The sequence below is a fragment of the Echinicola sediminis genome (genome assembly GCF_054777495.1).
On sequence record NZ_BAAHAP010000052.1, the window covers coordinates 1 to 41,359 of the forward strand.

At 43.1% G+C, this 41,359-nt stretch carries 28 protein-coding genes; 18 read left to right on the top strand and 10 right to left on the bottom strand.

All coding sequences use genetic code 11. From position 1 onward, the window contains the following. The first annotated feature begins 48 nt into the window (after window positions 1-48). Window positions 49-354 (top strand): terpene synthase family protein, encoded by a 306-nt coding sequence (locus ACYVAA_RS13840; protein ID WP_460542678.1) that lies wholly within the window; start codon window positions 49-51, stop codon window positions 352-354. A gap of 241 nt (window positions 355-595) precedes the next feature. On the opposite strand, the gene ACYVAA_RS13845 is transcribed toward ACYVAA_RS13840, so the two are convergent. Continuing rightward, entirely contained in the window at window positions 596-4,570 is a 3,975-nt protein-coding gene (locus ACYVAA_RS13845) for a hybrid sensor histidine kinase/response regulator transcription factor (RefSeq protein WP_460542680.1), read from the bottom strand. Window positions 4,571-4,803: 233 nt separating this feature from the next. On the opposite strand from ACYVAA_RS13845, the gene ACYVAA_RS13850 reads away from it, so the two are divergent. The 5 genes from ACYVAA_RS13850 to ACYVAA_RS13870 all read left to right on the top strand — a co-directional run bounded on the left by ACYVAA_RS13850 (window position 4,804) and on the right by ACYVAA_RS13870 (window position 17,956). Further along, entirely contained in the window at window positions 4,804-7,869 is a 3,066-nt protein-coding gene (locus ACYVAA_RS13850; RefSeq protein ID WP_460542683.1) for a SusC/RagA family TonB-linked outer membrane protein, read from the top strand. A gap of 20 nt (window positions 7,870-7,889) precedes the next feature. Next, the gene (locus ACYVAA_RS13855) at window positions 7,890-9,605 is read left to right on the top strand and encodes a RagB/SusD family nutrient uptake outer membrane protein (protein WP_460542685.1); all 1,716 of its coding nucleotides are present in this window, start codon (window positions 7,890-7,892) and stop codon (window positions 9,603-9,605) included. A 136-nt stretch (window positions 9,606-9,741) separates the two neighbouring features. Then, window positions 9,742-11,340: a cellulase family glycosylhydrolase gene (locus tag ACYVAA_RS13860; RefSeq protein WP_460542687.1), complete on the top strand. Its 1,599-nt coding sequence runs from the start codon at window positions 9,742-9,744 to the stop codon at window positions 11,338-11,340. 123 nt (window positions 11,341-11,463) lie between these two features. Further along, window positions 11,464-14,802, top strand: a complete 3,339-nt coding sequence (locus tag ACYVAA_RS13865; protein ID WP_460542689.1) for an alpha-L-fucosidase — start codon at window positions 11,464-11,466, stop codon at window positions 14,800-14,802. A 7-nt stretch (window positions 14,803-14,809) separates the two neighbouring features. Then, on the top strand, window positions 14,810-17,956 hold the full coding sequence (locus ACYVAA_RS13870; RefSeq protein WP_460542691.1) for a glycoside hydrolase family 2 protein: 3,147 nt from the start codon (window positions 14,810-14,812) through the stop codon (window positions 17,954-17,956). A 561-nt stretch (window positions 17,957-18,517) separates the two neighbouring features. On the opposite strand, the gene ACYVAA_RS13875 is transcribed toward ACYVAA_RS13870, so the two are convergent. Both ACYVAA_RS13875 and ACYVAA_RS13880 read right to left on the bottom strand, forming a co-directional pair. Beyond that, window positions 18,518-19,429 carry an endonuclease/exonuclease/phosphatase family protein gene (locus ACYVAA_RS13875; RefSeq protein WP_460542693.1) on the bottom strand — a complete coding sequence of 304 codons (912 nt, stop codon included), beginning with the start codon at window positions 19,427-19,429 and terminating at the stop codon, window positions 18,518-18,520. 6 nt (window positions 19,430-19,435) lie between these two features. Next, complete coding sequence (locus ACYVAA_RS13880; RefSeq protein WP_460542695.1) at window positions 19,436-21,028, bottom strand: endonuclease/exonuclease/phosphatase family protein; 1,593 nt, start codon at window positions 21,026-21,028, stop codon at window positions 19,436-19,438. A 944-nt stretch (window positions 21,029-21,972) separates the two neighbouring features. On the opposite strand from ACYVAA_RS13880, the gene ACYVAA_RS13885 reads away from it, so the two are divergent. The 8 genes from ACYVAA_RS13885 (at window position 21,973) to ACYVAA_RS13920 (ending at window position 32,660) form a co-directional block, all read left to right on the top strand. Next, the gene (locus tag ACYVAA_RS13885; protein WP_460542697.1) at window positions 21,973-22,542 is read left to right on the top strand and encodes an RNA polymerase sigma-70 factor; all 570 of its coding nucleotides are present in this window, start codon (window positions 21,973-21,975) and stop codon (window positions 22,540-22,542) included. A 69-nt stretch (window positions 22,543-22,611) separates the two neighbouring features. Continuing rightward, window positions 22,612-23,616: a FecR family protein gene (locus tag ACYVAA_RS13890; RefSeq protein WP_460542699.1), complete on the top strand. Its 1,005-nt coding sequence runs from the start codon at window positions 22,612-22,614 to the stop codon at window positions 23,614-23,616. A 140-nt stretch (window positions 23,617-23,756) separates the two neighbouring features. Then, entirely contained in the window at window positions 23,757-27,173 is a 3,417-nt protein-coding gene (locus tag ACYVAA_RS13895; RefSeq protein WP_460542701.1) for a TonB-dependent receptor, read from the top strand. A gap of 10 nt (window positions 27,174-27,183) precedes the next feature. Next, window positions 27,184-28,668, top strand: coding sequence for a RagB/SusD family nutrient uptake outer membrane protein (locus tag ACYVAA_RS13900; protein WP_460542703.1), 1,485 nt, complete (start codon window positions 27,184-27,186; stop codon window positions 28,666-28,668). Window positions 28,669-28,717: 49 nt separating this feature from the next. Beyond that, the gene (locus ACYVAA_RS13905) at window positions 28,718-30,166 is read left to right on the top strand and encodes a sulfatase (protein ID WP_460542705.1); all 1,449 of its coding nucleotides are present in this window, start codon (window positions 28,718-28,720) and stop codon (window positions 30,164-30,166) included. A 347-nt stretch (window positions 30,167-30,513) separates the two neighbouring features. Beyond that, complete coding sequence (locus ACYVAA_RS13910) at window positions 30,514-30,894, top strand: PH domain-containing protein (RefSeq protein WP_460542707.1); 381 nt, start codon at window positions 30,514-30,516, stop codon at window positions 30,892-30,894. A 75-nt stretch (window positions 30,895-30,969) separates the two neighbouring features. Next, window positions 30,970-31,434: a GyrI-like domain-containing protein gene (locus ACYVAA_RS13915; protein WP_460542709.1), complete on the top strand. Its 465-nt coding sequence runs from the start codon at window positions 30,970-30,972 to the stop codon at window positions 31,432-31,434. 215 nt (window positions 31,435-31,649) lie between these two features. Then, window positions 31,650-32,660, top strand: coding sequence for a C45 family autoproteolytic acyltransferase/hydolase (locus ACYVAA_RS13920; protein WP_460542711.1), 1,011 nt, complete (start codon window positions 31,650-31,652; stop codon window positions 32,658-32,660). 142 nt (window positions 32,661-32,802) lie between these two features. Here the strand turns inward: ACYVAA_RS13920 and ACYVAA_RS13925 are convergent, their stop codons facing one another. Beyond that, entirely contained in the window at window positions 32,803-34,089 is a 1,287-nt protein-coding gene (locus ACYVAA_RS13925) for an ATP-binding protein (protein ID WP_460542713.1), read from the bottom strand. A 45-nt stretch (window positions 34,090-34,134) separates the two neighbouring features. Between ACYVAA_RS13925 and ACYVAA_RS13930 the strand changes: the two genes are divergently transcribed. Beyond that, a complete protein-coding gene (locus ACYVAA_RS13930; RefSeq protein ID WP_460542715.1) occupies window positions 34,135-34,314 on the top strand; it encodes a histone H1 in 180 nt (59 codons plus the stop codon). Between the two features lie 38 nt (window positions 34,315-34,352). Here the strand turns inward: ACYVAA_RS13930 and ACYVAA_RS13935 are convergent, their stop codons facing one another. After that, window positions 34,353-35,258, bottom strand: coding sequence for an ArdC family protein (locus ACYVAA_RS13935; protein ID WP_460542717.1), 906 nt, complete (start codon window positions 35,256-35,258; stop codon window positions 34,353-34,355). Window positions 35,259-35,830: 572 nt separating this feature from the next. On the opposite strand from ACYVAA_RS13935, the gene ACYVAA_RS13940 reads away from it, so the two are divergent. Beyond that, window positions 35,831-36,331 carry a zeta toxin gene (locus ACYVAA_RS13940; protein WP_460542719.1) on the top strand — a complete coding sequence of 167 codons (501 nt, stop codon included), beginning with the start codon at window positions 35,831-35,833 and terminating at the stop codon, window positions 36,329-36,331. Then, entirely contained in the window at window positions 36,324-36,506 is a 183-nt protein-coding gene (locus ACYVAA_RS13945) for a hypothetical protein (protein ID WP_460542721.1), read from the top strand. The genes ACYVAA_RS13940 and ACYVAA_RS13945 overlap by 8 nt, the downstream gene beginning before the upstream one ends. A 3-nt stretch (window positions 36,507-36,509) precedes the next feature. On the opposite strand, the gene mobC is transcribed toward ACYVAA_RS13945, so the two are convergent. Genes mobC through ACYVAA_RS13965 form a run of 4 tightly spaced genes read right to left on the bottom strand, consistent with a single transcriptional unit; the run spans window position 36,510 to window position 40,380 of the window. Beyond that, window positions 36,510-38,492 (bottom strand): conjugal transfer protein MobC, encoded by a 1,983-nt coding sequence (gene mobC / locus ACYVAA_RS13950; RefSeq protein ID WP_460542723.1) that lies wholly within the window; start codon window positions 38,490-38,492, stop codon window positions 36,510-36,512. A 2-nt stretch (window positions 38,493-38,494) separates the two neighbouring features. Further along, window positions 38,495-39,781: a relaxase/mobilization nuclease domain-containing protein gene (locus ACYVAA_RS13955; RefSeq protein WP_460542725.1), complete on the bottom strand. Its 1,287-nt coding sequence runs from the start codon at window positions 39,779-39,781 to the stop codon at window positions 38,495-38,497. After that, window positions 39,775-40,158: a plasmid mobilization protein gene (locus ACYVAA_RS13960; RefSeq protein ID WP_460542727.1), complete on the bottom strand. Its 384-nt coding sequence runs from the start codon at window positions 40,156-40,158 to the stop codon at window positions 39,775-39,777. Before ACYVAA_RS13960 ends, ACYVAA_RS13955 begins: the two co-directional genes overlap by 7 nt. A 6-nt stretch (window positions 40,159-40,164) precedes the next feature. Beyond that, on the bottom strand, window positions 40,165-40,380 hold the full coding sequence (locus tag ACYVAA_RS13965; protein WP_460542729.1) for a hypothetical protein: 216 nt from the start codon (window positions 40,378-40,380) through the stop codon (window positions 40,165-40,167). A 131-nt stretch (window positions 40,381-40,511) separates the two neighbouring features. Between ACYVAA_RS13965 and ACYVAA_RS13970 the strand changes: the two genes are divergently transcribed. Next, window positions 40,512-40,949 (top strand): hypothetical protein, encoded by a 438-nt coding sequence (locus tag ACYVAA_RS13970; protein WP_460542731.1) that lies wholly within the window; start codon window positions 40,512-40,514, stop codon window positions 40,947-40,949. Between the two features lie 193 nt (window positions 40,950-41,142). On the opposite strand, the gene ACYVAA_RS13975 is transcribed toward ACYVAA_RS13970, so the two are convergent. Next, on the bottom strand, window positions 41,143-41,359 hold a 217-nt coding region (locus tag ACYVAA_RS13975), incomplete at its 5' end, for a hypothetical protein (protein WP_460542733.1).

Sequence of the window (41,359 nt, forward strand, 5' to 3'; positions counted from 1 at the left end):
TCATCCAGTTGGAAAAGCCCATCAGTCTCAGGGCTCCTTATGTGACCATTGCAGGACTTGATCTGCTACTCCAATGATTTATCCTCCTATGATAAAGAGGAAAGAGATGGAGACTTTCATAATTTGGTTTTACTGCAGGAAATGCAATACGGTATTCCCCGAGAACAGGCAATTGACCGCATCCAAAGCCGTTTATCTTTTCTCAAAACGGTTTTGAACAACCAACTGCAAAGTATCCTTCATTTAAACGTCGGCAACAAGCAGCAAAAACATGAATTGATACTTGCTATCCATCGGATGTTGCTGGGAATGGAATTTTGGGTGAAAGAAGATACAAATAGATATTCTCCTTAGTTGGGTGTTCCAAATAACATGTCCGTATATCAATCTATAGTCCCATGAAAAACCTGCTCATCGCAATCATAATGCTTTACCCTGCATTGGTAAATGCACAAAAGATGCTTGAAGGAAATATAGCAATCTCTTATTTCGGGCGGCTGATAGTATTCCCTTATGGGGGCAAATGATTTCCTATTCCCGCACCACAATTTATGGGCAGTCCAAGCCCTAACGGTATTAAAGTGCTGTTTAATCACTAGTGTGATTGATCACTATAATCGCTTGGCAATACCCCATAGGTTTCTTTGAAACATTTGGTAAAATAAGAAGGGCTGTTAAAGCCTACCATACCAACAATTTCAGCCACCTGATAATCTCCGCTTTTAAGTAATTTGGCAGCTTTCTTTAACCTTATTGATCGAATGAATTTGTTCACCGTCATTCCGGTCAGGGATTTTATCTTCCTGTAAAGCTGATCATGGGTAAGGTGGAGTTTTTCCGCCATCTGTTGTACAGAAAAATAAGGATCGTGTATATTGGTTTCCACTTGCTCCATAAATTTCTTCATAAAGGCCTCATCGATTGATGGAACCTCTTCTGATGAAGTGATGTCTGCGAGAGAATATTTTATTTTTAGTTTTTGTCGATACTCCAGTAAATTTTCTACCGTAGTTTTCAATAAAGTAGTGCTGAAGGGTTTTTCGATAAAAGCGTCAGCACCTTTGTTCAATCCTTCTATTTTGGATTGTTGGTGCCCCTTTGCAGTCAATAGTATCACCGGAATATGGGAAGTGGCAACCGAAGATTTTATATACGCACAAACCTCATACCCATCTATTCCGGGCATCATAACGTCACTGATGATGAGATCGGGATTTTTTCGCTTGGCCATGTTCAGCCCATCTTCACCATCCAAGGCCAGATAGATGCCATACTTGTCTTTGAACAATTCACTAAGATGTAACCTCATGTCCTCATTATCGTCAATAATGAGAATGGTTTGTTTGGTCTTGGATTTTCCAGTGTCTTTTGATGGGATGCTTTCAGGAATATGCGCTATTGCATCCTCTTTAAAAGAGGTAAAAACAGGGAGATTATCTATAGGGGTCTCTCCTATTGTTTCCGGAATCCTAACGGTAAAGACAGTTCCTTTGTCCAATTGACTAGCTATGTTAATACTACCTTGATGCAATTCGGTATACTTTTTCACAATGGCCAGACCGATGCCGGTTCCTTCCTCATTATTTTTCAATCTGTTTTTGTAAAAGCGGTCAAACACATGCGGCAAGTCCTCTTTACTTATTCCAACACCGGTATCTTCCACTTCCAGTACTACGGTGTTCTCCTGTTTTCTTTCTACAAGGCGAACATGTATCTCACCATATTTTCGGGTAAATTTTAAGCTATTTGAAATCAGGTTAAAAACAATGGACTCCAATTTATCAGGATCTCCCGCTATCCATACAGGATGATTGGGCAAATCCTTTTCCAGTTCAATGTGTTTTCTGTCCACTGCTTCGGAAAACTGGGCGGTAATATTTTCCAAAAATGAATTTAAATCTATTTTATGAAGATTGAGCTGGTAAGTAGCGCCTTCTACCCTTCTAAAATCAAGGATCTGATTGATCATTCTAAGAAGGTGAAGTGCGTTACGCTGGATCATTTTTAAAGCAGCCACATCACTTAAACTGTCTTCTCTTTCTTCCAATAACTTTTCAACTGGATTTAAAATGAGACTTAATGGGGTTTTTAAATCATGGGAAATATTGGTGAAAAAGGCCAATTTCTGAACATTCAACGCTTGGTTCTGCTCATACTTGTACTTCTCGAGTTTCAGTTCATTTTTTATCCGAACCCGGCTTCTCACATCCCTCACAACCACATAGACAATAATGACCACAAATAAAAAGTACATAAAATATGCCCAAGGACTGAACCACCATGGCGTTTTCTTGATGATTTTGAGTTGTCTAAATACTGGTTCCCATTCGTCAAGGGTACTTTCATATTTAACCGACAAGAGATATTCCCCTGCTGGCAAATTCGTATAAATTATTGTTTGCTCATTTCCTTTTCGCTCATTCCAGCCTTTATCTACCCCTTCCAATTGATATAGGGTTTTTATTTGTTGAGATCCGGACAGGTCCAGGGCATTAACATTTATTGAAAACACATTGGCAAAATGGGGCAAGACCAGCTCATCCACATGGTCAATGCTTTTATCCAATAGCATTTCTCCCTGAAATTCACTTCCCGGGACTACTTTGTCATCAAAAATTCGCAAATCAGAAAAAACTATTTTTGGGGCATTTTCCTCCTCCATTCGTTCACTGGGATTAAAGGCCAACAGTCCTTTATTCGTTGTAGCGTATAGTGTTTTATGATCTTTACTAAAAACCAACATTTTACACTCTCTCTCTGGAAAAAAATTATACAGCTTTTTATTGGTTGGATTGTACTTGTATAAGCCATTATAGGTAGGTATCCAGATAAAGCCGTTTTGATCTTGAAGGATTTGGGTGCACTTGATTCCTTCCAGCTCGGGGATAAACTTAGCCACTTTATTGGGACCCTTTCTCCTGTATACTCCATTACCGGTGGTAAAGACCATTTCACCCTCCAGTTTATTGATTGAAAAGACACCATAATTGTCCACCTCCACATCACCTAAGTTTACTTTTTCAGGCGTTAATGGGCCTGGTTGATCCCCGGTTTGGAGGACGTAAATACCGGACCTAAATGTACCCAGCCATAATTTTCCGGTATCCCGGTCTTTGTAAACTGCCCGGACATCGACCTTTTTGTCTTTAAAAATTTCCACTTCCTCTATTCTTTTCGAGGATAGATCAAGTTTATGCAGACCTGACTGGACTCCTCCTACCCAAACTTTTCCTTTGCCATCGGACTCCAAAGCATAAACCCTATCCCTGTCTAAATCACTATCCCGGTGATCATAATGAAAAGCTATTGGGGTCCAATTGACCGTATTGATCAACTTGATCCCATTTCCCCAGGTCCCCACCACCAATATATTGGAATTACTGTCATAGAGTAAGCTGCTGATGGTCTCCACATCAGGCAGCAAAGGTAATTTCCCAAAAGTATTGGACTTTTCATCGTACAGGTTCAGTCCGTTGGTATACGTACCTAAAAAATATTTTCCTTCCTTAAAATGCTCTATGCACCATAATGTATTCTTCAAAAGGTCATTTTCATCTGAACGGTTATAGGCATATTGAAAAAAAGATTTTTGCAACTTCACTTTATTTAAGCCTCCGTACCAGGTACCTACCCACAGATTATCTTTTTTATCGATAAATAAGGAGAGCACTGCATTGGAATTAAGGTTTTCCCTCTTCAAGGGATCATATTCAAATTTCTTTAAATTCCATTGGCCGTCCCGATTACTTAGCTTAAAAAGCCCCCTTTCCCTTGTTCCTAACCATAAATCACCCTGGTAGCTTTCAATACTTTGAATCGCTTCCCCCGTTAACAAGCTTCTACTATTTATATCACTTTGTTCTCGCAGGTCTTCCAAAAAATAAACACCGTTATTGGTTCCGACCACCAGTTCATCTCCATCATGATAAAGACTGATAATATCATCTGAAATCTTACCCAAATCCTTTAGTTCCTCAAATGCAGGGTTTACCATTCCGAGCTTGATCCCATACAGTTTCGCTCCGTTCGTACCACACACCAAATAGCCCTCAAACTCCTCCAAGGCATTAATATAATTTAGCGTTGGAAGCGGAAAAGCTGTTGCACCTGCGGCATAGTTACCTTCTTTATTTTTTTCCACAGAAGTCAAATCCAGCCGCAACACCGCTCCTTCTCCCCCTGCTAACCATAAGAATGACTCATTTTCTTGGTACGCTGTCCGGATATTGTTGAAAAATTGTTGCCTGGGCCCTTTGGTTTTCAGGGGTTTTATCTGTTCCAAAAGGCGGTCAAAAACAAAAAGCCCCTTATCCATGGTCCCCAGGGTTAGGGAACCATTTATCGGGTGGGCAAAAGTGATGACATTGCTAAAACCAGGCGTATTTTCAGTGTTATAATTTTTAAATGTATATCCATTAAATACGCCCAAACCGTTGGGTGTACATATATAGAGAAAACCGTCCTTTCCTTCCGTGATATAATCTATCGAATTCTTCGGTAAGCCATCTTCAAAAGTAAACTGTTCAAAAATATATTGTTGATCCTTAGCACTTACCCACAGAACATTCATTGATAGCCACAAAAGGCATAAGCAACATTGTATGATCCCCTTACTTGTCATAACTCCAATATATGGACAGAAGCGGAAGTAAGCATACAAATTCCGAAAATGTATTAGCATTTACCGAATATGTGATATCGCTCCGAATCTCTTACAATCATTCAGGAATTTATTATACAGCCATATATCGCTGAAAAATAATTTTGTTTTGATCAATTATCAATCAACCAAAATTATACACCATGATCAAACAATTTACATTATCGTTAGTGCTTATTTTGTTATACGGCAGTATAACCGCACAACAACTTCAGATCCATGGCCAGGTACTGGACGAATCGTCCTCTGGCATGCCTGGGGTTTCTATTCTGGAAAAGGGATCTACCAATGGTACCGTTACCGATCTGGATGGTAAGTTCAGTTTAGCTGTGAATAAGGAGGCCTCGCTGATCTTTTCTTTTATAGGTTATCAAACCAAAGAAGTAAAGGTCGTCAATCAAAATGAGCTGACCATTTCCATGGACCCCAATGCCATGGGCTTGGAAGAGGTAGTGGTCATTGGTTATGGTACCTCGCAAAAGAAAGATTTGACGGGGTCCATCACCAGCCTCAAACTGGAGGATTCTCCCATCCAGAATGTGGCCAATGTCAACGCACTCTCCGCATTGAAAGGTTCCCTTCCCGGTCTTAGCATAGGAAACCCCACAGGTGCCGGTCAGCAGCCCAATATTTTGATTCGTGGGCAAAACTCGCTCTTGGCCAGCAACAGTCCCTTGCTAGTCGTGGACGGTGTTATCTATAATGGATCCTTGAGTGAGATCAACCCGGGCGATATCGCCTCCATAGATGTTTTGAAAGACGCTGGCTCTGCAGCAGTATATGGAGCCAATTCTGCTAATGGTGTAATTGTGGTAACCACTAAAAAAGGGAATACAGGAAAACCGAAGTTCAACTTCTCCACTTACACGGGCACCCAGTTTTGGACCAATAAACCTGATGTCCTTAAAGGAGAGGACTACCTTACATTCCGAAAAGATGTGCTCAGGGCCAACGGAGCTTCTGAAGCGGATTTAAACAATCTGGATTACGTGTTGTACCCCAAAGAAGCTGAGGCTTATAGGTCAGGGAAGTCCATCGACTGGTATGATGAAATTGCGCAATCTGGAATCATGAGTAATTATCAGATGAGTGTTTCTGGAGGCTCAGAAAAAATGGACTATTATATTTCCGGATCATACCTTGACCAAGATGGGGTGGTTCTTGGGGACAAATATAACAGGGCAAACTTCCTGGCCAAGGTCAATTCAGAGGTCAATGAATGGCTTTCCTTTGGGTTTGACGTGAGAACCGGCTTTGAGGACCGTTCCGGCAATGCGGCAGATTTCTATATGGCCAGTGCAGCAGGACCTTTTGGCTATAAAAATGTGACTATCTCTGGTTTTGAACATCAGATAGAGCGCTTCCCACAAAGTCAGACCTCTGTTGGCAGTCCCCTTTGGTCCCTTCAAAACCATAATTTGGACAAAACCAACTCCTATAGAGGTACCGGTAGGATTTCTGTTAAAGCTCCTTGGGTAGAAGGCCTTTCCTATGATTTCAGGCTAAATTTGGGCAGGTCCGAAACATTCCGAGAAAACTTTGTCAGGGAATTTTATTATGTCAACACCCTAAAAGAAGAAGAACTGCGCAATCCACAGAGGTACCTGAATCAGGCCAATGGAAATTCTTCCATTTCAAAAACGGATAATTGGCTGATCAACCATTTGATCAATTACAACCGTAATTTCAATAACCTTCACCGCTTGGACGTGACCCTATTGGCAGAACGCCAAAAAAGGACCAGCAAAGGACTGTCCTTCTCGGCAACGGACTTTTCAGAAGCAGGCACGACGGTTTTGGGTGTCAATGCATTGGAGCTGGGGGTAAACAGTAAAAGGGGCGGAGGAACAGGATTGAGCGAATTACAGCAATTGGCTTATATGGGTAGGATCAATTATGTCTACAATGACCGATATTCTGCTTCTTTCACGGCCAGAAGAGATGGCTATTCTGCCTTCAGTGCGAATAATAAGTATGGAAATTTCTTTTCCGGGGGATTAGCTTGGACCATCAGTGAAGAAAACTTCTTTAAAAACACTATCGGTGCCGTCGATTACCTCAAATTGAGAACGACCTACGGAGAAAATGGAAATCCGTCCATCGGTGCCTATTCTACCTTGGCCAGCATTGGAGTGAATTCCATGATTTTCGGGCAGCAAACCATGCAGACCATCTACCAGTCCAGCCTTTCCAACCAAACGCTGAGCTGGGAGACCACCACATCCTTTAACTTTGGTTTGGATTTCGAGTTGTTTACATCGAGGCTGAACGGATCAGTGGATTATTACATTTCCAACACCACAGATCTACTGCTGAACCGTAGGCTTCCTGTGACCACTGGCTTTTCCAGTGTGAATACCAACTTGGGTAAGGTACATAATAAGGGTTTGGAAATCGCACTTAACACGGTAAACGTTCAAAGTAAAGACTTTAGGTGGAACAGTGCCGTCACTTTCTTTTTAAACCGCAATGAGATTAAAAGCCTTTATGGAATAGATAGTGATGGAGATGGAAAGGAAGATGATGATAGAGGCAATGGATGGTTTATCGGCAAATCGTTGGGTGCCATATACGACTATACCTTTGACGGAATTGTTCAGGAGTCAGATACGGAATACCTGGAGCAATATGGAGGTGCCCCCGGGGATGCAAAGTTCAAGGATATAAGTGGGCCTGAAGGCGTTCCTGATGGTAAAATCACCCCGGATGACCGTTCTATCATTGGGTATTCCAAGCCAAACTTCAACCTCAATTTGGCCAACACCTTTAGCTATAAGAATTTTGAACTTTATTTCAGTTTCTTTTACACTGCCGGGGGAGGAAAGAACAATTGGTACATGGCCAACAACTTAAGGGCATATGTACCCATTTTACCAACCAATTTCAATTGGGTGGACAGACCTTATTGGACACCTGAACGGCCAAGCACCGAAGTGCCCCGACCCACCTATGGAAACCCTTATGGGTATCAATTCTGGCAGGACCATTCTTTCCTGAGGCTCCAGGATGTCTCCCTGAGTTATTCCCTGGATCAAAAGACGCTCGAAAAACTAGGTCCCATTACCAGGGCAAAGTTTTATATATCGGGTAAAAACCTGCTTACTTTATCCGATTGGATCGGACTGGATCCTGAAAACGCCACCACCTACTACTCGTACGGCTTACCAGGAATGGGAAGCATTAATATCGGTGCCAATATTTCGTTTTAATCAACCCAATTTAGCATACAATGAAAAAGACCATATATATATTGATGATGTGCGGTGCCTTAATGGCCTGTAATGATGATGGATTTCTTGAGGAAACCCCAAGAGACCGCCTGACCACGAGCAATGCCTTCACTAATTATTCCCAGTTCAAGGCAGGCACCAATGAATTTTACAGAGTTTTCAGACAGTTTTATAATTCGGGTGACGGATATACCGATTATGTGATTAAGGGAGTGGGAACAGACATTATGATCAATAATGTAAACCTAGCTTCAGACGATATTATCTATAATGACTGGAACCAGGTCAATCCACAAACCGGAGAGGTAAATACTTTTTTTAATCGCTGTTATTCCATTATAAAGGACGCCAATAATTTGTTGTTTGAAAGTAACAATAATCCTGAAGCCTTTACATCAGAAGAACAGCGATTGGAAATCCAAGCAGAAGTAAGGTTCTTCCGGGGCTTTGCTTACCGGATGCTAGGTCATCTTTATGGAGGGGTTCCCATAAACAGGGAGCCCATTACCAGTCCTAAGCTGGATTTTGAAAGGGCCAGCAGGCAGGAAGTATATGAATTTGTGGTAGAGGACCTGGAATTCGCTGCACAGCACCTTCCTTTGAGCACGAATGAACCAGGAAGGATTGTTAGGGCCGCGGCAGACCATTTCTTGGCGGAGATGTACATTGCTTTGGCTGATGAGTCCGGCAACAGCAGTTTATATACAAAAGCCAGCGAAGCCGCATCAAGGGTAATTGATGGTACGGATGGGCCATACGCCCTGATGCAAAACCGTTTCGGAACCAGGGGAAGCGAACCCAATAAAGATGTTTTTTGGGACCTGTTCCGAATGGGAAACCAGGACTTTCAACAGGGAAATACGGAATCTATATGGTCGGTCCAGTTTGAAAAGGACCTACCTGGGGGCACGAATATTTTCGGAAGGCCATTGATCGAGCGCTCTATGTGGCCTTCCTATTGGGCTGCCAATAAATTTGGATATGCTGGACCTGCCCGGGACTGGACAGGAAGAGGAGTTGCTTTTATCAGGCCTACTGACTTTTGGCTATATACCCTATGGAAGGATAGCGGAAATGATATTAGAAATAATGAAACTAATATTCAGCGTAAATACTATGCCCCAAAAGTAATAGAGAACGGTGTACAGACGGATAAGGACACCACCTATACCACTCAGGTCACACTGGCTAACGGGGAAGAAATAACCGTATCGTTAAAGCCTGGGGATGAAATTAAAAAAGAGTGGTTGACTACCCAGAGTGACACCATGCAGAGATTCTATCCCAAAATATGGAAATTTGGAACAGACAAGCACCTTGATGGAATCCCTGACGGTGGCTACGTCAGAGACTTCTATGCCGCCAGGTTAGCAGAAACCTATCTCATCAGAGCCGAAGCTTACCACAAGGCAGGTAACAATGACTTAGCAGCAGCAGACATCAATGCGGTAAGAGGAAGGGCCAGTGCTCCTTTGATCTCTTCCAACGAGGTAAACATTGATTATATTTTGGATGAAAGGGCCAGAGAATTGTTTGGAGAAGAATTCAGATTGGTCACCCTTTGTAGGTTAGGAAAAAACCATGAAAGAACCGCCAAATACGGTAGGGCAAGTTCTTCCAAAACCATCAGACCGGAAAATAATCTGCTTCCCATACCACAGTCCTTTATCGATGCCAATTTGGAGCGTCCCATTGAGCAAAACAAAGGATACTGATATTCAATCAATGTGCATGTCCACAGGACATGCACATTTTACCAACGTATTTGTGCAGCTGGCAAGGTCCCACTTTCATAAGCATTTATTAACTTAGAGTAAGATAATGAAACTGTTATACCTCTAAAACCCTGTTATGAAACACCCTGTAATAAAATATCATCTATTACTCCTAATTACTTTCACTTTCATTGGTTCCTGTAAGCAGTCCGCTGTTAAGTTGGACAAAATGTTTCCCCAAACCATCCAAATAGAGAACGGGAAATTCATCGATGAGCTTGGAAGAGAAGTACTTCTCAACGGTATCAATGTGGTCAGTAAATCAAAGCAGGAAAACTACCTTTTTCAGGCAGGACCGGAGTTTTATAAGCAACTAAGGGAATGGGGATTTAACTGCATCCGTTTCATTTTGATTTGGGATGGGCTGGAACCCCAGCCAGACCAATATAATGAAGCCTACCTCGCGGAAATTGATAAGCGGATCCAATGGGCGGCCGATAATGGTGTTTTTGTCATTTTAGACATGCACCAAGACTTGTACAGTGTCAAATACTCAGATGGAGCACCCGAATGGGCTACTTTGGATGATAATTTACCCCATATCACCGGTGATGTTTGGAGTGACGCTTATCTCCTTAGCCCTGCAGTACAACGTTCCTTCGACAACTTCTGGAACAACACCCCTGCAGAGGATGGAAAAGGTCTTCAGGACCACTATGCAGAATTATGGCAACTGCTTGCAGAAAGGTACAAAAATACCCCTAACGTCATTGGTTATGATCTGATGAATGAACCCTTTCCAGGCAGTATTGCCCAAAATGCCGTACCGGCTATGCTGGGGGCCTATGCACAACTCCTCTACCAAAACACCGGTAAAGCCTTATCTGAGGAACAATTACTGGAAATATGGGGCAGTGAAGAAAATAGAACAAAAGCACTGCATGACCTAAACACCAAAAAGAATTTTGCACAGGTCATCGATGCCCTTTATCCCATTACAGCTGATTTTGAAGAAAAGCAGCTGCAGCCTTTCTATCAGAAAATCAGCGATGCCATCCGAAAAGTAGATCAGAACAAAATACTCTTTTTAGAGCACACCTATTTTGGAAATATGGGGGTGAAAAGCAGTATTCAAAGAACAAGACTACCCAATGGAGAACCGGATCCTTTAGTAGCCTACGCTCCCCATGGCTATGACCTGGTCGTCGACACCGACCGTGCGGAAGAAGCCTCATCGGCCAGGGTAGAATTCATTATGGAAAGAATAAAACTTACCGGCCAACGATTGGGAATGCCCGTTTGGTTAGGGGAATGGGGCGCCTATTATGGAGCTGGAGAAACCATTATCCCAGTGGCCAGGCATGCTGTTGGGGAAATAGAAAAACACCGTTTTTCCAATGCCTATTGGTCATATGATCCGGGGACAGAAAATCTAGCACATTTCAAAAAAGCCCTTCACCGTCCTTACCCTGTCTGTGTAAACGGAGAGTTAATTGCCTATTCCTATGATCACAAAAATTCTTCCTTTAAAATGAGCTGGGAGGAAAAGGAAAACATAAATGCCCCTACCCTCATTTACTTTCCAGATCTTTCCCTGATTCCAGAAGAAGAGATACAAGAGCTTAATTACAAGCTTTTCCCAAGCCAGAATTCCAAGGCGGGTTGGTTAATGGTGGCCAGCTCCAATAAGGCAAACAGAATAGACCTGATTATATCCATGAAACAACCATCATAACGAACTATAATTCAACTAAACCAAACACCTTCTATAACGGCAAAAAATAATTTCCTATTGAAGGATGAATATGGATACTGAATCATCAATACAATGGAAACCAATTGTCCAAACTGACTATACATGAAATTTAAAGTAACCTATAGTTTTCTATTCATTGCATTCTTCCTGATTGCAAACATTTCCTTTGCCCAAACGGTACTTCCTGAAACCCTCTATGTTTCACCATCAGGGGATGACAGTTCATTGGGTAAAAAGGATTCCCCCATAAATTCTTTAAAGGAAGCCCTTAGAAGAAAAGCCCTACATCCCGACCGCATTGATAAAATAATTTTAAGGGAAGGGACCTATCGTTTTGAGCAAACCCAGGATATCACTCCATCACATTCCGGTACGAAGGGACAGCCTTTTCTGATTGCTGCCTACCCTGGTGAAAAAGTGTTTTTTTCCGGGGGAATCACGGTACCTTCCACTTTAATCAAAACCGTTACGGACAAGAACATCTTGCAACGGCTTCCCAAATCTGCCAGAGGCAAGGTAGTGGAGATGGATTTAACTTCCTTTTCTTTGGAATATGGAAAATTTGGACCAAGGGGTTTTAACAGGCCTTATATCCCCGCTCCAAACGAACTCTTTGTCAATGAAACAGCCCAGCAAATTGCCAGATGGCCAAACCCTGGAGAGGATAATATTAAAATAGGCCAGGTACTCTCTCCCGGCTCTGTCCCCAGGCATGGGGACTTCAGCAATAAAGGCGCTATCTTTAAATGGAACACGGAACGTCCAAAAAATTGGGCCCAGGCCCAAGATGTCTACCTCTCCGGTTTTTTTCAATGGGGATATGCAGATGATGCCATTCCAGTGTCCAAGATTGATCAAAAAAACAAGACTTTCGAGCTGGCCTTGCCCCACCTATATGGTGTAGGCAATCAACGGCCCTTCAACACCTACTTTGCCATCAACCTTTTGGAAGAAATAGATCTACCAGGGGAGTATTTTATTGATCAAAGTAACCAAAAACTGTACTTCTACCCGGCCATTCCGGTGGAGGAAATTGAAAAAATTCAGCTATCCTCCCTGGAAGCCCCCTTGTTATCATTTATTGATGCCAGCCATATCACCGTCTCAGGAATTACCGTGGAGAACAGTCGAGGAATGGGTATTTATATAGAGGGAGGAGAAAGCATTACCATAAAAAACAGTGTTTTCAGGAATTTAGGAACAGTGGCCATCAATATCGGGCAGGGAATTGAGGCCGACACCCTGGCACAGCACACCTTCACCGGTGAACCCAAAAGCCATCTGATCGGTAGTTTGTACGCCCATCTATATGATAACACCCTATTCAACCGCAAAGCGGGCAAGAACCATTTAATCGAAAGCTGCGACATTTACGATACAGGTGCTGGGGGGATCATCTTGGGTGGAGGTGATAGAAAAAGCCTAATAGCCGCCAATAACATGGTGAGTAATTGCCATATTTATCGCTTCAACCGCCTGGACAGGACGTACAAGGCTGCTGTAAATATTGACGGGGTGGGCAACATCGTAAAGAACTGTTTGATCCACGATGCCCCCGGTACCGCTATTTATCTCCATGGGAACAATCACGTGATCGAATACAACGAAGTCCATCATGTAATGATGGACGGTGATGACCAGGGAGCCTACTATTTAGGTAGAGATCCTTCCGAATTCAACAATGTGGTCCGCTATAATTATTTCCATAATATAGGCATCAGTCCTACTACACATTCCACATGGACCATATATTATGATGATGGGGCCTCCGGAAATATTGCCTATGGCAATGTATTTAGAAAAGCAGGTAAAGGAGGAGTCTTCCTGATTGGGGGAGGCAAATACAATAAAATATTCAACAATATTTTCGTGGACAATTCCCTGGTCTTCCATATTGATGACCGGAACAGCAACTGGGCAAAATCGGTACTGGATAAAGGGGGGATTTTTGAAAAACGATTATCGGCCGTCCATATTGAAGAACCTCCCTACAGCGCATACTACCCAGAATTAAAAAACTTCTGGAACGATCGGCCTGAGCTACCAAGCAATGTCATCTCCCAAAATGTCTTTTACAAGAATCAAAAGCTGGTTGATAAAACGTTTGAAACCACTGTTTGGGAGAACAACTGGACAGCAACATCTGACCCGGGGTTTGTGGATTCAAAAAATTTAAATTATAACCTCAAAAAGAACTCAGCGGTATTTGATTCAATACCCGAGTTTGAGGATATCCCCTTTAACAAAATGGGACTTAAGGAAACCCCCTTTAGGAAAACAGAAGTAGCAAAGGATGGAAGAATTTATCCATCATCAATTAAAGAAAAATCACGCCATCAAAGTGAATACATTATCAATTCGCCTAAAATAAACAAGGTCTTATCTGAGGTAATTGAAAAACCCTCTGAGCCGCTTATTTTTCCAAATCCCCATCCAGATGCTAAATGGTTTGGGGTAGGTGCCTGGGGTTTGTTTATGCATTGGGGAATACACAGCATAACAGGGTCTCAACCATCCTGGGCCATGATTAAAGGTTACCCTTACGGATATGAATCAAGATTTGACAATCCTCAAAATTATTTTCAATTGGTAAACACCTTTAACCCCAAAAACTGGAATCCAGAAAAAATTGCCAAAGCCGCTAAAAAAGCGGGAATGTCCTATATGGTATTGACAGTCAAACATCATGACGGCTTTGCCCTGTGGCCATCGAAATACGGCGATTTTAATATTAGAACAAAATTTCCCGACCAAATGGATTTGGTAGACGAATACGTCAAAGCCTGCAGAAAGCATGGACTTAAAGTAGGTTTTTACTTCTCCCAACAGGATTGGCATTTCCCAGAATATCCGGTCATGGACTTTGACTTTAATTATCATATGAGGGGAAAATATCCAAACTTCAGTCCTATCACGAATCAAGAGAGATATCATACATGGTTACGATATACTATCGCCCAACTTGAGGAATTATTGACAAACTATGGAAAAATAGATTTGCTTTGGTTTGACGGATTTTATTGGCCAGAAATGGAAACCGAACACTATACCTTGGGAATGATCAACTGGATACGATCCATTCAACCGGGAATAGTCATCAATGACAGATGGAATAAAATCCGAGCCCCTGATACACAAATGGAATATTTCGGTGTAGGAGATTTTGCTACCGTAGAATGGAAGGAAGCTGAATCAGGTCAAGACCGATGGTGGGAATACACCACTTCCTGGAATTCACATTGGGGATACTCACCATTTCGTCTCACTCCTGTAGAAGTAAAAGACCTGTTAATAAAAACACGTTCACTTGGCGGGAATTTTCTCATCAATGTAGGGCCAAACTCCGATGGAGAACTACCACAGAAATTCTATGATTACATGGAGGAACTTAGTACTATGCCTGAAATCATTGAATTAAAGCCAATTATCCATAATCCTTGAGACAATAATGAAACATCATATTATAATAACCTGCTTTTTTCTCAGCACCATCATCATTGAATCAGTCTATTCCCAGCAATCAAAAGAAATGGACCGCTTTGCTGATATTGGCAATAGGGTTGCAGCCACCAGACTGGACCTTTTAGAAGAAAAGGAGCCCATAGAAAAGCCCTTTAAACTACTTCCTGTGGGGGATAGCAAAGCCTATTCCTTTGGCCCTGTAGATAAAATGGACAGCGCTGAAGAACTCGAAGAAGAGTTAAGAAAATTCAGGGATGCCCATGAACCATTTTTGAAGGACCTGGCCCCTTCCCTTTCCGATCTGCGCACTAGAATTCCCCTGAAGGAATTCGACTGGATGGCATCAGACGGGGATCACCATCGTTCCTTTAATGACATATTGGTGGGGAAAGGAAATTGGGAAAAGGTGGAGATTCCGCATTACGGCCCTCCTCAAGGCAGGGCGACTGCTTATTACCGAAAGGAAATTGACTTTGACCGGAAACAGCTGCAAAATCAATCCGCCTTTATCTGTTTCAAAGCGGTAGACTACCTTGCCAATGTCTATTTAAATGGAAAACTGGTCGGCAGCCATGAAGGGTTCTTTGCCCCTTTCGAATTTAACATTACCGACCATTTGGTGGATGGAAAGAATACCTTGCTGATAGAAGTAAAGAACGATTATACCACCACAGGATCCAAAGATCCGCATACTGGAGAACGTTTCTATGGGGATAAGATCTACGCGGTCACTGGCCTTGGATACGACAACTTTTATGATGGAGGCCACCAATGTGCTCCTGGAATGGGTATCTATCAGGACTGTTTCATTGAACTCAGGTCCCCGCTACATGTCCATGATATATTCGTTAGGCCCATGGTGGATAAAAACCAGGCAGAGATATGGTTAGAAGTCAATAACTTTGATCAAACCCCTAAAAACCTGAAAGTCCGTTATAGCATTTACGGGCAAAATTTCCAGGATACCCTTCACCTTGATGAGGAATACATTCCCACTACTGTACACATACCAGGGGTGGGAGACTTGGCCAAACCCACTGACTGGCAAAAAAAACAGTTACAGATGGGGTATGGCGTGAACTATCTGCGATGGGCAATTAGTATGGACAATTTTCGATTTTGGGATCCCAAAACGCCATGGCTGTATCAATTACAGATTTCCCTTATCGACGAAGACGGAAATATCGTGGACAACCGAAAGCAGCAATTTGGAATGCGTTCCTTTGAAATGGACACGGTGAATATCCCGAAAGGAAACCTTTATTTGAATGGTGAAAAAATCCGTCTTAGAGGGGCCAATACTATGGGGTTCTTACAGCAGGATGTCTTTAAGCAGGATTTTGATCAATTGATCGATGACATTTTGTTAGCGAAGATATGCAATATGAATTTCCTCCGGCTTACCCAGCGGCCTGTGCAACCGGAAATTTATGAATACGCCGATAAACTGGGGATCATGCTCCAAACAGACCTGCCTTTATTTGGCGGCCTGCGCTATAACAAATGGGCCGAGGCAGTCAAGCAGGCAGAAGAAATGGAAAGATTGGTGAGAAGCCATCCTTCCAATATCATGGTCACTTATATCAATGAAAGGTTTGTCAACGCCGAGGGCCATCCGCAACGAAATATGAATACAGCGGAACAGTATTACCGCTTTTTCAAAGCTGCGGACCAGGCGGTACATATGGCCAATCCGGACAGGGTAATTAAAGCGGGGGACGGGGATTATGATCCTCCTTCTCCGGGACTTCCGGACCACCATTGTTACAATACCTGGTACAATGGACATGCCTTACCTTTGGGTAAGCTGTACAAAGGCTACTGGAGCCATGTGAAACCGGGTTGGTTATATGCCTGTGGGGAATTTGGGGCCGAAGGCCTGGACAACTACCCCGTAATGCAAAAATATTATCCCAGGGACTGGCTTCCACAAACACCGGCGGAAGAAGAAGCATGGACAGCCAATAAGATTGTGGCTGCCCAGACCCAGAAGTTCCACTATATGTGGTTCAATACCCAAAACAATGTGAAAGATTGGATTGCCGCAAGCCAGGACCATCAGGCTTGGGCGGTAAAAATGGCCACTGAATCATTCAGAAGAGATCCAAGAATGGTTTCTTTTGCTGTACACCTATTCATAGACGCGTGGCCAGCTGGATGGATGAAGACGATCATGGATGTGGACCGCAAGCCAAAGAAAGCCTATTTTGCTTACCGCGATGCCCTCACTCCCCTCCTGGTCTCGCTAAGGAGCGACCAGTCAAGGTTCTATGAAGGGGACACCATTGATATGGAGGCTTGGATCAGCAATGACTTAAATACCATTCCAAAGGGGACCCGGTTATCCTACCAACTCAAAAAGGGCAACCAGGTTCTCTGGAGCAATCAGGTTCTACCAGAAATCCCTGAAAACGGCGTTTCTTTCCAAGGTTATGCAAGACATCGAGCTCCCAAAGTAAATCAGCGCACCTCCTACACCATGGAATTCCAACTTCTGGGGGAAAACGGGGAAGCCATCAGCACTTCTTCTTTTGACTATGAAGTTTTCCCAAAGCGCAGCCCTATAAAACAAAAAGTATACGCAGTGGGGGAATCTCCACTCTGGAAAGTTTTGAGAACGGATAACCTTATCACAGCAGCCAATTTGTCCGACGCCGATGTCATCATGATCTTTGATATGGAAGAATACCAAGAACATAAGAAACGTATCGACCAAGCAGTAAAGAAGGGAAAAAGAGCCATTTTCTACCAAGCGCCCGTGGGGACAAATCTTATTGCAGATCAGACCTTTGAAGTACACCCGACCAGCATGGGCTCTTACTATTTTGCCTCTCCGCAGACTGGTCACCCCATAACCAAAAACGGTTTACCCTTTGACTTTAAAATGTGGTACAGCCACAAAACTGGCATGATAGAACCATTTTTATCTTCGGTTGTAGTGGCTGAAAACTTTGCTCCCATACTTGGCAGCGGACTGACCAATTGGGTTGGAGACCAAGGAAATGCTATGGCTTCTGGTGAATATAAATTCGGAAAAGGAAGCATTATTGTTTCACAAATAGACCTCGAGAAGTTTATTGGTGGACAGCCCATGGCGGATTCCTATTTTCAAAAGCTAATCTCATGGGAGTAATTAAGCTTCATCTCTCCCTTTGGATACAAAAATAGTAAGGAAACAATAGTTAAATTAAACTTCAAAATTTTGATTACAATATTAGAAGTATATCGAAAATGACAAAACAAATAAATTAAGATTAACTCTTTCCATAAGATTTGGAAGCATAAATAATATATTTCCCAATCCATAGAAAGAACAGATTGGATAATAATTCCTAGCAGGAAACTTAATCACAAACGAAAAATTCAAAGGGGGGGCGAAAAATACGTCTGACCTGAAAGCAAAAAAAGCCCAGGCAACTAAACCTGGGCTTTCCAACGTCTACAGGGTATCGAAAAGGTTGGCCTTGAAGACTGGGAGCATATTTTCAGACAAATTAATTCATTGTTAACTACCTAATATTAATTGATAGCGTTCCTCGTACAATATCGGTAAACTGTCAGCCAAAAGAAGTCTCCTTGAGTTAAGAAATATAGGCCAAAATCTTAACATTTTTGGCTTGAACTCTTATTTCAGAATATATGAGTTCTAGAAGGACTATTCTATGGTAAACATATTCTTCATTGCATTCTAAAATCAGTCAAACTGGTAAACGCATTCTACGGGATAATGGTCAGAAAGTCTGATCGTTTCGCCTTGATTGATTATCTCAGCCGAAACACATTTGTTTGCCAATCCATAGGAGGATAAAATAAAATCAATCCTGACTCCATGCTTGATCAGGTCCTCCTCTTCCCTTTTATTTTTGGCAAATACCAATGTCGGATTGGAAATCCTTTGCTTTCCGTTTTGAACGAAAGCAGGAATCCCATCATAAAGCCCAGCACCCAAAAACTTTCCCATGGCGGAATAATCATGTAACCCCATCCTTTGGTTTTTAACATGTTCGTGTTGTTGGTCACTTTGCAAATCCCTATCCAAAAGTTCCTTATTATCACTATACCAGTTTTGATCTACAGGTGATAAAGCATTGAAATCCCCACAGACAAGGACATCTTCCCCATTTGCTATCAGTCCCTTTATCCTTGAAAGCAGTTCATCTGCTTCCGTCTGTCTTTTTTCCCAACTGAAAGGAGACAAATGAACCACAAAAACCTGTATCCCATTGATTTCACAGTGCAAGGCTCCATGATGCATATTATCAAAAATTCTCTCCTTGATTTTTATGGGGTATTTGGAGGAAACCCCGACAGAATAGCCAGAAGTTTTTAGAAGCACGCTATGTTCATGTCCGATATATTTGGCATCTGCTGTTAGTTTTTCATCTGAATAGCCACAGAGTTCCTGAAATGCCACGATATCCGTATTTCTGGAGTCAATCCATTTCAATACCTGTGTTCTCCTTAAGCTATCCTTTCCCCAATCATATCCGTTCCAAATATTATAGGATAATACTTTGATTGTTGACTGTGCCAAGGAGGAACCGGACAGTATAGAAAGTATTGCGAAGAGTCCCAACTGGACGAACAGTGCTTTTTTATTAATCACAATTAATTATTTTAAATTGAAAACGGTAATGACGGCTGCATGATCCGAGGGGAACATGATAGGATGATAATCGATAACTTTTGACTCGATTGGGTCTAATCCCCCCTGAAAATAGATATAGTCAATGCGATCGCGTAAACCATATTTGGAAGATGAAGTGGCTGCCCTTGGCGTCCAAGTTAATCCTGGGTCCAATAGGGCATTCTTATGTAATTCCCTAAAGCTGTCTTTAAATCCCGCATTTTCCATTTCCTTGCTTACCGGCCAGTCAATTGTATAACCATAATGTATTTGCTTTGTGGCTTCTGTCCAGTCTAAATGAGACCCCACATTAAAGTCACCTAACATAATGATAGGGGTCTCTCCACTCTTCGAAATCAGGGGATCAATCTCCATTAAAATACTTTTGACTTCAGCATGACGGGTATCTTTTTCTCCCAAAACCAGGTCTTGGGAACTCATGCTGTTATCTACTATTCCTGAGGCATAATCAGGTAAATAATGTAGCCATGTATCAAGGACCAACAACTCCCTGTTTTCTCCTAAATCCAATCGTACTCCACCAAAATTAAAGGGCCTGAAGGCTTTGATGGTTTCTTTTATCGGAAAACGGCTCATTATGCTGAGGTTTGAGCTGATAAGATAGAAATGATAGCCCAGAGAATCCGCTATAACCTCACCAGAGCCATAAGTCTCAATTAATCCTATAACATCAGGCTGAGCCTCCTTGATCGTTTCGATAACTCGCTGCACTCCTACCTGTTTACCATATCTCCTACCCCCGTGCCATATATTCCAAACCATTACCCTTAAAGGGGAATTGAGGACTTCAAAGGGCTTAGTTTGCCCAAACCTTTCGAAACTCTTTTTAATATCATCCTTATTAATGAAGCTGTTCTGAATACTCACTTCATCAAGATAACCATTAAAGGCTGTCCATTGCCCGTTGGATCCATATTCCCAGTATTCATCAGTTCCCCCCACTACGGTGGCATGTTCATTCTCGAGACTTCCCAGTCCCTGAACATTATAAATGGCTACATTACGACCATCCAAATAAAACCAAACTTCTTCCTTCGCCCTGTTAATGCTGAATGCCAAATGATGCCAGTTACCATCGTTTATTATTTGCTGTGGGGCATTGGCCTTATAGGAATAAGTGTTTTTCCCATCCGATAAATTTACAGCCCAGGCACCTGTAGTTTGGGTAAAAATACTCCATCCTTTACTCTCTAAATCACCATCTTTTTTATTTCCAACGATCGGTGTACCTTGTGGCGCTCCAGGAATAGTCTTTATCCAAACCTGGACAGAAAGGTCTGTGTGAACAGTATAATCCGGGGTTTCAATGCTGTCCAAAACAAGGGGTTTTCTAAGGACTGCATTCATGGACAGGTCAAGTGCCAAGCCAGAAATTCCCTCAGCCCATTGTGGTTTTTGTAAATCCATCACATAAATGGCCTCGTCTTTTTCCACGACTGGATAATATTTATCCATTCCTTTCTCAAAGCCGGTGTAAAAACTTTTCTGGGCAAAACTGCTTAAGGACAGCTTAACCAATAAAAATAGTAGTAAAAAGTGTCTAAATATTAATCTCATATTTTTTTAATTTATGCACCTGAATGCAACAAACATTGCTTTCTACAAAGTCATCCCCCGTTACTGACGAAGCATCCTTGAGTGCTTTCATTTTGAAAAAACCGCAAAGGCTACCTTTTTTCCGTTTGAGAGACTTCTAGAGGAGTGGATTCACAGCCTGTTACAACAATAGCCTGTTTCTGACTGCCTTTCCTTCTTTTGAATCTGTTCCGTATTTGTTGGGAAGTAATCTTTTTCAACATAGGATTAATCATATTGCCCCATACCCTTCAACCAGTACAAGCTGTTTCTTATACCCATCACCAATTTTGCCCTATGATGTCGCTGTAAACTTAAAGGTAATTCACAGCCGCTTTCACCCGGAAAATGTTTCACCAAGTCCGATATGTCCATCTGGCTATCTTTTTAACCAGGTTATTCCTTTACCTCCTTACATATTGCCAATGTAATGCCCAGCGTCATATTTGGTTAAGTGCAGAATTCAAGAGAGCCAGGTAAATTTTAAAAAATGAAGAAACTAATTAAACATAAAAAAAACAAAATTATAGCCCTTATTTTATTTCGTATTCAATGTTTTATTGGTCTTATATTTACGTATTTTTACTCTTGATTTACTTTTTGTTAGTAACCGAGAGAAAAACGAAAAATTACAGCTTGGTCATTAAATCAAATGGTAGATATATAAATTCCACGATCCCTGTTCTAGTGCTATTGGAATAATTATTCATACCTATTAGCTTGATTCGATCTAATTGGATTGTAACTAAAGCCTTATGTCACTTTTTCTTTCTAGACTTTTGATTTCATTAACAGCTGGTTCACTTCAAAAAACAACGGGTGGTGTTCTTATTTTTTTGTAATTCTATGTTTTTTTTTGTGTAAGTTTAGTGTCTCCTAATTTTTTTGTTTATTAACGGTCAATTAAAAATATAGAAGATTTAAGAGTGCCATTCCCGGAGAAATATAGCGAAAAAAGGTACTTAGACGATTTGGTCAAAGGAGATGAAAAGGCCTTTAGATTATTTTTTGATCAGTATCATCAACGGGTTTTCCGTTTTGCAATGACCTATCTCAAGGTAGAGTCCCTTTCCCTTGATCTTACCCAGGATGTTTTTATCAAAATTTGGCAGGAAAAAAGTAAGCTTAAGGAGGTGGATCACTTGGATGCCTACCTGTTTTTAATCGTCAAAAGAAAAGCCATTGATTATCTCCGAAAGATTTCCAGGGATCAAAAATTAATGGAACAGGTGAAAATGGAAGTAGCCAGGTCGGAAGATCCATTTTTGGAGATGGACAATTCAGGGCTCCTCAATGCCATGAAGGAATTGCTTTCACCCAAACAAAGAGAGGTTTTTGAGCTTAGCAGAGGAAAAGGAATGAGTTATGAAGAAATTGCCGAGCAGCTCCATCTTTCCAAAAATACCGTAAGGAACCATATGGTACAGGCGCTTAAAATTATAAGAAAAGCCCTGCAAACGGTGGGGTATATGCTGATCTTTTTGATGTTCCCATAATTTTTTTCCCAATCAACTAGTCCTATCACGTGACCGGAAGCGTCTTCCTATTAAACGCATCCAGTTATCTTGAAACAGAACAGTAAAATCCATGATCTCCTGGAGAAATATCTCCGCAATGATTGCTCAGAAGAGCAAGTTGAGGAGCTATTGCAACTCCTTCAACGTCCTGAAAATGGGCACTTGTTGGAAAAATTCATGCAGGAATCTTGGAACACCTCCCCTATCGGAAAAATCCACCAATCGCCTGATGCTGAATTGTTGTTTAAAAACATCCAGGATAAAAAAGCCTCTCATTTACAGGTATCAAGGACCGAGGCCAACAGACACAGTAAAACATGGCTGGTAGCAGCAGTCCTCCTTACCCTATCCCTTTTAGGCTTGTGGCTGATGAAAGGACCGGTAGTTTCCGAAAAAGAGACATTGAACTGGAGTCAAATAACGGCCGGTATAGGGGAAAGAGAGTACATTAAATTACCGGATGGAAGTGAGGTATGGCTCAATTCAGGGTCGACGTTGGCCTATCAAGAAGGCTTTGAATCGCGGAACATTAAACTGTCAGGTGAGGCCTTTTTCCAAGTTGTTAGAGATGAAAAGCGTCCTTTTACGGTAACCAGCAATGGAATACAGACCAAAGTATTGGGTACTTCTTTTAATATCAGGGCGTACCGGGAAGCCAGCAACATACAGGTGACGGTAAAAACCGGCAAAGTAGGCGTTGGACAAGATAACCATCAGTTTGCCTCCATTACACCGAACCAGCAAATAGCTTATGATAAACAGGTGCAGGATTTTACTTTCAGTGAGGTTGATGCCGCTGCCGTGTCCTCTTGGAAGGAAAATAAGTTGGTATTTGAAAATGTGACCTTTGAAGAAGCGGCCATTACCTTGGAAAAACACTTTGGCAAATCCATTGAATTCGATAACGCCAGCTTAAAAGCATGTCGGTTTACCTCCAAATTTGATGTTAGTGAGGATCTGGACCATGTGTTAAAAGTATTGGCCACACTCAATAACCTACAATATGAAGTTAAAGACAATACCGTTCTTTTTATAGGCACCGTGTGCCTTTAATGCCAAAAATTGACAGCCTATGTAGCAATTCATTATGTAAAAGAAAAGCTGTTTCGGCGGCCACCGAAACAGCAAGACATCCCCAATAAAGGGAATGTAGATCAAGAAAATAGTCAATTAACTTAACCGAATCCAAAATTATGAATTTATCATTACAACGGGTAGCAAAGCACTCCTTTGTTCACCCTTTTCATCTTCTAAAAAGAGGATTGTACGAGAAAATCATTGCCGGCACGGTCTTAACAATGATGGTGCTGCTGTCTTCCGTCCCTGTATCTGCCCATGACCAATCCCCGGATTTAAAGGATATTTTTATCAGCATAGAAGTCCAGAATGAACCATTGATAGAAGCGTTTAAAAAAATCGAGGCCAAATCCCCTTACAAATTTTCCTATAAGCTCGATCAGGTAAAAAAATATAAAAGTATTAGCCTGTCCATAGAAAACAGCAGTCTAAAAGAGGTTTTGGACATCTTACTGGAAGATACTGAACTACAGTACCAGAAGATTGAAAACAGCATAGTCATTACTCCAAAAGTTTCTCAAAAAGAACCTCAACAAAAATTGTCCAAGGGGAAGACAGCCCCGCTGATTACGATAAAAGGCAGGGTTACCTCAGAAGCGGAGCCAGAAGGAGTTCCTGGGGTAAATGTCCTGGTAGTGGGTACGCAAAAGGGTACGGTGACAGATTTAGATGGTTCCTATCAAATAGAAGTAGACGATGAAACGGCAGTTTTGGAATTTTCCTTTATCGGCTATCAAACAGCGAGGGAAACAGTGGGCAGCAGGACTGAAATCAATGTAAGCCTCCAGGAGCTACTGAGTGGCCTCAATGAAGTGGTGGTCGTAGGGTATGGCGTGCAGAACAAAAGTGACCTGACAGGCGCAGTAGTATCCTTATCCCAAGATGATTTTACCCAGGGAGCGAATTCCAATGCCCTTCAATTGCTGAACGGCAGAGCGCCAGGGGTCAGCATATCCCAGCCCAATTCTGCCCCCGGCGCCCAGACCAAGATTCAGATCCGTGGTGCGGGGTCCATTAACGGAGACAACAGCGCGTTGGTAGTTGTAGACGGCTTGCCCGGAGTGAACCCCCAAGACCTTAGTCCTGATGATATTGAGTCCATAGAAGTCTTGAAGGACGCTTCCTCTGCAGCCATCTATGGTACCCGAGCGGCAAACGGAGTGGTACTGATTACTACTAAAAGCGGAAAAAAAGGGGAGCCGGTGCTAAAATACAACACTTATTATGGGGTCCAATCAGTGGCAAAGAAAATAGATGTGCTCAATGGAAGACAATATATGGAAACATTGAACGCCATCAGGGAAGAGGGTGGTGGAAATCCCATTTACACCCAAGAGGAAATCGATCAGGTGGGATTGGGAACCAATTGGCAGGACATCATTTTCCATGACAACGCACCTGTCCAGAACCATCAATTGTCCATGTCAGGAGGTTCTGATAAAAGCACCTATTATGCAGGGTTAAACTATTTCAACCAGGACGGGCTGGTCAAGAACTCAGGTTTTAAGAAATTAAACCTGAGAACCAATATCGATTTTAAACCTAAGGACTATTTAAGTTTTAAGTTCAATATGAACTATACCCGGTCGGTCCAAAACGAAATCCTTTTTTCCAATGCTGCAAATGAAAATGCCGGACCGATCAATTCCGCCATTCAGTTTGACCCCACTTTACCATCTGGCTTGGATGAAAACGGCCAATACTATCGGAATGATTTCATTTCTTTGGACAACCCGGAAGCCCTGATCAACGGAGTAAGCCAGGAAAACCTGAGAAACAGGTTTTATGGCACCTTCACCACCGAGGTGGAACCTATTAAAGGACTGGTCGGATCAGTAAGACTTGGAGGTACGAGTGTGGGATCCATGGCGTCTTACTATCGTGACAGGTCTACTCTCCTTGGGCAAAGTAATGGAGGTGTAGGCTCCAGGGATGCTTCAGATTATGTCCAATGGTTGGCAGAATTCTTAATCAGGTATGATAAAGAGTTTGGAAATGACCATCATATCAATATTCTTGGTGGTGCCACATTCGAAGAATTTCTTACTGTAGGAGTGGGCGCAGATTCCCGGGGCTTTCTTTCCGATGTCACCTATTCGGATCTGTTACAGAGTGGAGATGGCGATGAAGGAGACAATGTGAATTCTTCCAGAAGCAGGAACAGACTCAACGGCTTTTTGGGAAGGGTCAATTATGACCTAAAAGGAAAATACCTGATTACTGCATCTTTCAGGGCTGACGGTACCTCCAGGTTTTCAGATGTTAACAAATACGGTTTTTTCCCTTCAGGAGCTTTTGCCTGGAGAATATCCGATGAACCGTTCTTCAACCCTGTATCATCTGTATTGAGCACGGCCAAACTACGATTGGGTTACGGCCAATTAGGAAACCAGGGTATTCCCAATTTCAGTACCATTCAGACACTTGTGGCGGGCGGAAGTGCCGTCTTTGGGGACGCCATCTACCAAGGGGTTGTACCGGCGCGCCTACCTAATCCCAACCTTAAATGGGAAACCACAGAGGAAATCAATTTTGGAATTGATTATGGGTTTGCCAATGACCGTATCAACGGCTCTGTGGATTACTACATCAGGACTACCAAGGACCAAATATTCAGCAAACCTATCCCATCAGTTGTCGGATTTTCCAACATTCTGGTCAATTTCGGTGAAGCCAGGAACTCAGGAGTCGACTTCTTATTAAATTCGGTAAACGTCCAAAACAGCCAGTTTAAATGGAGCTCCTCGCTTAACTTTTCATTGTTAAAAAATGAAGTCACCAAATTACCTGACTTTATTCCTGAGATTATTTCGGGCAACGTGGGGACATTTATCAGCAATTACCTTTTGGTTCGGGAAGGGGTGGCCATGCGTTCATTTTATGGTTTCGAAACTGAAGGGATTTTCCAGACGGGAGATGATATCGAAAATTCTGCCCAGCCCAATGCTGCGCCCGGCCATATCAAGTTCAAGGACCAAAACGGAGACAATGTCATAGACCTGAAAGACAGGGTGGTACTGGGCGACCCGTTCCCGGATATTACGTTGGGACTTAGCAACAGTTTCACCTATAAAAACCTTTCTTTGGACATCTTTATGCAATGGGTAGAAGGCATCCAAACACTTGACGCCAATGTAACCGAAACCTTTTATCCGACCAATGAATACCGAAACAGGATAGCAAAATACATGCTCAATCGGTGGACACCGGAAAACCCTACCAATGAATATCCAAGTGGAGTAAACCCTACCGCATATGGAGGAGATTACATCATCAATTCAATGACGATACAGGACGCTTCCTTTTTACGGTTAAAAACGGTGACATTAGGATACGATTTCCCATTAAACAGTAAAAAGGTATTCAGAAATATCAATGCCTATGTAGCGGCAGACAATCTTTTCACCCTTACTGATTTTGAAGGCTATGACCCTGACGCCAGTGCAACGGGAACCGGTAACGTGTCAAAAGTAAATTACAATAGCTACCCATTAAGTAGGACTGTACGATTTGGACTTAATGTAACCTTTTAAATCAACTGAGATGAATACTATAAATAAACATATACTGAGCTTCCTTGGCATTGCGCTTCTTTTGAGCGCCACTTCCTGCATGGAGTTTCTGGAGGAAAAAGTCTATACCCAATATGACCCTGATGGATTTCTTAAGGATCCCTCGGGAGTGGATGCTTTGTTGACAGGAGCCTACTCACGGTCAAGGATCATTGCCTATGACCATAGAAATTACACCTATTTATTGAATGAATTTTGTACGGATGTTTCCTTTGAAACCGGGGGTGGTCTGGAAAGGGTTGCTGCCCCTTTTATCCAGTTTAACTGGCCGATAAACAACAGTATACTTAATGGCCAATGGGATAAGATGTACGCTGCCATAGCCAGCGCCAACACGGTATTGTCCGTGGCCAGTGGATTGACGGATTTATCAGAAAATGAGCTGAATGCCATTACCGCCGAAGCAAGGTTTATTAGGGCCTCAGCCTACTACTATCTTTACAACCTCTTTGGCCCGACACCTCTGATAGAAATACCGGAAGGAGCAAGTCCAGAGGAAATAGAAGCCATCGGACAGAGTACCCCAAGAGCCACCAAAGAAGCCTTCTTTAACTATGTCATAGAAGACCTTACTTTTGCCGCTGAAAATCTACCGGTTGAGGAAAAACCCATAGGAAGGGCTACCAAAGGTGCTGCCTTAGGGTATTTGATGAAGTTTTACCTCAACGACAAAAATTGGGAACAGGCAGCGGTTACAGCCCAGCAAATCATGGATTTGAATTATTACGCCTTGTATGATAACTATGAGGAACTGTTCTCTGTGGACGGCGAGAGCAATATGGAATATATCTTCCGTGCCCCATGTCTTCCCCAAAGCGGATACCAAAACAATTATATGGCACACGCCTTCCCTCCCGGCTATCCGGTAATGAGCACCTGGGCCAATTATGGGGCACAGTTCAGAACCTATACGGATTTTTACAAAACGTTCGAAGAGGGAGATGTAAGAAGAAACCTGATGGTGACCGAATATACGGATGTAAGCGGTGATTTCATCCAATTGGTTGAGGATGGAAATGGTCAGCCCCTGGACAATGTCAGAAGTTTTAAATATTGGCCTGACCCTGATGGTATAGGAGAATCCCACGGAAATGATATTGTTTATATCCGTTATGCTGATGTGTTGTTGACCAGGGCCGAATCCCTTAATGAGCTCAATGGTCCGACGTTAGAAAGTATTGAATTGATCAATGAAATAAGAAGACGTGCCGATGTACCGGAAATATTGCTTACAGACTATCCTACCAAAGAAAGTTTGAGGGATTTTATCCTTGAGGAAAGGGGCCGTGAATTTTATAGTGAAGGGCTTAGAAGGGAAGATTTAATTCGTCACGGGAAGTTTATTTCCGGAGCCCAGTCCCGTGGATACAGTGCTCAGGCCCATCAGGTGCTGTATCCTATCCCTCTGCAACAGATAGACACCAATCCCAACCTGGAACAAAACCCGGGTTATTAAACAGAATTATAAGGTTGGTCGTTTGACCAACCTTATTGATCAGATCGATATGGAAAAAGTAATATGTAGCATAGGCGCTGTCCTTTTATTATTTGCCTGTAGTGGGCCCAAAAAAGAGCAAAATGAGACAGGAACATCCAAGGCTATCAATGTCGTTGTAATTCACGTGGATGATCTTGGATGGGCCGATGTAGAAACTTTTGGAAGCGATTTTTATCAAACGCCCAATATAGACCGTTTGGCTAGCCAGGGATTAAAGTTTACCAACTCGTATGCCGCCGCGGCCATATGTTCACCAACCAGGGCTGCACTCCTAACAGGAAAATCCCCTGCAAGAACCGGAATAACGGATTGGATCCGGGCAAGGTTTCAAGGAGGAATCATTCCGGAGGATGGTAACAACCCCCAAGGATTTGATGAAAATGAGGGCAGGCCCCTGAGAACGCCCAAAAATTATCTTTATATGCCCCTTGCAGAGGTGACTATTGCTGAAATGCTTAAAGAAAGAGGGTATGTCACCGGGCATATCGGGAAATGGCACCTAGGGCCGGAAAAATATTTCCCGGAACATCAGGGCTTTGATGAAAACATCGGTGGCTGCGATCTGGGACAACCTCCCAGCTATTTTGATCCCTATAAGCCTTTCAATGGCAATGAGGAATATGTAATCCCCAATCTGCCTCCGAGAAAAGAAGGAGAATACCTTACGGACAGAGAAGGGGATGAAGCCGTCAATTTTATAAAAAGACACAAGGACGAACCCTTTTTCCTACATTGGGCAAGCTATACCGTTCATACCCCACTGATGGGAAAAGATGAGTTGGTAGAGAAGTATGATTCCCTGGAAAAAGGAAAGCAAAGCAATCCCGTTTATGCGGCCATGGTAGAAAGTTTGGATGATAATGTCGGTAAGCTAATGGAGGTATTGGAACAATTGGATTTGGTGGACCGAACCCTCTTGATCTTCACATCCGACAATGGTGGGCTGGTCGGTAATCCATCCAATAGAGTCACCAATAATTTCCCGCTCAGGTCGCAGAAGGGATATCCCTACGAGGGAGGCATCAAAGTTCCGACCATCATGCGCTTACCGCAAATAATCCCGGCAGGTAAAGTCTCTTCCACGCCTATCATTACCATGGATATTTTGCCAACAGTTTTGGCTTTGGTTGATGGTAGTAAGGAAAAGGGAAAATGGGACGGTGTTGATCTCAATGGCTTATTTGAGCATCCCGATATGGATTTGGAAAGGGACCTGTTTTGGCATTTTCCACATTACAGGGGAAATGATGTTGTCCCCTACTCTATCATCAGATCAGGTCGCCATAAATTAATAGCTTACCATGATGGGAGCAGGGGGGAATTGTACGATTTGGAAAGTGACCCCATGGAGGAGCACAATCTAATTGAAACCGAAAACAGCTTGGCCCAACACCTGTCCAAAAAACTTGGGGATTGGTTGAAGGAAACAGGTGCCAAAATGCCCGAGCACAAATAAAGCCTGATCATGTAAAATTAGTCATAGTATAAGAACCATGACATCAATGGACTTGAGGAAACATGAAGGCCGTCTCTCGTTGGGGCGGTCTTTTTTCGTCTTGGTTTTAAAAAAAACCAATTCTTGCTGAAGCAGCAACATTACTTCTCCGGTACCGGCAAAAGAGCATCCTAAAATTCCTACTCCTTAAGGAAAGCCTATGCTTGGATAAAAGCGTTAGTATTCCTTTTTTTCCCAAAAAGGCGTTGACAGAAAATATACCCCATTTTGGGTATTGAAAAGAAAAGACATACCCCTTAAGTTTGAAGAGTTAATAGAAACAGAATTTTTAAATAGAAAAACTACTTATGGGATTATTATCATCATTGCTCGGGAATGCCGGGGCCGTGGAGCCAGAAAAATTAAATAAGGAATACGGACAGCTATTAGTGGATGGAGAAACCATCACCATTGGCTTCAAGCTGATCAGGGATACTTTTATATTTACCAATAAGCGGTTGATACTCGTGGACAAACAGGGCTTGACCGGTAAAAAAGTGGAATATCTGTCTGTTTCCTATAAAAGTATCAGTAGGTTCAGCGTAGAAACCTCAGGCACTTTTGATCTGGATGCCGAATTGAAGATCTGGATATCCAGTGAACAAGTACCTTCCATTTGCAAAAAGTTTAATAAGTCGGTCAATGTTTATGAAGTACAAAAAATCCTCGCCCAGCAGGTGTTGGGATAGGTTTATTTTCTTTTGGATACACGATTACCCTTCTTATTTTAATTTAAGACGTTGAACTATTCTTAAATGATAGCTATGGAAAAGAACACGATAGGCCCGTTAAAGTTAATTGGGATTAAGCTGGAGGGTAAAACCTCCAATGAAAACGGCCAATCCAATAGGGACTGTGGCAAGCTATGGCAACAATTCGAGCAAGAAAAAGTGTCTGAACTTATTCCCCATAAAAGCAGCGACGCTATTTATGCGGTTTATTACGATTATGAGGGTGATGAAACCGGCGCTTTCTCCTATTTTATTGGTTGCAAAGTAGAGGAGACCTCCCCTATCCCCAAAGGTCTCAACGTGCTTTTCATTCCGCAACAGGAATATTATAAAACCGTTGCCTCGGGACAGATGCCTGCTTGTATTGCCAATGCCTGGAGAACTATCTGGCGTTCCGACATCCAACGTAAATTCAGCTTTGACTTTGAGATTTATGGAGAAAAGAGCCAGGAATGGAACAATGCTGAGGTGCCGATATATATTTCATATTTTGAATAGCCCTATCCATAATGAAGAGGTACTTGGTTGCATTAAATTACTACAGTATTGTAGGTTTACCATCATCTATACTTCCTAAGTGAAAGGCTCTTTTGATAAAATAAAGAAAGCAGGTTGGTTGTATTTTAAGTGGGGTAACATCTTCTAAACCTTACCCTTCTTGAGCAAATACTAAACAACAATTCATCGATACCTAATTCAACTATTTAAGACCTATGTACCATCCAAGACTTTACGGTGATTTTTATGCTATGGGATACAAGTACGGGAAACTGCTGTATGATAAAGTCAAATTCTCTATCCCTGAACTGTCCAAGGAAAAACATAACTTTGGCTTAGCTTCCTATCGGATTCTGGCTGATTACTATCCAGAGGCAATCAAGGAAATAGAGGGATTTGCGGATGGCATACAGGACAGACCGGAAAATTTAGGTGCTTTCCTTTTGAGCCTTGGCATATTTGATACCACGGGACAGTGCAGTGTTTTTGCTTTCAAAAATGATGATTCCGTCATTATCGGCCGGAACTACGACATGCTGTATGCCTTCAAAAAATTTACCGAGAGCAGCCTGATTGCCTCCAAAGATAAATATGCCTATATCAGCCAATCCGACGTATTTATCGGCCGTTCGGACGGCATCAATGAAAAAGGTCTTTCCATTGCCATGTCTTTTGTAAACGGGACAATGGTTCAGCCTGGAATTGGTTTTCATTTCATCGTAAAAAAAGTCCTGGAAAACTGCAGCACGACCGAACAGGCCATTGACCTGATCCAAGGGACAAAGGTATCTTCTGCCAATAATTTTCTGATAGCAGATAAAGCCGGGGAATTGGCCGTTGTGGAATCTGCTCCGCAAAAAAGCACCGTCAGAAGGCCTGACAATAAACAACCCTTCATTTACATCACCAACCAATTTATAAGTCCCGAAATGGAATCACTGGATAAAGGAGGGGTAGCATGGAGCAAAAGTAGTGAGCGCTATAAAGGTCTTGAAGAGCGGTTGAAGTCTCTTAAGAAAATGGACCTGTCAAAAGCCAAGGAAATTCTCTCCGACACCTGTGTTTGCCTGGACCTAAAAAAACAGAAATTCGGAACGATCTGGTCGGTAGTAGCCGAACTTAAGGGACTGGTGATTGAAAGGGCCGAGTCCAAACCCCGCCTTACCAATTATAAAATGGAAAGCAGGTTGGACTGGTGGCTGAATAAGCGGAACATAAAACGCTAAACCCACTGATGCCCATCCATACATTCTCAATATGGATGGGTATTCTATTCCCATTAATTATTGGTAAAACGCAAGGTAAATGGCTCTTTTTCGTGCAATCAGTAAAGGGTAGACCCAAATCTCCCTTGCTCCCAACCTATTATTATCTTTTTGTTATCAACTCCCAATACCCTGACCTTTCACCTTTCCTTCGTACCAACAGATGTTGTTCCTTTAGCTTTTGAATATTCTTCTCTATGCCTCGCTCAGTGATTCCCAGCTTATTGGCCATTTCAGGGATGGTGGTGTGTTTATCATTATAGACCATTTTCAAAATTCCCAAGGCACTCTTTCCTAATTTTGATGATGCTTTCTTCACTAATGCTTCTTTCGCCCTGTTCCAGCTCTTTCCGGAATCTATTCCCGAACTTTTCCCCGAACTTTTCCCCGAAGCTTCCTGCTTACGTGAAAACACTACAGAGAACATCCCCTCTGTTCTGAACATTGGTTCAGGAAGCTTTGCAAATTTCATCAGGTCCCGGATTCTACCAATACCGGAACCGACCTGTTCTACCATATGAACACGGACAAACAGGCCAAAGATCAATGGATTACGACTGTGGCTCTTGGTTCCAAAATCCGCCAAAGAGATAGCACTGGTCAACCCTCCAGGATTGCTGATTTCAACACGATCCTTAAATAATTCGACCATTATTTTTGCCCCTTTATCATAATAATCCCGGTGCGAAAGCGCATTGATAATGGCTTCTTTCAAAGCAGTCTCAGGAATCTCCCATATTTCCTTTCGCGGCCCACCACCTTCTATTTCATACCTTACATCTAGCTTACCTTTAAGCCATTGCATGGCCTGATCATACTGTCGCATCAAAGGACCTCCATAAATTTTGTCATCAATTATTTGGGTTTTATTGGTTCCTTCGAACGCCAAACAACGAATTACAGAAGACTCAATAAACTGCTCCGGATTCAAGCCAAAAAACAAAACCCCTCCATTTTTCATATTCCCATCAGGCAATATAAGCCTCAAATTATCGATGATTTGTTCTTGGCCTACGGATTTCGAAAGACCAGAGAGCACCCGGAATTCTTCAAACCAATTTTGGTCCAATGCTGATGCAAGGTCAAAGTCGAAACAAGGAGCCTCATCAAAATATATTCGGTCCGATTGCTGGAAAAAGTCCCGCATCTGTTCTACAGTAGTTAACTTTTGTGTATTGGGACCTTGCCTTACAAATATGGCTCCTGACAGTACATAAGGTTTTTGACTTCCCGTGTTTACCTCTATCACCCAAACAGTCTTCCCCTCTAAAGCAACCTCATAAAAATCAGTGGAAACATGAGGGTTAATTTCATTTAAAGAGTTCTGGAAGGAATAGGTAGTCCTATAAGTTAACGACTGAAACCTCAAGGCAAAACGAAAAAATTCCATTAAATTTCATCTCACTTTATTTAAAATAAACAATTCAAGATTAACATGAGCAGATTTTCAGAAGTAAAGGAATTAGTGGATTCCTTAGAAGCAGATTTCACCAAGTTCTACGAGCAGGGCAACAAAGCAGCAGGAACCAGGGTAAGGAACGGCATGCAGGCCATCAAGAATCTTGCCCAGGAGATCCGTACTGAAGTACAGGAAATCAAGAACCAGGATAAGTAAACGCATGAACAAAAAAGGGGCTTCTCCCCTTTTTTGCATTACGGCCTTTCACCTGTAAGGTAGTCCACTGCTTTCTGGGCTTTGGCTGCGGATTCCACCAATAGGCGTTTTTCCTTTTTCAGTTGTCCCAGCCAAAACTGTATATATGCTGAGGAATTTTCCTGCTGGGGTTCTTCCCAAATCCCGCATAGGTTACTCAGGTAACTCGCGCCCATTTCTGCGGTGAGTTCTTCCCGGCTATAGGCACTTTCATCCTTATCAGATGCCTCCCATAGTTCCTTCCGGTTCAACCTTTTCTGATGGCCGGTGGAGTGTACCAGCTCATGGAAAAGGGTTCGGTAATAATACCCTTCGGTCCTGAACAGCTCTTTATCAGGCATATTGATATAATCCTTTACCGGAGAATAATAGGCCTGGGCTTCCCCCTGTTTTATAATCGGTAGATCAGGGGCGTTTTTCAACAGATCCTCACATGCCTTGATCGGTTTGAAGGGCTGTTTAGAACTGGTTTCAGGCAGTTCCCATTCAACTCCTTCCACATCAGCGATATTGAACACGTTATAGTATTTGAGGAAGGCACGCCTGTCCACCATTCCCTTCGGCAACTTCCTTGCCTCCTCTTCGGTCAGCTTTTTTCCAGTCTGCTTATGCTGGTAGACAAAATTCCAATAAACGATCGGGATGGATTTGGTTCCTTTCCTTATCTTTCCTCCCAGGCTTTCAGCTTGCTTGAAGGTCAGGTAATAGGGTTTGGAATGGCCACAGCTTAATAAGAGCCAAAGGTTGATCCCCTTGTACACCTTCCCTGACTGGTAATTTTTGGGCAGTCCCATCACCGACCAGGGCTTCTTCCAAGGAATGATCCCCTTTTCGAGGCTGGACATGATCCTTTCATTGACGATCTGATAAACATCTTTTCTGGAATTCTTTGTTGAACGCTTCATAATAATATCGTTTTGGTGAATGATTTTAATTATGAAGCTCACCCAGGCTGCGGGGTACATTAAAGGCAAGGAGGATCGGAATAAACAAGCTAAGGATACAGCGGTGGCTTTATGCCGAAGTTCCTTGCCCTGTATGGGCCACGACGGCCTAACTTGCTGGATAATTGAATAAGAAATTAAGGGAATGCGGTTTTAATCAATTCAAGTTCAATCTCTATAAACCTTTTATTATTCGTAGAAGGCTGTTAGAGAAAAATCCCTAGATTAGCTTTCAGTTTATTATTGAAACAAATAGGACCGGAACCACAAAACAGGATCTTCTGACCCTTAGCAAGCTATTGGCCACAACCGACTTTATTCCAGTTGATGACATTCCCTTAGGCTTCAAGGAAGATTTTGACTTATTTTTTTTTGGAAAAACATTGAAGGTTGATGAGCTGAACAAGCTGTATGTCTATCCTCATGATATTAAAAGCTGGATAAGGTATCTATTTGAAAAATATGAAGAATGAAAAACCATATGTTATAGCAGGATGTAAAAGAGCGGGAAAACAACTGCCTCTTATACCATATTGCCTGAAATTCTCGATTGCACAGAATATGTAAACGCCGATGAAATCGCCAAGGGACTATCTCCTTTCCGACCTGAAAAGGCCAGTATACAGGCAGGGAAATTAATGCTCAACCGAATCAAAAGCCTAATCAATGGGGGAGAAAGTTTTGCCTTTGAAACCACCCTTTCCACTAGGAGCTACACCCAATTGATAAATAAAGAAAAAGGTTTTGAGGTGTACCTGCTTTTCTTTTGGTTATATTCACCCCAATTGGCCGTTGAACGTGTAAGGGTAAGAGTTCAGGAAGGAGGACACCATATTCCCCATGATGTTATCCTAAGGAGGTACGAAAATGGATTAAAAAATTTTTTCAAGTTATATTTGCCTATTGTTGATCAATGGATCCTGATCAACAATTCCGGGGAACCCTATGAAATTATTGCCAAAAACTCTGCAGGTCAGTTAAGCGTTAATGATACAGAGATCTGGAATTTGCTTAAACAAAATTACGATGAATAACACAGACAACACATTTGATAAAATTGTAAAAGGGCTGGAAGAAGCTTACAAAAGAATGGTTGAATTCAAAAAGGGAAAAAACAGCCCCCTAGTTGTTTATAAAGATGGAAAGATTGTAGAGTTGGATCCTAATGAGGCCAGTCCTACTACAAAATACCTGCACAAATCCAAGTAACGATCAGCCCTTCTGAATAATCAGGCCCATTAGGGCCGGAGTATCCATCATCCTTTCCAGTTCGGATTCTACCAGTTCATTGACTTCCGCCTTGATCTTTTTATAGTTATCCGTCACCTCCCTTTCTCCCAGTTTCCTACAGGCAGGAATTTCCTTAAAGGCATTCTCTTCCCTTTTGATGGCGCCATGGTCATTGATGATTTTGGCATGGAACCCTTTGAGGTCCATGGGCTGGTCCGGTGTATCTGCCACCAATCCCACAAACTCCCCCGAGGACAGTGAAGCAATGGTGGACTGGGGCACGGCCAGGTCCAGCTGGGTGGAATGGCTGATGGAGGTATCGTTGGAATTGACAGAGCGGCTTTGCCTCTTTTGGCGGATTTTCCCGAACCGGTCCGAGAGCTGCTTTGCCGTATCCCCCAGCACCTGACCGGAGATAATGTTCCCTACTGTGTTCATGATCACCTCGGCCTGTTCCCTGCCATAATCCTTTTTCAGCTGGCTGTAATCCTGAACGCCCAAACAGGTGGCGACCTTATTGCTCCTTGCTGTGGCGATAAGGTTGTCTATCCCGTTAAAATAGATCGTTGGAAATTCATCGAAGATCAGGCTGGATTTAAGTTTTCCCTTTTGGTTGACCAGCTTGGTGATCCTGGAAATATACAGGCTCAATACCGCTCCGTATACCTGCTGTTTCTGGGGGTTGTTGCCCATGCAGACAATTTTGGGCTTTTCGGGATTATTGATATCCAGGGTAAACTCGCTTTCCGACAGCACATAATACAGTTGTGGGGAGGACAGCCGGGCCATGGTGATCTTGGCACTGGCGATCTGCCCTTCCAGTTGGTCTGTGGCCCCTTGCAGGTAGGCCGAGACAAAGGGGTTGATGAGCACTTCAATTTCCGGTTCACAGCGCAGGACCGAAAACAGCTTGTCATAATCGGTCTGCATCATTTCAATGACATGGGGCAGGGTGCAGTACCTGCCTTTTTGGTACCGCTTCAAATACCAGATCACCGCCGTAAGGAAATTAATGGGCGACTCCACAAAGAAGTCCCCTTGCTTTTTGATCCACTCCCTGTTGAGCCCCATCATGATGGTACGGGAAGATTCACTGGCATCGGTGATGTCCAGCATGGTAGAAGGTTCCAGGGGATTGCAGCGGTGGCTGTGGGACAGGTCATCAAAATTGATGGTATAGAACTCAGGCAGTATCCGGTAAGCCTTTTTGTTTTTCAGCAGGGCGTTATAGGCAATCCTCGACAGGTCATTGTATTTGAAGTCATAGACAAACATGGAAAAGCCTTTGGCGATATGCTGCGTGATCACATGGCGGATCACAAAATAACTCTTTCCCGATCCCGGCGTTCCCAGTACCAGCAATGCCCGGAAGGGGTTGATGATATTGATCCAGCTGTTACGGATTTTATGTTTCAGCTGATAGTTTGCCGGAAGGTTGACCGAATATTCGTTGACCAGCTTGCGCTCCTCCTGGGGAAAAGTCTCGTTCTCATGGTTGAACACCGTGTTGCTCCCCTGATCCTTAAGGTAGCGTGATAGCCTCCCTCCTCCCCATAAGACCAAAAGGTAGCCCATGGCCAATATAGCCGCTTCCAGATAATCCCCGTAGAGTTTGCTTACTGCCAGGCCCCTGAAATTATTTCCCCCCAGCAAAAGAAAACTCCCGGCTATCATGGCCGACATTGCAGTTATCCTGTTGATACGTGCCTCCTTTTTACCCTTTGCCCCCAGCAGGCTGATCAATAGCAGGCCAAGTGACAGTCCCTTTGCATACAGGGGATTCTCCAGAAAGGGCAGTGCAGCAAAGTTTTGGAGCAAGGTGTCCCATAGCGGCTGGACCAGTCCCCAACTTTCAAACAGGAGGTTCAGTGACAGGTAGGCATGGATCAGGATAATGGCGATGCTGATCTTGCGAGTAAGGTCTAAAATCTGGCGAAGTGCCTGCAGGTTTTCTCCGGTGGCCATGGTCAGGGCAGTTTACGTCGTTTTTTCTTTTTCTTTTTATGGTGGAAAGGGTCGTTCCTTTCCTGGGTCTCGGGTCTTAATAGCAACTGGACATGAAACAAGAAATCCTTCAGCACAGGAACCGCATCCACTTTCCAGACAGGAGCACCATGTTTTTCGGCACCTTCATGGTTAGGGACAGCGCCTTTCCCTGGATACGGTAATGGATCAAGCCGCTCTGATGGACGTTCTATTTTCTTTCCTTCCCCTTCCAACAGCTGCATGACTTTTTTACCGCTCCAATTCCTGGATAGGTCGGAGGCCTTGAAGGCTGTGCGGTGGATATGGTCGATCAGCGTAAGGCCAAACACCTCCCCCGTTTTGCTGTAATGGAACTCCGCTGCCATTCCCAGTTTTCGGAGCGACTTTTCAAAAAAATCCCTTCCTTTTCCCGATGACTGTTGGAGTAGGGTACCAAAAGATTCCCTTAATTTCCCCACCGACCTTTCTTTGATCTTCCGGTTATGTTCCATCCTTTGCTCCAACCTGGCCATGGTGGGGCGGACATAAAAAGCACTGGCCTTGATCGGTACCCCGATGCGCTTTCCCCGGTTGTCCAGGATGGTATACGCCAGCCCTCCATGGGCCTTCATCCTGCTCCCTTCCTCACACTGGATCAGCCCAACATTGAACTGACGGAGGATGGCAGCAAATTCGGACAGGGAGGAAAAGGCATAGGTCCTCATCACCTCGGTGACCACATTGGCCATTGCTGCCTTGCTTTCCTTTTTGCCATATTCCAGCTTTTCCAATGGTTCAAGGCTGAGCCTTTGTTCCTTCTGATGTTCCGCTTTGACCAGTCCCAGTTCCTGTTCCAGTTCCTTTCTGGCCTTTTCCGACTTTTCCCTGCCCAGGTTATGGGTTTCAATCCTTTTGCCCTCACGGGTTATATTGGTCGAAACAATATGCACGTGTCGGTGCCCGGCGTCAAAATGTTGGTAGGCCAGATAAGGCTGCGCCCCGTAGCCGATACGTTCCATGTATTGCTGGGCGATGTACCTTAACTGCTCCCTGTCCAATTGGTCTTTTGGGGAAAAGTTTAAGGACACATGGAAGGCATTCAGCTTGGCCCTACTGTTCTGCTCGGTAAAGAACCGGAACCTTTTGTGCTTTTCAGCCACTGTCCCCTCTCCGCCCTTGGATCCAAAACCATGGGCAGATAATACGCTAGCCTTGCCTTTCTTTACCTTGTCCTCATTGTAGTACAGCAGTCCAAGAATATTCCGGCCCAGGCTGATTTTGGCTACCATTTAGCGAGTTTGGAATGGAGCAGTTTTTCCAGTTCGTCCACCTTTCTGCCCGTTGATGTCAATTCCTTCTCCAACTTTTTGACCAGTGCTTTTTTCCGCAACGGATCCTGCAGACTGTTGAAATAACGGGTCACCTGGTTGATGTTCACGCCGATGGCATGGATTTCCATTTGGATGGCATGCATGCGATCGAGCAGAAGGTCTGCCGTCTCATCATGGGTTTTACAGACGATGGTCCTGTTGGACAGGATGTCCCGGAGCAGGGAGCTCATGGTGGCATTCTGAGATTTGGAAAGCAGTTCCAACAACCTTTGGTAGTGGGCAGGAGGAATCCTTGACTGTACCAGTTTCAGGGTAGCTTTTGGTGACTTTGCCATCCCCGGTCAGTTTTTAAGGTTGTACAGCCAATCCGCTGCTGCTTCCTTCCAGTTATGGATGGGCATGCCGCTTTCGCTGTGCCAATCCAGGGATTGGTAGTAAAAGAAAAACACCTCCGCTTCAGCTGCGGGTACTGCCTGTTCGTCAAAATAGGATTTGATGTCCTCCAGTTTGGGCGGCAGGATACGCCCAAAGCTTACTGTTGCTTTAAAGTGGTCCATAATCTTGTTGAGTTTGTTTTATCCCAAATTCAGCAAGACCCTAAAAAATAGTTCACCAGTATTACCCCAGTAGGGTCAAATAAAGAACCATAGCATGCTATATCCGTACATTCTTTTTAAAGCAAATTCCTATGGACCAAACAAACGAATGGATCAGCCAAAAAGAAAAGCTGGTGGCTCAGCTACTGGATGAAATCTCCAATACAAAGCAATTAACAGATAAAACTGCGCTGATTACCGATCTTGTACACCATTTTAAGGACGAAAGGATCTTCCCCTTTTTACAGGACATGTTACAGGACAATCAGCTGGAACCTATTCATGGCTTTTTGGTTGGAGCCTGTACCGCCTATTCTCTGGAGGAGTGCAAGGCATCCATGTCCTTTTTCATTGACCTGTTGGCCCATGGTTCGTACGAAGCCGCGATGGCTGCTGCCCAGCTATTGCTCAGGCTTATGGATACCTATAAACTGGAAAAAGCCATGCGGGAGCACTTCCAGACCAAACTGAACTACTTCCTCCATCCCACGGTCCAGCAAGCCGCTTTAAAATACGAGCTCGAAAAATAGCCCATGGGGACTGCTTTTGAAAAAAAAACCACAACCATTTATAGCTTCGACCTTTGATTCATCAGGGTAGCTGTTAAAAGAAATTCCCCATTGATTATCAACACCTTCCCCCCCACTTACCCATCATCGCCGTGAACACGTCGAGACCTACCGTTTACTGAATTCCTTATAGACCGCTATGCGAACGGCACCATCAGGCCCCAGCTTTATATACCCGGCGCTGAACAATAAGATTAATATGAAAACAGCGCACCATCCTTTTTATATAATTCCGAAAAAGCCCTTCCCGACCACGGGCCACACCTCCCCATTCACTCTTCTTGGATGCCACCTTATAACGGGAAGGAATAAAGGTCAAGGGTGCTGACGCCAGGAAGCATTCACTTGCCCTTGACCTTATTCCTGATCGG

Coding starts and splice junctions, on each gene's coding strand:
- ACYVAA_RS13845 (WP_460542680.1), bottom strand. CDS start 4,570: ATGAATGTTCTGTGGGTAAGTGCTAAGGATCAACAATATATTTTTGAA.
- ACYVAA_RS13850 (WP_460542683.1), top strand. CDS start 4,804: ATGATCAAACAATTTACATTATCGTTAGTGCTTATTTTGTTATACGGC.
- ACYVAA_RS13855 (WP_460542685.1), top strand. CDS start 7,890: ATGAAAAAGACCATATATATATTGATGATGTGCGGTGCCTTAATGGCC.
- ACYVAA_RS13860 (WP_460542687.1), top strand. CDS start 9,742: ATGAAACACCCTGTAATAAAATATCATCTATTACTCCTAATTACTTTC.
- ACYVAA_RS13865 (WP_460542689.1), top strand. CDS start 11,464: ATGAAATTTAAAGTAACCTATAGTTTTCTATTCATTGCATTCTTCCTG.
- ACYVAA_RS13870 (WP_460542691.1), top strand. CDS start 14,810: ATGAAACATCATATTATAATAACCTGCTTTTTTCTCAGCACCATCATC.
- ACYVAA_RS13880 (WP_460542695.1), bottom strand. CDS start 21,028: ATGAGATTAATATTTAGACACTTTTTACTACTATTTTTATTGGTTAAG.
- ACYVAA_RS13895 (WP_460542701.1), top strand. CDS start 23,757: ATGAATTTATCATTACAACGGGTAGCAAAGCACTCCTTTGTTCACCCT.
- ACYVAA_RS13900 (WP_460542703.1), top strand. CDS start 27,184: ATGAATACTATAAATAAACATATACTGAGCTTCCTTGGCATTGCGCTT.
- ACYVAA_RS13905 (WP_460542705.1), top strand. CDS start 28,718: ATGGAAAAAGTAATATGTAGCATAGGCGCTGTCCTTTTATTATTTGCC.
- ACYVAA_RS13910 (WP_460542707.1), top strand. CDS start 30,514: ATGGGATTATTATCATCATTGCTCGGGAATGCCGGGGCCGTGGAGCCA.
- ACYVAA_RS13915 (WP_460542709.1), top strand. CDS start 30,970: ATGGAAAAGAACACGATAGGCCCGTTAAAGTTAATTGGGATTAAGCTG.
- ACYVAA_RS13920 (WP_460542711.1), top strand. CDS start 31,650: ATGTACCATCCAAGACTTTACGGTGATTTTTATGCTATGGGATACAAG.
- ACYVAA_RS13925 (WP_460542713.1), bottom strand. CDS start 34,089: ATGGAATTTTTTCGTTTTGCCTTGAGGTTTCAGTCGTTAACTTATAGG.
- ACYVAA_RS13930 (WP_460542715.1), top strand. CDS start 34,135: ATGAGCAGATTTTCAGAAGTAAAGGAATTAGTGGATTCCTTAGAAGCA.
- ACYVAA_RS13935 (WP_460542717.1), bottom strand. CDS start 35,258: ATGAAGCGTTCAACAAAGAATTCCAGAAAAGATGTTTATCAGATCGTC.
- ACYVAA_RS13945 (WP_460542721.1), top strand. CDS start 36,324: ATGAATAACACAGACAACACATTTGATAAAATTGTAAAAGGGCTGGAA.
- mobC (WP_460542723.1), bottom strand. CDS start 38,492: ATGGCCACCGGAGAAAACCTGCAGGCACTTCGCCAGATTTTAGACCTT.
- ACYVAA_RS13955 (WP_460542725.1), bottom strand. CDS start 39,781: ATGGTAGCCAAAATCAGCCTGGGCCGGAATATTCTTGGACTGCTGTAC.
- ACYVAA_RS13960 (WP_460542727.1), bottom strand. CDS start 40,158: ATGGCAAAGTCACCAAAAGCTACCCTGAAACTGGTACAGTCAAGGATT.
- ACYVAA_RS13965 (WP_460542729.1), bottom strand. CDS start 40,380: ATGGACCACTTTAAAGCAACAGTAAGCTTTGGGCGTATCCTGCCGCCC.
- ACYVAA_RS13970 (WP_460542731.1), top strand. CDS start 40,512: ATGGACCAAACAAACGAATGGATCAGCCAAAAAGAAAAGCTGGTGGCT.